The organism is Hymenobacter algoricola (assembly GCF_039539525.1).
Lineage (GTDB): Bacteria > Bacteroidota > Bacteroidia > Cytophagales > Hymenobacteraceae > Hymenobacter > Hymenobacter algoricola.
In genome coordinates this window covers 112,499-170,169 of sequence record NZ_BAABDH010000012.1, presented here as the reverse complement: position 1 = coordinate 170,169, position 57,671 = coordinate 112,499, and the positions used below count along the sequence as shown (strand labels likewise).

Genomic DNA, 57,671 nt, shown 5'->3' with positions numbered 1-57,671 from the left:
ACCTGGCGGCTAAGCAGGTAGTGTTTCACACCTTGGTAGCCCACGGGCACAACTCGGGCGAGAACATGGCCACGACGTTCTCCAACGAGAATGAGTCGAACATGAGCAGCCTGGGCTTCTACGTGACTCAGAGCGAGTATACCGGCAAGCATGGGCGCAGCCTCAAGCTGCAGGGCGTCGACGAAGGCTACAATACCAACGCGCTGGCCCGCTCAGTTGTGATGCACGGCGCCGACTACGTGAGTGAGGCCTTTATCCAGCAGTACGGCCGCCTGGGCCGCAGCCTCGGCTGCCCCGCGCTGCCCATGGATCAGTACGAACAGATCATCGATAGTGTCGGCAACGGCACCTGTCTGTTTCTGAACGGCAACGACTCGTCCTACTCTTCGAAATATCTCGATCAGGACATAGCCATGAACACGCTGCTGGCCAGTAACGGCTGATTAGCCGGATAAACAAAAAAAGACCCTTTGCACGCTGTAAAGGGTCTTTTTTTGTTTATCCAAAGCCGGCTGCTAAAGTTTTAGCCCGAATTTCGCGCCTACCGACTCCAGATCTTTTAGCACGGGGTCGAGCAGCGGAATACCGTCGAGGAGGCGCACGGCGGCCATTTCACGCTCCGGGTCGCCGGGAACAAGCACTTGTTGCCCGGGCACGGCTTTGGCATTGCGGAAAGTGGTAATCCAGTTATCCATGTGGGCCTTGAACTCGTCGGCAGGACGGAAGGCATCAACACGCATGGCCCCGAAGAAGTGCCCCAGGCCCTGCCCGACCGGATCGGCGGGCGGCTGCAGGAAAGCCACGAAGGGCGGCACCCAGGGCCCGTAGTTGGCCCCCGACAGCACCGCGGAGAAGATATCCACCACGCTGCCGAGGCAGTAGCCTTTGTGGGAGCCGGTTTCACCCCCGAGCGGGAGCAGGGCGCCGCCGTTTTTCACGGCATTGGCATCAGTGGAGCCCGATCCGTCGGCATTCTGAACCCAGCCCTCGGGCAAGGGCTTCTGCTTGCGCTGGGCAATTTCGAGCTTGCCATTGGCGGCCGTGGTGGTGGCGAAGTCGGCTACGAAGTCGGGCTGGTCACCGGCGGGAATAGCCACGGCAATCGGGTTGGTACCCAGCAGCCGGTCGAGGGAATTTGTGGGCGCCACCAGCGGGCTGGCATTGGTCATGGCTATGCCAATCATGTCGTGGGCCAGGGCCTTCATGGCGTGGTAGCCGGCAATGCCGAAGTGGTTGGAGTTTTTCACCGACACCCAGCCCGTACCGACCAGCCGCGCTTTTTCCAGGGCAATGGCCATGGCCTTCGGGGCTACCACCAGGCCCAGCCCCCCGTCGCCATCCACCACGGCGGTGCTGGGCGTTTCGTGTACGATGCCCACGCGGGGCGTGGCGTTGATGCGGCCGGCTTCCCACAGGCGCACGTAGCCTGTCAGCCGGGCCACCCCGTGGGAGTCGATGCCGCGCAGATCCGCCGACAGCAGCACTTCGGTCGCCAGCGTGGCATCGTCCTCAGGGCAGCCAATGCCGCGAAACACGGATTCGGTGAAGGCAAAAAGGTGGTTGTAGGAGAAGGTGGTGGTCATGGCAAGGAGGATGGGCAGGAGATGCAAGGCAGGTTGTTCCCAGCCCAGCCGAGGAATCCTGCAGGCTGACGTCTGATTGGCAATCCAGCGCAGTACCTGGGATGCTGCGCCTGCACGTGGGGTTCTTAACCAGGATTCAGCATTTCCGAAAGCAGACCTTCCTTGAGGGCGTAGGCCGACGCGCGGATATGGCTGAACCCGTAGGTTTGGAGCACGAAGTCAATCAGCACGCAGGCCACCACAATCATGTCGGCGCGCAGGGGCGTCATGCCGGGCAGCAGCAGGCGCTGGGCGTGGGTGGTAGCCAGCAGCAGGTCGTGACTTTCGTAGAAGCTGGCCAGGGAAATGGCCGTTTCGGGCGGCGGATTAAGGCCGCGGGCTTCTCCCTGGCGGGCCGCCTGCAAATCCCCGAGCGTGTCGAAGGTGCCCGACGCGCCTACCAGGGCCCGGGGGCGGTAGTGCTGCACGGCGGCCGTGAGCGGGGCCAGCTGCTGGGCCAGGTAGTCCTGCTCGGCCCGCACGTCGTCCGGGGTGAGCGGGTCGTGGCGGAAAAACTGGTCGAGCAGCCGCTGCGCCCCGATTTCGAAGCTCTGCTTCCAGAAAATGACGTGCTGATCGGCAATGATAAACTCCACGCTGCCGCCGCCGATATCCATGAGCAGGTGGGGCTCGGTGCCCAGGTCCACGGCCTGGCGGACGCCCTTGGCAATCAGTTCGGCCTCGCGGGCCCCGGCAATGATTTCCACTTGGATGCCATTCTGCTCGAAGATGTCCTTTACCAGCTCGGCCCCGTTGCTGGCGTTGCGCACCGCGCTGGTGGCCGTGGCCCGCACTTCCGTCACCTGATGGAGCTCGATTTCCTCCTGAAACGCGGCCAGCGTGTGCAGGGCGCGGGCGTAGGCTTCCGGCGCAATTTCACCCTTGCTGATGCCGCCTTCGCCCAGCTTCACGCCCACCTTGGTGCGCAGCAGCACCAGCGGCTCGCTGTGCCGGGCCTCGGGCAGCTCCACAATCAGCAGGTGAAACGTGTTGGTGCCCATGTCAATGAGGGCGAGGCGACGGTGACGCATGTTGGTTTATGGTTAGTGGTTTTTAGTTTCTGGTTTTTCGGTCCACGGGTAGATTGGTTGAGCGACGGAGGCCAAAAACCAAAAACCACTAACCATAAACCAGGAAATCAGGTGGCAAACCGGCAGAACGTGCCCAGCGGCAGCTTGCGCTGGCCCTGGTCGTGCAGGTAGATTTCCCCGATTTCGCGGGTCGAGTGGGTTTTGGGGAAGATGTCCGTCACCAGGTTATCCAGAATCAGGGCCGAGAAGCCCAGCGAGTACAGGTTGATGAGGAAGAAGTGGTCCTGGGGGTCGAGCAGCTCTTTGCAGAGCTTCAGCAGCTCATTGAGCTCGTCTTCCAGCTGCCACTTCTCGCCGTTGGGGCCGCGGCCGTAGGCGGGCGGGTCCAGAATCAGGCCCTGGTACTTGCTGCCGCGCTTCACTTCGCGCTTCACGTACTTCATGGCGTCCTCCACCAGCCACCGCACCCCGTCGATGCCGCTGGCCTCCATATTGTCGCGGGCCCAGAAGTTGACCTGCTTCACCGAGTCGAGGTGGGTGACGTCGGCGCCGCCGACGCGGGCGGCCAGCGTGGCCGCGCCGGTGTAGGCAAACAGGTTCAGCACCCGCGGCGTGGCCGCCTTGCGCTTCTTGGTTTGCTCGTAGATAAACTGCCAGTTGGGGTCCTGCTCGGGAAACAGGCCCACGTGCTTGAACGACGACATACCCAGCCGAAACCGTAGCTTCAGCCCGTTCTGGTCGTAGTTGATGAGCCACTGCTCGGGCGTGCCGGGCTTGATTTTCCACTGTCCGCGCTCCTGGCTGCCCTTTTCGCGGGTGAAGGTGGCGTTGGCCCGGCTCCACTCGGCCACGGGCAGGTGCGGGTCCCAGATGGCCTGGGGCTCGGGGCGGGCCAGGACGTGCTGCCCAAAACGCTCAAGCTTTTCAAAGTTGCCCGAGTCGATCAGCTCGTAGTCGGGCCAGGTGCCGGTGGTAAGAAACGAATACATAGAAGAAAGCTAGGCCGCCGCCGGGCGGGGCGCTAAAGGTAGGGCATCCGATGTGAACCCGCCTTTTGGTCCGGCGCTTTACCTTCCTCCGGCCCCTTTGTGTATTTTCGGTAGCGCACCAGGCTACCGCTGCAGGCAATAACCGAACTCGCCCGCACTGCCGATCAGCTAACCCGCGGCTGCGGAGGGAATGAGTGTCAGGGCTATTCTTTGCTGGCTGTACTAACCTGCTAAATCGGGCTGCTGTTCTCCCGGCCGTTTCTTGCCATCTTTGTGCTTCGCTATGAATATGACTCTCACCTTCCACAAATACCAGGGCACCGGCAACGACTTCGTACTGCTGGATGACCGGAGCCAGCAGTTCGACGTCACCGACTACTGCCTCGTGCGCCACCTCTGCGACCGGCGCCGCGGCATCGGCGCCGACGGCCTGATCCTGCTGCGCAACCATCCCGGCTACGACTTTGAGATGGTGTACTTCAACGCCGATGGTTACCTGGGCTCCATGTGTGGCAACGGGGGGCGCTGCACCGTCGCCTTTGCCCGGCACCTGGGGGTAATGCAGGAAAAAACCCGCTTTCTGGCCGCCGACGGCGCCCACGAAGCCCATATCGATGCTGCCGGGCTGGTGCACCTGCGTATGCAGGACGTGCTGGGCCAGCAGGAAATCGACGAGTTGGGCGTGTTCCTCGATACCGGCTCCCCGCACCTGGTCCGCTTTCAGCCCGCCAGCACGCTGGCCGAGCTCAACGTGGTGGTGGAAGGGCGGGCCATCCGCAACAGTGAGCGGTTTCGGGACAAAGGCACCAACGTCAACTTTGTAGAAAGCCCCGTGGCCCCCGACCAGCCCTGGCAGGTGCGCACCTACGAGCGGGGCGTGGAAGATGAAACCTTCTCCTGCGGCACGGGCGTCACGGCGGTAGCACTGGCCGCTTCCCGCCGCGGCGCGGTCAGCCCCGTGCGCCTGCGCACGCCCGGCGGCGACCTGCAGGTTGCCTTCGAGGCCCGCCCCGATGGCTCGTTTAGCCAGGTCTACCTCAGCGGCCCGGCCCTGCGCGTGTTCGGCGGGCAGGTAGACGTCTAGACAAGCCGGCCAGCCGCTCCGCAGCAAAGCCGGCCGGGCGGCTTTGCTGCTTCACTCATATCCAGTCCCAGCACCTATGCTCCAGTCCGGTCCGGTATTGCTGCGCGCCCTCGAAGAGTCCGACCTGGAATTTCTGTACGCGCTGGAAAACGACCCCACCATCTGGGGCGTTTCCGATACGCTGGCTCCCGTGTCGCGCTACTCCCTGAAACAGTACCTGGAGCACGCCGGGGCCGACTTTCACGAAGTCCGGCAGCTGCGGCTGGTGATTTGTGCCGGCCCCGGGGCGCCGCCCGTCGGGACGCTGGATCTGTTCGGCTTTGAGCCGCTGCACCAGCGCGCCGGGGTCGGTATCACCATTCTGGCGGCGGCCCGGCGGCACGGCTTTGCCCAGGCTGCTCTGGCTTTGCTGCTGCCCTACGCCCGCCGCACCCTGCGCCTGCACCAGCTGTATTGCACGGTAGCGGCCGACAACAAGGCCAGCCTGCGCCTGTTCCGGCAGGCGGGTTTCCGCCGCGTGGGTGTGCGGCAGCAGTGGCTGCGCCGGGAAAACTCGTGGCAGGACGCAGTAGAATGGCAATGCCTGCTGGCAGACGACAAAGCTGAGGGCGAAGTAGTTAGCATTCGGCTGGTAACGGGCTGACCAGTAGTGTTGAGCTTAGGCCGGGAGGCGGAAGAAGGCCGGTATCTTTTTGAAGGTGCCCGCGTATAAGAGTAGCGCACCGAAAAAGCTGGGAACTGCTACCAGGGTCCGAAGCGCCAAACTTACTTTCTAGCCTTTCTTTTATGCTGCCGCCCTCTACCGCTGCGGATGCTCCTACACGCGCCTCTGTAACCAACGCTGACCACGCTGTTTCCTCTTCCCAATCTGTTCCCGCTGCTGCCGGGCTTCCCTATTCGCTTCCCGACTTTGTGTGCTTTGCGCACCTGCACTGGGATTTTGTCTGGCAGCGGCCCCAGCACCTGTTGTCGCGTTTCGCGCAGCACGGGCGGGTTTTTTACGTGGAGGAGCCCTTCATTCACCACGACCAGACCGACGCCAGCTTTGCGCACGTCGAAGTAAAAGAGCGCCAGAACGGAGTCAAGGTAGTGGTGGCTCACCTGCCCGCGGGCCTGTCGGAAGAGGCGGCTGATGCCGTGCAGGCCCGGCTGCTGACGGCCTTTTTCGCCGCCAACACTATAACCCAAGCCGTCTTCTGGTACTATACCCCGATGGCGCTCAGCAAGTCGCGCCACCTGACGCCGGTGCTCACCGTATACGACTGCATGGATGAGCTGGCGGCTTTCAAGTTTGCCCCGCCCAAGCTGCGGGAGCTGGAGCAGGAGCTGTTTCGCAAAGCCGACCTGGTCTTCACCGGCGGACAGAGCCTGTACGAAGCCAAAAGCCTGCAGCACCACGATGCCCACGCCTTCCCGAGCAGCATCGACAAGGACCACTTCGGTCAGGCCCGCACTCCCCTGCCCGAGCCCGCCGATCAGGCCCCGATTGCCCACCCGCGGGTCGGCTTTTTCGGGGTGGTAGATGAGCGGCTGGATATTGCGCTGCTGGGCCAGCTGGCCGATGCCCACCCGGAATGGCAGTTTGTCATCATCGGGCCGGTGGTGAAGATTGATCCGGCTGAGTTGCCCCGCACGCCCAACATTCATTACCTCGGCGGCAAGGACTACACGGAACTGCCTGCCTATCTGCGGGGTTGGGATGTAGCCACGCTGCTGTTTGCCGACAACGAGAGCACGAAATTCATTTCTCCGACCAAAACGCCCGAGTACCTCGCGGCCGGCAAGCCAGTAGTTAGCACGCCCATCCGGGACGTGGTGCGGCCCTACGGCGAGCTGAACCTGGTGCAGATTGCGGCCAACGCCGACGATTTCGGCCAGGCCATTGCCACGGCTCTGCACCAAACCAAGGACGCGGACTGGCAAACCCGCACCGACGCATACCTGGGGACCATTTCCTGGGACCTGACCTGGCAGCAGATGGTGACGCTGATGCAGCACAGGCTGCAGGGCAAGGGCTAAGCTCAACCGAACTGCCGGCGCTCCGACCCCGTACTACCCGTATTATCTTCTTCTCCACCGCCATTCTTTCCACCAACACCCGCTTCGCTATGTTCGATTATCTCATCGTTGGGGCCGGCTTTGCCGGCAGTGTGCTGGCTGAGCGCCTGGCTACCCGTTCGAATAAAAAAGTGCTTATCATCGATAAGCGCAATCATATTGCCGGCAACGCCTACGACCACTACAATGAGGACGGCGTGCTGGTGCATAAATACGGCCCGCACATCTTCCACACCAACTCCAAGGACGTATTCGAGTACCTCACCAACTTCACCGACTGGCGCCCCTACGAGCACCGCGTACTGGCCTCCGTCGACGGGCAGATGGTGCCGATGCCCATCAATCTGGATACCATCAACAAGCTCTACGGCCTGTCGCTGAACAGCTTCGAGGTAGAGCAGTTCCTGGAGTCGTTGGCCGAAGACATTCCGGTTATCAAAACGTCGGAGGATGTGGTGGTAAGCAAAGTCGGCCGCGAGCTGTACGAGAAGTTCTTCAAGAACTACACCCGCAAGCAGTGGGGCATGGACCCCTCGGAGCTGGATAAGTCGGTGACGAGCCGCGTGCCCACCCGCACCAACCGCGACGACCGGTACTTCACCGACACCTACCAGGCCATGCCGCTGCACGGCTACACCCGCATGTTTGAGCGGATGCTCGACCATCCCAACATCAAGGTGATGCTGAACACGGACTACCACGAAATCATTGATTTCATCCCCTTCAAGGAAATCATCTTCACGGGTCCCGTGGATGAGTATTTCGACTTCAAGTTCGGCAAGCTGCCCTACCGCTCCCTGGAGTTCAAGCACGAGACGCTGAACGTGGAGAAGTTCCTGGCCGCACCGGTGGTCAACTACCCCAACGAGCACCTCTACACCCGGATTACGGAGTTTAAGGCCCTCACCGGCCAGCAGCACCCCAAAACCAGCGTGGTGTACGAATACCCCAAGGCCGAAGGCGACCCGTACTACCCGATTCCGCGCCTCGAAAATGCCGACCTGTACAACAAGTACAAGAAGCTGGCCGACGAGACGCCCAACGTGCACTTCGTGGGTCGGCTGGCTACCTACAAGTACTACAACATGGACCAGGTCGTAGCTCAGGCCCTGACGCTGTACAAGAAGCTCACGGAGAAAAACGAGGAAGCCACCCAGGCCAAAAAGCCCGCCATCAGCGGCTCGACTTCCCTAGTGGAAAAACTGGTGAGCCGCGCTCCGGCCAAGGAATAGAGAGCCCGCCTCAATCCCGAAAAAGCACGACCTGCCCGGTCGTGCTTTTTTGTTTTCCACTGCGCCGGATGTCAGTAAGATGAAGGTTATTTTGTTTGATGGCAAGCGGTTGCAGCAGCGCATAGCTCGGGAGGAATATCTGAGATGCGCACTTTTCGGGGCGGTGCTGCGCGGGGATGGCCTCTACCTTTCGGGGGTAATTAACACACCACCATCTTACTGCTGCGAAAATGAATAGGCGTCTTGGATACGTGTGCGGCGGGTTGGCAATGATAATGGCCGGCAGCGGCTGCCGGAAAGAGGATGGTCCTACCCTGGCGGAAGGCCAAGTGCTGGAAATGACCACCAACCAGCCCGTGCCCTACGCCTCGGTGGCCCTATACAGCCAGGCCGGCAGCGGCCTGCACTCGGGCTACGGACAAGCGGGGAAGGAAATCACTGCCGATGCCGACGGCCGGTTTAGCTTCAGCTTCGAGTCGGACAAGGGAGCCAGCTATATCCTGAAAGCCTCCTCGGCCAAAGGCCACCACTCGCACTGGGGCGAGGAGCCGGTACTGACCAACGGCAAAAAGAACCTGAACCTGCGCATTCCCATGGCCGCGCCGGCCTGGGTCAAAATTCGGGTGGCAGCGTCGACCGGACCAGTGCCGCACTCGATTCTGGTGTGGGGCCCGTGGCACGACTTAGGATACATCTCCACCCTGGACCTACGCCCCACCGACTACACCAACGTCAGCTACCACGTCATCGACTCGACCCTGCCCACGAAAAGCGTGCAGTGGGAGGTGAATTTCGGCGGCCAACTTACCCGCTACCAACAGGTTTTTTCCGTGCAGCCATTCGATACGGCCGAGGTAGTAGTGAAATACTGAAGCCTGACAACAATGCACTGAGTACAAACCCCGCACACTCTTTGAGGTACGGGGTTTTGTCGTTTCGGAGGTCGGGGCGGTGGATGGATGGCGATTTGGCCGGGAGATTCCCGAAAATCGCCTTAAATTTGAGGTACGCCCCGGCGTTTCAGCTTAAAAAGACCAGTATGTTAGATTTCTTTGGGAAGACCGTCGCCAAGCTTTTCGGTTCTAAATCGGACCGCGACTTGAAGGAGATTATCCCGTATGTAGCGCTCATCAACGCGGAATATGCCAAACTGGCACAGCTATCCGACGACCAGCTCCGCCAGCAGACCCAGGACGTGCGCGCCCGCATTGATGCCCACCTGAAGGGTATCGACGACCAGATTGCCGCCCTGCACGAGCGGATCAGCGCCGACCCGAACCTCGACATCACCCAGAAGGAAAAGGTCTTCGACCAGATCGACGAGTTGGAAAAGCAGCGCAACAAGGAGCTGGAAGCAGTGCTGCTCCAGGTGCTGCCGTCCACCTTCGCCATCGTGAAGGAAACGGCCCGCCGCTACAAGGAAAACGGCCAGCTGCTGGTAACTGCCACCGACTTCGACCGCGAAATAGCTACCCGCAAGGGCAACGTGACCATCAGCGGCGACCAGGCTACCTGGAGCAACAAGTGGATTGCCGGCGGTGCCGAAATCACCTGGGACATGGTGCACTACGACGTGCAGCTGATCGGCGGCGTGGTGCTGCACCAGGGTAAAATCTCGGAAATGGCCACCGGCGAGGGCAAGACCCTCGTGTCGACCCTGCCCGCGTTCCTCAATGCCCTGGCCCGCCGCGGCGTGCACCTGGTAACGGTGAACGACTACCTGGCCAAGCGCGACTCCGAATGGAACGCGCCGCTATTCGAGTTCCACGGTATCACCGTCGACTGCATCGACAAGCACCAGCCCAACACCGACGCCCGCCGCAGGGCCTACGCGGCCGACGTGACTTACGGCACCAACAACGAGTTCGGCTTCGACTATCTGCGCGACAACATGGCGCGCGAAACCGAGGAACTGGTGCAGCGCAAGCATCACTACGCCATGGTCGACGAAGTGGACTCGGTGCTCATCGACGACGCCCGGACCCCGCTTATCATCTCCGGCCCCGTTCCCCGCGGCGACGTGCACGAGTTCTACCAGCTCAAGCCCCGCATTCAGCTGCTGGTGGATGCCCAGAAAAAGCTGGTGCAGGACTATCTGGTGCAGGCCCGCAAGATGATCAAGGACGGCAAGGACGGCCCCAAGGAAGGCGACGGCGGCCTGATGCTGTTCCGCGCCTACCGCGGCCTGCCCAAGAGCAAGCCCCTGATCAAGTACCTGTCGGAAACCGGTATCCGGGCCGTGCTGCAGAAGGTGGAAAACCACTACCTGCAGGACAACCAGCGCCAGATGCCCGAGGCCGACATGCCCCTGTTCTTTACCATCGACGAGAAGAACAACCAGATTGAGCTGACCGAGAAAGGCATTGACCTGATTACGGCCCAGGGCGAAGATCCGCACCTGTTCATCATGCCCGACATCGGGATGGAAATTGCGGCCATCGAGAACAACAAGAGCATCGGCACCGAGGACAAGCTCCACCAGAAGGAGCAGCTCATGGCCGACTACAACGAGAAGAGCGAGCGGGTGCACACCGTGAACCAGCTGCTGAAGGCCTACACGCTGTTTGAGAAAGACGACCAGTACATCCTGACCGACGACGGCAAGGTGAAAATCGTGGATGAGCAGACCGGCCGCGTAATGGAAGGCCGCCGCTACTCCGACGGGCTGCATCAGGCCATCGAAGCCAAGGAAAACGTGCGCGTGGAAGACGCCACCCAGACCTATGCCACGGTGACGCTGCAGAACTACTTCCGCATGTACCACAAGCTGGGCGGCATGACCGGCACGGCCGAAACCGAAGCCGGCGAGTTCTGGGAAATCTACAAGCTCGACGTCGTGGTAATCCCGACCAACCGCGGCATTTCGCGCAAGGACGAGCACGACAAGGTGTATAAGACCGTGCGCGAGAAGTACAACGCCGTGGCCGACGAAATTCAGACCCTGGTGCAGGCCGGCCGGCCGGTGCTGGTGGGTACCACCTCGGTGGAAATTTCGGAGCTGGTGAGCCGCATGCTCAAGTTCAAGGGCATCCAGCACCAGGTGCTCAACGCCAAGCAGAACCAGCGTGAGGCCGAGATTGTAGCCGGCGCGGGCTTCCCCGGCACCGTCACCATCGCCACCAACATGGCCGGCCGCGGTACCGACATCAAGCTGCGCGAAACCTCCAAGGAGTCGGGTGGCTTGGCCATCATCGGCACCGAGCGCCACGAGAGCCGCCGCGTTGATCGGCAGCTGCGGGGCCGCGCCGGCCGCCAGGGCGACCCGGGCTCCTCGCAGTTCTTCGTGAGCCTGGAAGACAACCTGATGCGCCTGTTCGGCTCCGACCGGATTGCCAAGCTCATGGACCGTATGGGCCTGGAGGAAGGCGAGGTGATTCAGCACTCCATGATTACGAGCAGCATCGAGCGGGCCCAGAAGAAGGTGGAAGAAAACAACTTCGGCACCCGCAAGCGTCTGCTGGAGTACGACGACGTGATGAACGCCCAGCGCGAAGTGGTGTACAAGCGCCGCCGCAACGCCCTGTTCGGCGAGCGGCTGGAGCTGGACATCTGGAACATGATCTACGACGTCTGCGACGCCCTGGCCGACAGCCACAAGGCCAGCAACGACTTCGAGAGCTTCCAGCTGGCCGTCATCCGCGTCTTCGGCTACGACACCCATATTGCCCAGTCGGTCTTCAGCGCCGTACCGGCCGCCCAGCTCAGCCAGAAGCTCTACGACGAGGCCCTGGGCTACTACCAGAGCAAGAACGACCACATTGCCGGCAACACCCTGCCGCTGGTAAACGACCTGCTCAGCCAGAACGCCCCGTACGAGAACATTGCCATTCCCTTCACCGACGGCCGCAAGCAGGTGACGGCTGTGGCCAACCTGCGCAAAGCCCAGCTCAACGGCGGCCACGAGGCCATCCGCGGCATGGAGAAGGTGGTGGTACTCTCCACCATCGACACGGCCTGGACCCAGCACCTGCGCCAGATGGACGACCTGAAGCAGGTGGTGCAGAACGCGGTGTACGAGCAGAAAGACCCGCTGCTGGTCTACAAATTCGAGTCGTTTGAGCTCTTTAAGCTCATGATCGGCAAGGTGAACGAGGAAACGGTTTCGTTCCTCTTCAAGGCCGATGTGCCCATGACCCAGCAGCCCGGCCACGCCGAGGAGGTGGAGTACTACATCGAAGACGAGCTGCCCAAGCCCGCGCCGGCGCCCAAGCTGAAGGCCGAGAAGGAAGTATCGTCCATCTCGCTGGGCGCCGGCCCGGAGGATATGGGCCCCGAGGATCTGCCCCTGGAGAAGCAGATGCCCGTGCGCAGCCAGAAAGTGGCCAACCGCAACGAGAAGGTCAGCGTGCAGTACATGGACGGCCGCGTGGTGCGCGACGTGAAGTACAAGAGCGTGGAAGAAGACCTGGCCCACAACCGCTGCGTGCTGGTCGATTAAGCCCGAAGCCATCAGCAGAAAGTAAGAAAAGCCGGCCGCTTCATCCCGAAGCGGCCGGCTTTTCTTTGCCCGATTCTGCGACCTTTACGCACTCTTATTTCCTTAACACTTTAGGGCTGCTCCATGAAGGCAACAGCTATTGCCCGCTTACTCTCGCTACTGGCTCTTTTCGTCTGCTTCACCACCCGGGCACAGGCACAGGTTCTCAGCTGGCAATCTGTCGTGAGCCTAGCGGGTACTGCGGGCAACGGCACCGTTTCGGCAACGTGTATGGCCACGGATGCGGCCGGTACTGTGTACGTGGGCGGCCGCTTTAGCGGCACAGTCCGCATCGGCACGGTGGAGCTGACCAGCGCGGGCGGCAGTGACATGTACGTGGGCCGGTGGAACGGCAGCGCCTTCGACTGGGTGCAACAGGCCGGTGGCCCCGACAACGAGGAACTCAGGGCCCTCGCCGTGGGGCCGCAGGGGGTATATGCCGCGGGCTACTTCAGCAGTGCCGCCGCCACCTTCGGCGCTACCACCATCACGGGAGCCGGGTCCCTGGATGCCTTTGTGGCCAAAATCACCCAGTCAGGCAGCGCGGCCAGCTTCACCTGGGCCCGCAGCCTCGGGGGCGCGGGCCTCGACGTGGTGGAGGGTCTGGCTGTGGCCGGCAGCACGGTGTACCTGACCGGCTCGTTCAGCGGCTCCCTCGCGTACGGGCCCCGCACCTACGTCAGCGCCGGTGGCTCTGACATCTTTCTGGCCGCCCTCACCGACCAGGGCTCCACCAGCACTCCGGCGTGGTTTACCGGCCTGGGCGCCGCCGGCTCCGACGCCGGCCGCGGCGTGGCCGCCAGCGGTACCAGCGTGTACCTCACCGGCTGGTTTGAGGGCACCATGGTGGTGGGTACCACTGTGCTATCTAGCACGGGGAGTACCGACGTCTTCGTCAGCAAGTTCACCGACCTCGGCACCGCTCCCCAGCCCATCTGGACCCGGCAGGCAGGAGGAAGCCAGGGACAGGCCCTGACAAACACCATCGCCGTGGAGGGCAGCAGCGTCTACGTCGCGGGGGGAGTTGCGGGCACTGCTGCCTTCGGCCCTCTGAGCCTGACCAGCGCGGGCCTCGGCGATGCCTTCGTGGCCAAGCTCACCGACGCTGGCACCAGTGCCGACTTCATCTGGGCCCAGCGCCTGGGTGGGGCCGGCAATGACGTTGCCTTCGCCATCGCGGCCCGCTTAGGCGCAGTATACTTGGCCGGCCAGTTTGAAGAAACCGCGGCGGGCCTGGGCGCGACCGTGCTGACCAGCGCCGGCCGCAGCGACATTTTCGCCGCCCGCCTGACCGACACCGGCCCCGCCGCCACCGTGGCGTGGGTGCAGCAGGCCGGCGGCCCCGGCTTCGACCAAGCCGTGGGTATCTTACCTACTGTCGCGGGCACCGTATAAGTGAGCGGCTTGGTGCAGCCCCCGGCCAGCTTTGGCAGCGTGGTGGTGACGCCCGCCAATAGTTTCCTCAACGGCTACCTGGCCACGCTGGCCGCCGCTGGCCCCACCGCCATCCGCCCCGCCGTGTTGTCCCTGCCCCTGTACCCCAACCCCGCCCATACCCGCGTCTCGGTGCCCGCTGCCACGGCGGCTACCATCCTGACCTTGGTTGATGCCCTGGGCCGGGAGGTGCGCACGGCGGCGGGTTCAACCCTGTCGGTGCAGGGCCTCGCGCCGGGCCTCTATCTGCTGCGCGCCGTCACCCCCGGCCAGCCCCGCCGGCCTCGCCCCGGAGCCGCTGTTCATCGTCTGTCATCCTGAGCAAAGCGAAGGACCTTGCCCCGGTAAGCCGGCGGCAGCGGTTACCGCCATTATTTTCTTTTCGTGGATCTACAACAGGCTGTCGACCATTGCCGGGAGTTTGTTGTGAATTGTATTCACGCTGTTGCGGATCTACAACAGCGTGTTGACCATTGACGGGAAGCCATTGTGGATCCACAACAGACTGTTGACCGTTGTCGACAAGTCGTTGTGGATCCACAACAGCGTGTTGACCATTGCCGGCAAGCTATTGTGAATCTGCAATAGCTTGTTGTGAACCGTATTTGGGCTGTTGTGAATTCACCATAAGGTGTCGAGGCTTTTGGGAAACAGTTGGCAAAGGGCTTGGCGGAGCATTTAAAATTTATCCTTCGGGGCAAGCACGACTATTAAAAAATATTCACATCTTAGTAGTGTTCTACGCCCCCTGCTATTCTACTCCTATTGCCTGTCGTTGTATTCCACCATTTCCCCTTTATACCATGCGTAAACCCAAGCTTATCGAAGACTACAACCGGCTGTCGTACGACGCCGTATCGCCGTTTGCCCACAGCGCCGTGCGCCAGACCGGTGCCAGCGCCTTTATCACCGGGGGCACGGCCCTGGCCAAACCCGTAGCCGATGCCGTAGCGGCCCTCGACGCCGACGTGGCCGCCACCGACTATCCGACCCCCGCCCAGACGGCCCACCGCGACGAGCTGCGCACCCTGGTGGTGACGGAACTGGGTCGCCTGGCCAAGCGCCTCAACCTGGACTACCCGGCCAACGAGCCTGCCCTGCTCTCCTCGGGCCTTACCCTGGCCGAGGCCACCAGCACTGCCGCCACCCAGAAGCAGCTGTCCGCCGACGCCATCATGAGCATCGAGCTGCTCGACGGCACCCAGCCCGGGTGCGTGCTGGTGCGCTTCAGCCGGCCCACCGGTACCATTCAGAACCTGCTGCGCTATTCCACCGACGCCAAGCTGCCTGAGGAAAACTGGCTGGTAGCCACCGGCGGCGGCCGCGAGCGGCAGCTGGGACCCTTTGAGTCGGGCACCAGGATGTTTGTGAAGGCCGCCGGCCTCACCGGCTCTACTACCGAGCCCCAGTACTCGGCCATCAAAAGCCGTATCGTGCAGTAGCCGGGCCGATGATCGGTCCCCACTTTGCCGGGGGCCGCGCTGCCCGACAGTAGAGGCACCGGCGCCAAGGCGGATGCGGGGCTGGTGCGCTCTTAAACGCGCTTTTTTTTACTTCATTTTGCTTACTCCAAAATGCTTCCTTACGCTTGTTCGCGAGTGTTGCCCGTCAACCGATTCGTACTGCTCATACTGCTACTGCTGCTACTGCCGCCGGCTGTTCGGGCTCAGGCGCCCGCCTGGCAGGCTGCTATGGCTCTGAATACCATTGCCTCGGTTAGCAGAAGCGCTGCTGATGCCAATGGGAACGTCTACCTGACGGGCAGCTTTACCGGAACGGCCACGTTCGGCTCTTTCTCCCTCACCAGTGCCGGCGACCAGGATGTATTCGTGGCCAAATGGAACCCCACCACCCAGAGCTTCCTGTGGGCTCAGCGGGCGGGGGGGGCTGGCTACGATGCCGCTACTACCATAGCGGTGTGGGGTAATAGTATTTATATAGGGGGAAGCTTCCGGAGCGCCCCGGCCGCCTTTGGCAGCTTGACGGTAAGCAACGCCGGGTTTCTGAATACCAGTGATATGTTCGTGGCTAAGCTGACGGACGCCGGTAGCAGTGCCAGCTTCAGCTGGGTGCAGCGGGCAGGCGGGATGGGCGAGGACAGGGGGCAAGCCCTGGCCGTGAGTGGTACGGGCCTGTATGTGACGGGCGTCTTCGAAGGCTCTGCGGTAGCTTTCGGCAGCACCAGTTTGTCCAGCAATGGCATCAGTGACATTTTCATTGCCAAGCTGACCGATGCGGGTACCAGTGCTGGATTCGTCTGGGCCCAGCGCATGGGTGGCACCTCCTTCGATACGCCGAATGCCGTAGTCGTCAACGGTGCCGACGTGTACGTAGCCGGTAGCGTCACGGGGACCGTTACTTTCAACAGCGTCCCGCAGACGGGCACTCCCTTTGGCGATAGTGGCGGCGGCGGCGGCAACGGCGGCGAAGGCTTCGTGGTAAAGCTGACCGATGGGGGTACTGCCGGTAGCTACACTTGGATACAGCGCGCCCGCGGTCAGGGGTATGCCTCTGTGGAGGTGTCGGCCTTGGCCGTTGAGGGCACCAACGTCTACCTGGGCGGAAGATACTTTATCACGGGCGCTACAGGGCCATCGGTCACCTTTGGTAGTATCACCCTGAGCTATCCGGCGGGCAGCTCTAACTTTGGTGATATATTCTTGGCTAAAATCCTGGATGCGGGAGCCACTAGCAGCTTCATATGGGCCCAGCAGGCCCAAAGCCAGGATAGCTTCAATAGCATCAATAGCCTGCGGGTCAGCGGTACGAGCCTGTACATTGCCGGCAGCTTCTCCCGGCTTACCGGGGCTTTCGGCAACTTCGGGTTGAGCAGCGCGGGCGGGAGAGATGTATTTGTCGCGAAGCTTACCGATACCGGAACTGCGGCCGGTCCCGGTTGGGCCCAGCGCGCCGGTGGCCCCGATGACGATGTCGCTAATGACCTTGCCCTGACCGGCAGCAGCTTGCAGGTAGTAGGGTTGGCCAGTGCCCCGGCCTCCTTCGGCAGTCAGGTGCTGAGCCATCCGCTGCGGAACGTGCCCTTCGGCTTTATGGCCTCACTTACCGACCCCACCATCACGGCAGCGGCTGCCGCAGTAGAGGCGGAGAAGCTGGCGCTATACCCTAACCCCGCCCGCACCACCGTGCAGGTAGCGGCCGCCACGGCCACTACCACGCTCACGCTGCTAGACGCCTTGGGCCGCCCTGTGCGGACGGCCACCGGTTCCATGCTGTCGGTACAGGGCGTTGCGGCTGGGCTATACGTAGTGCGCGCTGCTACACCCGGACAGCCTGCGCGCATGGCCCGGCTGGTGGTAGAGTAGGGGTATCGGAGTATATCTTTGCCCGGCCGCCGGACCAGCGGAATGTATTCTGCCGCCGGCCTCCCCAAAAATGAGTACTATTAAGTGGCAGGCCGCTCCTCTCAAGAGGGCCTGCCATTACTCGTTTGTAGCCCCCACTCTATGAGCCAAATCTTTACCGACCTCGCCGCCCGCATCGACCACACGCTGCTGCGCCCCGACGCCACCCAGGACCAGATCCGCCAGCTCTGCGCCGAGGCGGCGGGGGCGCGCTTCGCCTCCGTGTGCGTGCCGCCCTGCTACGTGCGCTACGCCGCCGAGCAGCTGGAGGGTACCGGCGTACCCGTGTGTACCGTCATCGGCTTTCCGCTGGGCTACCAGATTACCAAGGTCAAGTTCTTCGAGGCCCACCAGGCCCTCACCGACGGCGCCACCGAGCTGGATATGGTTATCAACGTGGCCGCCTTTAAGTCGGGGCGGCTGGAAGAGGTGGAGGACGAAATCGGGCAGCTGGCCGAGCTGTGCCACTTCAAGAATGCGCTGCTCAAGGTCATTATCGAAACGGCCCTGCTCACGGAAGCGGAGATTGTGCTGGCCTGCCGGCTCTGCGTAAGTGCCGGCGCCGACTTCGTGAAAACCTCCACCGGCTTTGCCAGCCGGGGTGCTTCGGTAGCCGATATTAAACTGATGCGGCAAACGTTGCCGGGCAATATGCGCATCAAGGCGGCCGGTGGTATCCGCACCCGGGCGGCGGCCCTGACGCTGGTGGCGGCCGGGGCCGACCGGATCGGCTCTTCCAATAGCTTAGCTTTGCTGGAAGAACATGACTAACCTGCTTCGAAACGTGCTGCTATTCTCTGCCCTGCTGGCGCTGGGCGCCTGCGCGGCCTCCGCGCCCGCCGCTTCCTCCGTCGCCCCGGCCCCCGATACCACTCGCCGCGCCGCGGTGGCCCCGGCTCCGGAAGACCTGAGCCGCTACCGGCCGGTTTTTCCCGCCCCCCGCCCCACGACCATCCCGCCCGGCAGCGGCGCCCGAACCGCCGTGCCGCCCACCAACCAGGTCAATGCCCAGGTGGAGCAGCGCCTGCGCGACCAGGCCTACACCAACCAGAACGTGAAGTATGCCCAAGGCTTCCGCATTCTGGCCTACATCGGGCTGGAGCGCGACCAGGCCATGGCCGTGCGCCGGGCCGTCATCAGCCGCTACCCCGAGGAAACCGACTACCTGACCTTCAAGCAGCCCGTGTACCGCCTCTGGATTGGCGACTACCTCACCCGCCTCGAAGCCGAGCAGGCCATGCTGCGCATCCGCCCCCTGGCCCCCAAAGCCGAGCTGGAGCCGACGCAGGTAGTATTGAACAAAACGACTTTCTAAGCAAACAGCCACTCTGTCCCCGGCCCGGACGCCCGGGGGCCGCCGTTGAATTACTTCGCTGACGCCTGCGGGCCCCGGGTTTCGGCCGGCCCGCCCAGGCGTCCTGTTTTTGGTTTCTTTCCTATGCAGCACCTGCTTTCCCGCGTCAAAACCCTCGCCGCCGAAGCGGCCGCCGATACCGTGGCGCTCCGCCACCATCTGCACGCCCACCCCGAGCTGTCCTTTGCCGAGTTCCAGACCATGGCCTTCGTGAAGGGGGAGCTGGAAAAGCTGGGCCTGCAGCCCCGGACGCTGGCTACCACCGGCCTGGTGGTGCTCATCGAAGGCCGCAACCCCGACCGGCGCACCGTGGCCCTGCGCGCCGACCTGGACGCGCTGCCCATTCAGGAGCAGAACGACGTGCCTTACCGCTCCCGCAACCCCGGCGTGATGCACGCCTGCGGCCACGACGTGCATACCTCGTCTTTGCTGGGCACGGCCCGCATCCTGAGCCAGCTGCGTGCTGAGTTTGAGGGCACGGTGAAGCTGATCTTCCAGCCTGGCGAGGAAAAGCTGCCCGGCGGGGCTTCACTCATGATCCGGGAGGGCGTGCTGGAAAACCCGGCGCCGGCCAGCGTGCTGGGGCAGCACGTGTTTCCGCTGCTGCCGGCCGGCAAGATCGGGCTGCGGCCCGGCCGCTACATGGCCAGCACCGATGAGCTGTACCTGACCGTGCGCGGCAAGGGCGGCCACGGCGCCATGCCCGAGCAGAACCTCGACCCCGTGCTGGTAGCGGCCCACATCATCGTGGCGGCCCAGCAGATCGTGAGCCGGCGGGCCAACCCCAAGCTGCCCTCGGTGCTGTCGTTCGGCAAAGTCATTGCCAACGGCGCCACCAACGTCATTCCCAACGAGGTGTACCTGGAAGGCACGTTCCGCACCCTCAACGAAGAGTGGCGCGAAGAGGCCCACGGGCACCTGCGCAAGCTGGTGGAGGGCCTGGCCGAGTCGATGGGCGCGACCTGCGAGCTGGAAATCCGGCGCGGCTACCCCTACCTCGAAAATGAGCCCCAGCTCACGGCCCGCACCCGCGCCGCCGCCGAAGAGTACCTGGGCGCCGACAACGTGGTGGAGCTGGATCAGTGGATGGCCGCCGAGGATTTTGCCTACTACTCCCAGGCCGCCAACGCCTGCTTCTACCGCCTGGGTACCCGCGCCGCCGACGGCCGCTTTGCCGCATCGGTACATACCCCGACGTTCGACATCGACCATAAAGCCCTGGAAGTAGGCCCCGGCCTGATGGCCTGGCTCACGCTGCGGGAGCTGGCCCAGCACTAGCGTCCCGTCGTTTTTTCTTTACACTATCCCGTAGCTATGCATCCCAAATCCTGTTTTCTACTGGTCGCCGGCCTGCTCGTTTCTATGGGTGCCGCTGCCCAGCAGCGCGAAACCTTCCCCGGGGGCGCCGCCCTGCTGCCCGAGGCGCAGCTCGAAATAGCCCTGTCGGGGAACGACTATCTGCTGACCTCCTTCAGCCTGGTGGGCGCCACCCGCCGCTACTCTACCCTTGGCGTGGAGTTTGGCCAGTTTCGGGTAGGCTACGAGCATTTCTGGACTGACCACTGGAGCGGAGGCGCCACCGTGCGCTACGTGCCCCAGGGCAATCAGGGCAACGGCGAGCTGCTGGGCCTGCCCGGTATCGTCACGCCCGGTGTGCTGGTGCGCCACCTTGGTAAAGTTGGGCCCATAAGCCTGGGCCAGCGCCTGGGCCTGGAGTACGCCCTGGGCAATAACCTCGTCGGCGAAAGCCAGTTCTACAACCGCGCCCTGGTTCGCCTGCGCCTCGACGCCGAGCACGTATTTGCGCTCAACAAAATAGCCCTGCGCCCGCGCCTGGCCTATGAAGCTGCCGCTTACCTGCGCCTGCAGCGCAACGAAGAGCAGCTCAAGGAGCGCGTCATCGATTTTGGCAGCCTGCGCGCAGAAGTGGGCGGCCGCCTGTCGCCGTACTTCGACGTTACGCCGTGGGTGGCTTATCAGACGGCTTACCGCAACTCCTTACCGTTCTTTGATGCCCAGGGCAATCAGGTCAGCGGGGGCAAGGTGAACTACGTGACGCCCGCTGTCGGTCTGGATCTGCGCCTTACCGTGGGCGCCAATGCTGCCGCGGCCGAGCGGCAGGCGTTGCCCACCCAGCACTAGCCGCTTTACCTGGCAGGTATACTGACAAGACGACTATTGGTGCTGATGCAGCAATGGCTGTAGAAAGGATGAAGGGACCGGTTCTTTACCTTAAGCTGAAACGTTGGCAAAGTTGAATACGCAAAGTCAGGACTTTTTGCCTTGACGGGTTAGGGCGGGGCAGCTGGTACAGAATTTAGGGGGAGGGGATGTACCGCTCTGGTCTTTGCTCTTCCCCTGAACAGGCTGCTATCATGGCAACTCTGCGGTATACCCGTCAGCCTTCCGCTCGGCCTTCCCGCGCCGCCTTCAACTCCGCATTGCGCGAGCTGCTGCGCGACCCGCAGACGGCCCCGACTGCCTCTGGCGCTTCCTTCATGCTCCAGGCCGTTATTCTGGAGTCGGCCGCGGGCTTTGAGCTGGTGCTCCCGCGGCGCGGCCAAGGACAGCGTCTCGATTGACGTTCAGCAGGGCAGCTTCGTCATTGGCGGAGAGCGGAAAGCCTCCGCGCCGGATGCCGAGGCCGGTACCAGGTTCCGCCGCGTCGAAACGGCCTATGGCCCTTTCTCCCGCACGTTCCGCCTGCCCGAAACCGGGGCTGCCCCGGCCAGCGAAGCCGGGCTGCCCGACGGTGTGCTGCGCGTCCTGCGGCCCTTCGACCGCAAAAAAACTACCAGGCACCACATCGAAGTGCGCTAAGCCCTGGGCTGCGCCAACAAAAAAGGCACCCCGGCGGTGTCTTTTTTGTTGGCTTTGGTGTTAGTAGCTTAGAAGGCGGAATGCAACTCTATACCAGCCGGCGCGACTCTGACGTTAGCAGCCCGGCCGGGTTTTCCGGATTCATTTTTCTGCTGTAACTTCCCTTCAACTTCTTTCTGATAACCCTTCTCATTTCAACCCCATGCAAGCAAAACAGATGATGCTCGGCCTGCTCGGTTCCGCGGTTCTCGGCGGCGGCGTGGCCGTGGGTGGGTACAAGCTACTGGAGCCCGCGCGCACCAATGCGCCCGTGGTAGTAGCCGCCGACCCCAGCGTACGCTACACCAGTGAGCTGAAAAGCAGCAATTACGTGGTACCCGAAGGCTTGAACTTCGTGGCCGCCGCCGCGTCGGTAACCCCGGCTGTGGTGCACGTGATGACTGAGTACGGGCCCAAAGCCAACGACAACAACGCGGCCATGCGCATGGACCCCTTCCTGCGCCAGTTCTTCGGCGACGATGCCGAGCAGTACCACCAGCAGCAGGGTCCGCAGCAGGGCTCGGGCTCCGGCGTCATCATTGCCGCCAATGGCTACATCGTGACCAACAACCACGTTATCGACAAGGCCGACAAGATTGAGGTGGTCATGGACGACAAGCGCAAGTTCGAGGCCGAGCTGGTGGGGACCGACCCCAACACCGACCTGGCCCTGCTGAAGGTAAAGGCCGACAACCTGCCCTTCGTACGCTACGGCAACTCCGACAACGTGAAAGTGGGCGAGTGGGTGCTGGCCGTGGGCAACCCCTTCAACCTGAACTCTACCGTCACGGCCGGCATCATTTCCGCCAAAGGGCGCAACATCAATATCCTGCGCGACCGGCAGGGGATGGGAATTGAGTCGTTTCTGCAGACGGATGCCGTGGTGAACCCCGGCAACTCGGGCGGGGCGCTGGTGAACCTGAACGGCGACCTGGTGGGCATCAACTCCGCCATTGCCTCCCGCTCCGGCGCGTTTGAGGGCTACTCGTTTGCCGTGCCCAGCTCTATCGTGAGCAAGGTGGTGGACGACCTGCTGAAATACAAAGTAGTGCAGCGCGCTTTGCTGGGCGTAAACATGCGCGAGGTGGACGCCACGCTGGCTTCCGAGAAAAAGCTTAGCACCCTGAACGGCGTGTACGTGGTGGGCCTGACGGCCAACAGCGCCGCCGCCGCTGCCGGCCTGAAGGAAGGCGACATCATCACCGAAATCAACGGGGTGAAGGTGAACACGTCTTCGCAGCTGCAGGAGCAGGTAGCCCGCTTCCGCCCTGGCGACAAAATCAAGGTAGGCTTCCTGCGCGGCACCGATGCCCGCGTGGCCGACGCCACCCTGCGCAACGCCACCGGCACCACCGACGTGGTGCGCGAAAGCACCGGCCTCAAGTACGAAGGCGCTACCATCTCGCCGGTGAGCCGGCAGGAGCTGGGCAAGCTGGGCCTGGAAGGCGGCGCCAAAATCACCGGCATCAAAGGCTCCAACTTCAAGGAAACCGGCATTGCCGACGGCTTCATCATCACCCGCATCGACAAGAACCGGGTGAACAACCCGCAGGATGTGCAGCGCTACCTCGAAGACGCCAAGAACGGCGACGGTACCCTGGTGGAAGGCGTGTACCCCGACGGCCGCAAGGCGTATTACCCCATCGGGCAGTCGAACTAACTAGTCTGGCTGAGCAAAGCTTGGAAAGCCCTGTCACGCAAGTGGCGGGGCTTTTTGGTGGGGCTGTACATCGAACTCTCCGCCGTTGTCGCCGCCCGGAAAGCCCGGCCTACCGGCTGCCGCACCAGAAGCCGGTAGGCCGGGCCCGCGCCTATTTGTTAGCTTTACCTCCAGATTCCGCTACCTCCCTCCGAACTCCCCATCCAACCCATACCCTTTTTCATGAAACAAGCCCTCGAAGAAGCCGTTGCCACCGGCTCCGCCCCGGCCCACGCCGATCCGCACGGCATCCAGCACGTATTGCGCGAGCTGGGCGTACAGCCCCAGAATGCCGCCTACAGCACCGGCCGCGAATGGGGTGGCAGCGCCAGCGCCGACGTGAAAACCATTCACTCGCCCGTCGATGGCCACCGCATTGCCAGCGTGAGCATGGCCACCGCCGCCGACTACGAGCAGGTGGTGCTCACGGCCCAGACAGCGTTTAAGACGTGGCGGCTGATGCCCGCGCCCAAGCGCGGCGAAATCGTGCGCCAGATCGGCAACAAGCTCCGCGAGTTCAAGCAGCCCCTGGGCAAGCTAGTGAGCTACGAGATGGGTAAGCTCATGCAGGAGGGCCTGGGGGAGGTGCAGGAAATGATTGACATCTGCGACTTCGCCGTGGGCCTCTCGCGCCAGCTCCACGGCTTCACCATGCACTCCGAGCGGCCCGCCCACCGCATGTACGACCAGTACCAGCCCCTGGGTATCGTGGGCGTCATCTCGGCCTTCAACTTCCCGGTGGCCGTGTGGAGCTGGAACGCCATGCTGGCCGCCGTGTGCGGCGACGTGAGCATCTGGAAGCCCTCGGAGAAAACCCCGCTGGTGGCCGTGGCCGTGCAGCACATCATCAAAGACGTGCTGGCCGAGAATGACGTGCCCGAGGGCGTGTTCAACGTTATCATCGGCGGGGCCGAAATCGGGGCCGCCATGGCCGCCGATACGCGCGTGCCGCTGGTGTCGGCCACGGGCAGCACCCGCATGGGCAAGAAGGTGGGTGAAGTAGTGGGCGGCCGGCTGGGCCGCGCGCTGCTGGAGCTGGGGGGCAACAACGCCATCATCCTCACTCCCCACGCCGACCTCGACATGGCCATGCGCGCCGTGGTGTTCGGGGCCGTGGGCACGGCCGGGCAGCGCTGCACCACTACCCGCCGCCTCATCATCCACGAGTCCATCTTCGAGGACGTGAAGCAGCGCCTGCTCACCATCTACCCCAAGCTGCCCATCGGCAACCCGCTGCAGGAAGGCACCCTCGTGGGGCCGCTCATCGATAAGCAGGCGGTGGAAAGCTTCACCAGGGCGCTGGCCGCCGTGCAGGCCGAAGGCGGTACGCTGCTCACCGGCGGACAGGTGCTCGAAGGCGCCGACTACCCCACGGGCACCTACGTGCAGCCCGCGCTGGTGGAAGCCCAGAACGAGTACCACACGGTGCAGGAAGAAACCTTCGCGCCCATCCTGTACCTGATCAAGTATAGCGGCGGCGTGGAAGAAGCCATTGCCCTGCAAAACGGCGTGAAGCAGGGCCTCTCCAGCAGCATCTTCACCCTGAACATGCGCGAGGCCGAAGCCTTCCTCTCGGCCACCGGCTCCGACTGTGGCATTGCCAACGTGAACATCGGCACCTCGGGCGCCGAAATCGGGGGGGCTTTCGGGGGCGAGAAGGAAACCGGCGGTGGCCGCGAGTCCGGCTCCGACGCCTGGAAGGTATACATGCGCCGGCAGACCAACACCATCAACTACTCCGACCAGCTGCCGCTGGCCCAGGGCATCAAGTTCGACGTGTAAGGCTTCGTTTGCAGCATAGGAAAGGCCCGTCCGGTAGTTCCGGGCGGGCCTTTCTGGTTACTGGTCCATGATCTTGACGTCGCCGTGGCCCTTGTAGTAGAGCGTGCCGTCGGCGGTGCTGGAGGCCACTCAGGCTCCCGGCCGGGGCGAGGGGGAACAGGGCACGCTCCTTTTTGGTCCAGGTGACGTCAGTGGTCCAGTCGGTGGGGTCGGTGCTGCCAATCGACTGATTACGCTCGTCGCGCATGGTGATACCCTCATTGGGGCCAAAGTTGATTTTCTGACCTCAGCCGGTCAGCAGCGTCAGCGTGAATAAGGGGAAAAGGAATTTTTTCATCAGGGACAGAGTAAGCCTATAGCCGTTGCTCCGGCAAAGCTACCCGGCCGCCGGGGAATTTCAGGACGGGCGTGCAACTCTGCCGGCGGCCTGCCGTCTTTTTCGCACTTCCTCATCAGCCCTAGCAGCTTAGCCCGGAAAGTTGGATATTTACCTTCCCCCCGACGCCAACTCCCCGCCAAACCAGAATCCTATGGAGGCATTTGCGTACACTGACATCAACGCCCCGCTGGTGGAACGCTGCCGCCTGGGCGACCGGCGCGCCCAGGCCGAGATTTACAAGCGCTACGCCAAGGCCATGTTCAACGCCTCGGTCCGCATCACCGGGGACTATGCCGAGGCGGAGGATGTGCTGCAGGAGTCGTTTTTGAGTGCGTTCCGCGAGCTGCACAGCTACAAGGGCGACTCTTCGTTCGGCTCCTGGCTCAAGCGCATCGTCATCAACAAAAGCATCAACTGCCTGCGCAGCCGGCGCCTGCAGCTGGTGCCCCTGGCCGACCAACACGACGCCCCCGCGGCGGAAGAGCCGGACGGCGAGTTTGACCCCGAGCAGCTCTCGTGGCGGGCCGACGTGGTGCGCCGCTGCGTGCAGGAGCTCCCCGACGGCTACCGCGTGGTGCTGTCCTTGTACCTGCTCGAAGGCTACGACCACGCCGAAATAGCCGGCATTCTGAACATCACCGAATCCACTTCCAAATCACAGTACAGCCGGGCCCGGAAGAAACTGCTGGAGCTGGCCCGCCAGCACGGCCTGTAAGCTAGCCGGCAGCTTCCCGCCGCCCAGCCCCCGGTCGGCGCCCAGCCCCCGGCCTCCACGAGCGTATAATCACTAGTATGAAAGAGAATAAAACCGGACTTGAGGAATTTGTCGGGCGCCACCGCGCCGATTTCGACACGTTCGAGCCGCGCCCGGATTTGTGGGACGCCATTGAACGGAGCCTGGAGGCGGACGCCGCCCCTGCGGAGTCGGCGCCAGCTCCGTTGCGGGTGGTACCCCAGCCGTCCCGGGCGAAAGTGCTGCCGTTGGCAGCGACCCGCACCGGCACCTACCGCTACGCCATAGCGGCCACCCTGGCCTTGCTGATGCTGGCGGGCCTGGGCGTGCTCTGGACCCAAAACCGCGCCCAGCCCACGTGGCAGCAAACCGGCACGGCCACCGTAGCCGTCACCGCTGCTCCCGCTGCTGGTTTCGCTACTCCCTTCAGCCTGGGCTCGGAGCCGGTGGCTACGGCTGCGGGCGAAGCGCCGGCCCAGCGGGTGGCCGCAGCCGTGCTGCGCATGGAAAACTACTACGCGGTGCAGATCCGGGAGCGGCAGGCCGAGCTGGATCAGTTGAACGCCCAGCTCGGCGCCGGCCCCACCGACTGGCAGCGGGAAATGACGTCTCTGGACTCCACCTACCAGCAGCTTAAAGTGGAGCTGGCCCGCAACCCCGCGCCCGACGTCGTGCTGGACGCCATGAACCGCAACCTGCAGATCCGCCTGGACATCCTGAACCAGCAGCTGCGCACCCGCGCCCAGGTGCAGGAATACTCTGAAGCGGTACCCAAGCCATGAGACTGCCCCGCTTCTCAGCCGTCGTCGGCTGCGTTCTGCTGCTGGCCACGACCGGCTACGCTACCCATGTGCCCACCGCAACCCCGGTGCCGCTGACTGCCTTCGCCCTCTGCCGGACCGGGGAAGCGGAGGCCCCAACCAGCTGGCCGCAGAACAGCACCCCGCAGCACGGCGGCAGGCCCCAGGAGCCGCAGGCCGGCCAGGGCCCGCAGGACGAAGCCCAGCCCGGCCCGGCCACTGAGAAAAGCCGCAAGCTGAGCCGCACCTACCGCGCCGTGGCCGGCCGGCCGTACTCGGTGAACACCCGCTACGGGCGCGTGCAGATCAATACCTGGAGCCGCCGCGAAATCCGTACTGATGTCGAAATCGTCAGCCGGGCCGATACTGAGGATAAGGCCCAGCAGCTGCTCGACATGATTCAGGTGCAAAGCACCGAGCAGGATGCCGAAACCGGGGGCATTGCGTTTCGCTCGCACTTCGGGGCCATGCCCCGGGCCTGCTGGAGCCGCACCAAGCTCTACGAGGTGAACTACACCGTGTGGCTGCCCCAAAACACGAACCTGCGGGTATACAACTCGTTTGGGGAAATCAGCATTGCCAGTGACCTGACCGGCAGCACCGAGCTGGCGGTAGAATACGGCACCCTACGTACGGGCCGGCTGGAAGGCACCCAGAACCTGGTGCGCGTGGGCAACGGCTCGGTGGCCATTCCTTTCGCCCGCAAAGCCAGCATCGACGCCTCCTACTCCAAAGTGCGCCTCGACGAAGGCCAGCTGGTGACGCTGCGCAACAACTACTCGGACATCGACATCGGCACGGTGCAGGACCTGACGGTGCACAGCAAGTACGGCGACGTGGCCCTGGGCACGGTGCGCAACCTGCGCGGCACTGCGGGCTACTCCAAGTTCAGCATCGACCGGATTGATGAGCGGCTGGACATGAGCGTGCAGTACTGCCCCGCGTTTGAGGTGCGCACCACGGGCCGGAATTTCCGGGCCATCAACGTCGACGGCGGCTACAGCACCATCCTGCTCAACTTCCCCGACGGGGCCGGCTTCAACTTCGACGTGAACACGCTGCACGGCAAGCTGGTAGTCGACAAGCGCCTGGTACGGGTCGACTCGGAGGAAAGCAGCGCCTCGTCGAGCGACACCCAGGGCCGGTTTGGCGTCGTGCCGGGCCGCAATGCGGGCATTGTAAACGTGAAAGTCCGCTACGGCGACGTGCGCTTCAACCGCTAGCAGCTTCACCGCCCCGCCATGCAAAAAAACTGGGCCGGCAGTGGCAGCGCGGGGCTTACCTTTAAGGCTCACTTGTTCCGGATTATGCGTCGTTTGTGCTTTCTGCTGCTGATCCTGGTTGCTCCGGCGGTTCGGGCCCAGCAAAAACTCCCCGTTTCTATGGTCCCTGCCCTTGCTTCCCCCATGCGCACCTACGCCCTGCGCCTGCGCCCCGGCGACGACCTGCGCCAGCAGCTGCTGGCCTTCACCGAGCAGCACCAGATCCGGGCGGGAGCTATGGTCACCTGCGTGGGCAGCCTCACCACGGCCACCCTGCGGCTGGCCAACCAGGCGGGCCCCACGGTGTACAAGGGGTATTTTGAAATCGTGTCCCTGGTCGGGACGCTGGCCGTGGGCGGCAGCCACCTGCACCTGGCCGTAGCCGACTCCACCGGTCGCACCATTGGCGGGCACCTGCTCGATGGCAACATCATCTATACCACCGCCGAGCTGGTGGTGGGCGTGCTGGAAGAGCTGGACTTCCGCCGCGAAACCGACCCGGTTTCTACCTACAAGGAGCTGGTCGTTTACCCGCTGGCCAAGCCCGCGGCCCCGGCGGGCAAGACGAAGCCCAAAGCCCAGAAGTAGCGGCCCGGTATATTTGCTGTTCTTTGCCGCCTCTCACTTAGTTTTCTGCGCCATGTCCCAGTCTGCCGCTACGCCCGCGCCCTACGCCGCCGATACTCCCGCTGCTGCCGCCTTCCGGCGTACCATCTCCAACCCCGTGAAGCTGCGCCTGTTTATGCTGCGCAGCCTGCCGATGGCTTACCTGGCGGGGCTGCGCCTGCGCGAAATAACGCCCGGGCGGGCTACGGTTACGGTGCCGTTTAAGTATCTGACCAAAAACCCGTTTCGCAGCATCTACTTCGCCTGCCTGAGCATGGCGGCCGAAATGGCCAGCGGCGTGCTCTCGATGATGAACACCCAGGGCGGGCGCGTGTCGATGCTGGTGGTGGGGCTGGAGGCCGAGTTTACCAAGAAAGCGGTGGGTCTTATTTCCTTTACCAGCGAAGACGGCGGCCGCATTGCCCAGGCCATTGCCGAAAGCCGCGCCACGGGCGAGGGCCGCACCGTGGTCTGCACCAGCACCGGCCTGGACGAGGCCGGCGACACGGTAGCCATATTCCGCATCACCTGGTCGTACCGGGCCAAGCAGTAGCGTTTCGCCGGGCGTAACGCGAAGTTTGACTTCGCGAGGCGTCCGCGCCGCTTCCACGATTGTCGTTCAACGCCTGCCTCGCGAAGTAGAGCTTCGCGTTACCAGCATAAAGCCCCAACGTTGGTACACATTGGGGCTTTTCAGCTTAGATGGATTTGGCTTATTGTCCGGGACGGATTGGTTCCCCTGATGCTTGAAATGCTTTGCTCGCAATGAACGGCGAAAGATGCCGACCGGAAGCTTCCGGGCGGTGGGCGGCTAAAGCGCAGTCTACTCTTCCCGGTTGCTGTCCTTGGTAATCACGTCGACCAGGCCGTCTTCGCTCACCACGATGGCCATGCAGGGGTAGGGGCTGCTTTCCACGTAGCGGATGGCCGAGTTGTAGCGGGCCCCGCGGGTGCTGGTACCGTTGCCGGAGGCCTTGCCGTCGAGAATCACGCCGATGGAGTAGCAGTACGACTCCGGGTCGATGAGCACGGCTCCGTCGATGGCGGTGATGAGGCGGGTGATGAGCGGGGTGAGGGGCACGGGCTCGATGAGGGTGCACTGCAGCTTGAGGCGGTCGGCCTCGGCCAGGGCCTCGGTGGTGATGACCACCAGCGTGCCGTGCTTCTGCCGGCTGGCTTCGAGCACCACCTCCCAGAGGCGCTCCACCTTCACCGGGTCGCTCAGGTCGAAGGTGCGCTTAAGGTCCTTGCGGAACTTGGAGCGGTTCAGGCGGGTGCGGGGCAGGCTGGGCAGGCCGTAGTTGCTGCGCATGAGCACCTTGCCGTCGTGCTGAAACTCCCAGGCGTAGTGGGTCACGAAGTTGATCAGGAACAGGTCTTCGCGGGAGGCGTCGTAGGTCCCGATCTGCCGGCCCAGGGCGTACACGTTTTCGCCGTCGGCCAGCAGACTCACGTCGGCGGTGGTCATTTCGAGCAGCTTGCGCACGGCCCGGTAGTCGGTGAGCGGGGTGGGGCAGGTCAGGGCAAATACCTCTTCCAGGTTGGGGTGGTGGCGGGCGGCCAAGATCAGCTTGCCCACCCCCTCGGCGCCCTCGTAGCGCAGCGACGAAATCGTGTTGCAGGTCGCAAACAGCTTCGCCGCTACCGGGCTGATGCCCAGGGCCTGGGCCGGCGTGTCCATCAGCAGCTTGCCGGCGGCGCGTATCAGCTCCTCGGTTTCGCGGGGGCGCACGAGCAGCCCCGAGCCCGGCTCCGGCTCCGTCAAGGACTTAAAGCACTCTTCGTTGAAGCGCAGAATGGCGGCCAGCAGCAGCGAGGGCGCCAGCAGCTTGCCGTCGGTGTAGTAGCGGTTGGGGCGCAGGGAAGGGTGCATCCGCAGCGCCTTGCGGTTGAGCTGGAGCACCGTCATCACGTAGTAGTCGCCAATCTGAATGGGCCAGCCGGCAAAGGTCTGGCGGCGGCCGGTGGGCGTGTCCAGCTCGTCGAGAACTTCCTGCACGGCCCGGCGCAGCCCCAGGGCGTGCTGCCGGCGGCTGGTCATTTCCGGCGTGGCGTGTTCCCGGTCGGGCATGGTCCAGGGCTCGGCGCGCTGGAAGTGCTGGCCCCGCGCCAGCACGTCGCGGAAGTGGCGGAAGTCGAGGCCGCAGTCGGTCGGCTCCAGGCAGGCCAGGGTAGTGGCCGGGCCATCCTGGGCCAGCGGAATGCCCACCAGAATCACGTTCGGGTCCAGCTCTTCGTCCAGCACCTCGAAGATGCCGTCGGCAATAGCCTGCGCCGCCTGCCGGAAACGGGCCTGGTAGGGCCAGATGGTAACGGCGTCGGGGGCAGTGGGCGGCGGCGGCATGGGCGCCACGGGCGGGGCAGAAAGCAAGGGCAGGGGGGCAAGCATCAGGCGGGGAAAGGAAGTTCTTTAGGCCAGACGGACAGCGGCCCCGGATATTTTAGCGCGGGCCGCTTCCGGCTACCCGGGCGGGCTACAATTGAAAGATAACCGGCAGCACCATCTTTTGCTTTACCGGCTGCCCCTGAAACTGGGCCGGCGCCCACTTGGGCGCCGCTTTGATCAGGCGCAGAGCTTCTTCATCGAGGCCGGAGCCCAGGCGCTTGCCGGCCAGCTTCACGTCGGTCAGGGAGCCGTCTTTCTGAATGAGGAACTCCACCGGCACGCGGCCTTCCACCTTGCGCTGCCGGGCCTGGGCCGGGTAGCGCTGGTTTTTCTGGATCCACTCGAAAAAAGCGTCGGTGCCGCCGACGGGCCGGGCGGGCTGCTCGGGCGTGACCACCGTGGGGGCCGGGGCGCCATTGGTGCCCACCGGGGGCTTGGTTGGCTGGTCGTCGACCACGGCCGGGGCGGGGCCGCCGGCGCCCAGGGGCAGCATGTAGGAAATGGGCACCGTCACGCGCTGGCGCACCTTGCCGCCCTTGTGCTCGGCCGGCGTCCATTTGGGCCCGCCCTTGATCAGGCGCACCGCTTCCGCGTCCAGGGCCGGATCGAGGGGCTGCTGCACGGCCACGTTGGAAATAACCCCGGTCTTCTCCACCACGAAGGTCACGTTCACGGTGCCGTCCTTGCCGTTGCGCAGGGCCTGGGTCGGGTACTGCTGGTTGCGCTCCAGGTAGCTGGCGTAGGCCGGCAGGCCGCCCACGGGCACGGCCGGCTTCTGCACGGCATCGTAAATCTCGCTGGCGGCGGGGCCTTTAGGGTATTTCAGCTTTTTCTGGGCCTGGGCGGCCGTGAGCGAAACGGTGCTGAGCAGCGCAACCAGCGCCAGCTGACGAACAAGCATATGCATAGGAGCAGAGTTTAGAAGCCAATGGATGCCGGCCCGGGTGGCAACAACCGCACCAGCCCCCGGCCGAACCGTTCTGCTTACGCATTGCGCCGAAATTCGGTATTTTTGGCCGTATGGCACCTGACGAAACCTCCTCCGCCCACAATTCCAGCCGCGCCCCCGAGCCGGTAGGCCTCTACCCGCACGCCCGCCGGGCCGGCAACCTGCTGTTTCTGTCGGGCGTGGGTCCGCGGCAGCGCGGGCAGAAAACCGTGCCCGGTGTGGAGCTCGACGAAGACGGCAATATCCTGAGCTACGACTTCGAAAGCCAGTGCCACGCCGTGTTCCAGAACGTGCGCTACATCCTGGAAGAAGCCGGGGCCCGCTGGGAAGACCTGCTGGACGTGACGGTGTTCCTGACCAACATGAAGGACGACTTTCACGCCTACAACCGCCTCTACGCCGAGTATTTCGCCAGCAGCCAGCCCTGCCGCACCACGGTTGAAATCAACTGCCTGCCCACGCCCATTGCCATCGAGCTGAAGTGCGTGGCAGTGGTCAGCGGTAAGTAAAGCGTCGGCGGCGCTGCGTCGCCGGGGCTCCTTGTTCCGGGGCAGAGGCTGAATCTGCACTGTCTTTTATTATTCCGCATGAAGCACCTGCTGCCCGTTACCGTGGCAATTCTTGTCAGTCCTTACTGCTGCGCCCAGCAGTTTACGCCCGACTCGAGCCGGGTTGTCGGGTTGAGCGAAGTGGTGGTGTCGGCTAACCGCATCCGCGAGCAGAAAAAGGATATTCCCCAGCAGATTGACGTGCTGACCGCCCGGCAGCTGCGCCTGCACAACCCCGCCACCATGGCCGACGCGCTGCAGAACTCGGGCTGGGTGTTCGTGCAGAAGTCGCAGCAGGGCGGCGGCTCGCCGGTGCTGCGCGGCTTCGAGGCCAACAAGGTGCTGCTGGTCGTCGACGGCGTGCGGCTCAACAATGCCATTTACCGCGCCGGCCACCTGCAGAACATTCTCAGCGTGGATGCCAACTCCCTGGAGCGGGTTGAGATTCTGAACGGCGCCGGCGCGGTGCCCTACGGCTCCGATGCGCTGGGCGGCGTCGTCAGCCTGTATACCAAAAGCCCCCGGCTGGCCGACAGCACCGGCTTCACGGTGCACACCACCAACCTGCTGCGCTACGCCACCGCGGCCCGCGAAAAAACCGCCCACACCGACTTCTCCCTGGGCTGGGGCCGCTGGGCGTCTTTCACCAGCCTCACCGCCACCGACTTCGACGACCTGCGCAAGGGCCGCAACGGGCTGAGCGACTATCCCGGCTTCGGGGAGGTGAAGCAGTACGTGGCGCGGCAGCACGGCCAGGATGTGGTGGTCGCCAACGACGAGCCCAACCGCCAGAAGTTCAGTGGCTACCGGCAGCTGGATCTGGTGCAGAAAGTGCTGTTTCAGCCCAGGGCCGGGCAGCGCCACCTGCTCAACCTGCAGCTGTCGGCCACTTCCCGCGTGCCCCGCTTCGACCGGCTGCAGACCTACCGCAACGGCGCCCTGCGCTGGGCCGAGTGGAGCTACGGCCCCCAGCAGCGGCTGCTGGCCAGCTACCAGCTGGAGCTGACCCGCAGCAGCGGCCTGTTTGACGTGCTGCGCCTGACGCCCGCCGTGCAGGCCGTGGCCGAAAGCCGCCTGGTGCGTGAGTTTGGCAAGGAGCGCCGCGACGAAAACACCGAGAAGGTGCGGGTGCTGAGCACCAACCTGGATCTGTTCAAGAACATCGGCCGGCACGAGCTGCGCTACGGGGCCGAGCTGACCCATAACAAGGTGCGCAGCCTCGGCGAGGGCGTGAACGTAGTGACGGGGACCGTTGTGCCCATTGCCACGCGCTACCCCAACGGCGCAACCTACGCCACGGCCGGCGTGTACGCCGCCCACCACTGGGAAATCAACGAGCACCTGATCTTGTCCGACGGCCTGCGCTACAGCGGCGTCCGTACGAAAGCGGCCTTCGACCCGCGGTTTTTCGATACCCAGTACCGCGCGGTCAATCAGCGCTCCTCGTCGCTGGACGGCAACGTGGGGCTGGTGGCCCTGCTGCCGGCGGGGCTGCGGCTGAGCGGGCTGGTGGCCACGGGCTTCCGCAACCCCAACGTGGACGACATCAACAAGACCTTTGAGCAGACCAACGGCACGCTCATCGTTCCCAACCCCGGCCTGCAGCCGGAGCGCGTGGTGAACTACGAGGCCCAGCTGTCGGAAACCATTCAGGACCGGCTGCTGGTGTCCGTCACGGGCTTTTACACCAACCTGCGCGACGCGCTGGTGGTGCGCCCCTTCCCCACGCCCGACGGCCAGACGACCGCCACCTACAACGGCCGGACCTACACCACCGTGGCGACGGTAAATACCGGCCAGGCCCGCATCCAGGGCGTGTCGGCGCGCACCCAGCTGGCGCTGCCCGCCCACCTGCGCCTCGATGGCACGCTGACCTACACCCAAGGGCGCGACCTGACCGCCGACGTACCCCTCGACCACATTGCCCCGGTGTACGGCCGCGCCGCCCTCACCTACCAGCACCGCCGGGTGACGGCCGAAGGCGCCGTGCTGTTCAATGGCCGCAAGCGCGTGAGTGAGTACAGCCCCAGCGGCGAAGACAACCTGCCGCAGGCCACGCCGGCCGGGGCGCTGGGCTGGTCGACGCTGAACCTGCGCACCAGCTACCAGCTGACGCCCCGCTGGGCCGTGCAGGCCGGGCTGGAGAACCTACTGGACACCAGCTACCGGGTTTTTGCCTCCGGCATCAGCGCCTCGGGCCGCAACCTGTTCGTCACGGTCCGGTTCGAGCGGTAGGCGTGAAGCTGCCCGGCCCCGGCAGCCGTGGGGTGAAATGGGCCCGCCGGCGCTGGTTCGGCGCTCCGGCCGGGGGCGGCAGCCGGCAGCCGGGCTAAGCGGCGTACCTTCGTGGCTGCCCTTCTTACCGCTTCCATGCCCGTTTCCGCCGTCGTTCGTCCGCTGGCCATTGCCCCGGCCGACGTTTTTACTGAAAACCTGACCACCCATACGGCCCAGGAAAAGCATTTTGCCAGCCGGCACCAGCTGGGCGGCTGGCTGCGGGTGCTGCTGTTTGCGGGGGGCGCCGTGGGGGCCTGGGCGCTGTTTTCGCGCGGCCTGCTGCTGCCGGGGCTGGGGTTTCTGGCGCTGGTGTGGCTGGCGTTCTGGGTCCTGGTGCGCTGGCACTCGGGCATGCACTACCAGCGCGAGCATCACCGCCTGCTGGCCCGGCTCAACCAGGATGAGCTGCACCGCCTGGCTGGTCTGCTGGCCGGCTTCGACCCCGGCCTGCGCTACCTCGATGCCCAGCACGCCTACGCCGCCGACCTCGACGTGTTCGGCCCGGCCTCCCTGTTTCAGCTGCTGAACCGCGCCACCACCCGCCTCGGCCACGACTGGCTGGCGGGCTGGCTGCTGGCCCCGGCCTCGGCGGCGGAGGTGGTGGCCCGGCAGCAGGCCGCCGCCGCGCTGGCCCCCGAAACGACGTGGCGGCAGGAGTGGCAGGCCCGCGCCCGCCACTTTCCCCACCAGCAGGCCGACCCGCGCGCTTTCAGCGCCTGGCTGGCCCGCCCCGACTATTTCGCCGGCAAGCCCTGGCTGAAGCCCCTGCTGATTCTGCTGCCCCTGCTGCTGCTGGCCACGGTGGGGGCCGGGGTGCTCGGCTTTGGCTACAAGGCCGTAGCCGGCATGGTGCTGGTCATTACCCTTTTTGGCGGCCGCTTCGGGGCCGTGCGGGCCGAGTACGCCGAGCAGGCCCTGGCCATGCGCGACGCGCTGCGGGCTACGCAGGCCCAGCTGGCGTTGTTTGAAGACGATGCCGAGCACGCGTGGCAGGCCCCGCGGCTGCTGGCCCTGCGCGAGCAGCTGCGCCGGGCCAGCCACGGCACTGCGGCCACCGCCCGGCTGGGGCAGCTGGCCAGCGTGGCCGGCATGTTTTCGGTGCGCGGGCATCCGCTGGCGCTGCTGCTGACTAATAGTCTGCTGCTCTGGGACCTGCACGCCATGTGGCAGCTGGAGCGCTGGAAGCGGCAGCTGGGGCCCGAGCTGACCACGGTGCTGGAAGTGCAGGCCGAGCTGGAAGCCCTGGTCAGCCTGGCCGGCTTTCAGTTTGCCAACCCCGGCTACGCCACGCCCACGCTGAGCGCCGAGCCGCTGGAAGTAACCGCCGAAGCCCTGGGCCACCCGCTGATCTTCCGCGCCGCGCGCACCACCAACGACTTCCGTACCACCGGCTACGGCCGCACCGCCGTCGTGACGGGGTCGAATATGTCGGGTAAAAGTACCTTTCTGCGGACCGTGGGCCTGAACATGGTGCTGGCCCTGGCCGGCGGCGTGGTGTGCGCCCGGCGGCTGCAGCTGAGTCCGGCGCAGGTGTACTCGGCCATGCGCACCCAGGACAACCTGGCCGAAAGCACGTCCTCCTTCTACGCCGAGCTCAAGCGCCTGCGCCTGCTGCTGGAGATGACGGATAGTCAAGCAGCGGTTACCAATGCGCCGCTAACAGTTGCCAACGGCCCGGCCGGTGCGGCGGTGCCAGCCCCCGAACCACCCGGGGACAAGCCAAAAGCGAAAAACAACCTCCCCGTTTTCTACCTGCTCGACGAAATCCTGAAGGGCACCAACTCCCGCGACCGGCACCGTGGGGCCCGCGCCCTCATCCGCCAGCTGCACCAGCGCCCGGCCAGCGGCCTGATCAGCACCCACGACCTGGAGCTGGCCGCCATGGCCGACGAGCTGCCCGCGGCCGTGACCAACTACAGCTTCAACAGCGTCATCGAGGGCGACCAGATCCTGTTTGACTACCACCTCACGCCCGGCGTCTGCGGCAGCTTCAACGCCAGCAAGCTCATGCAGCTCATGGGCATTGCCATTGAGGACGGGGTGGAATAAGCGCCCAGGCGGCCTTAACCTATCGGCGCGGGCGCCGTTAGCTGGCCAAACCCGTTTCCGCCCTGATCTTCTGACCACCGCTTTTTATGTACGTTCGCAACAACCTTCGCTGGCGCCTCATCTTCGCTAACTCCTGGCGCAACCTGCTGGCTTTTGCGCTCTGGTCGGCGGTGGTATGTGCGGTATATGGACCGCTGAATCTGCACTCCGTGGCCATTCCGTGGCAGCCGGTAGCCACGCTGGGCATTGCCGTCTCCTTCTACATCGGCTTCAAAAATAACGGCTCCTACGACCGGTTTCTGGACGCCCGCCAGATCTGGGGCGGCATCGTCAACAGCAGCCGCACCTGGGCCATGCAGGCACTGGAGTACATCACCTCCCGCGTCGATGCCCCCGACGTGGACGCCCCCGCCGCCACGGCCACCGAGCTCACGCTGCGCCACCGCCGGCTGCTGTACCGCCACATTGCCTGGTGCAACGCCCTGCGCATCCGCCTGCGCCAGCAGCCCGAGCTGTGGGATACCGACGTCGCCCCGTTTCTGGACCCCGCCGAGTCGGAAGTGATGCGGCACCGGCAGAACCCGGCTACCCACCTCGTGCGTGAGCAGGGCGCCGAGCTGCGCCGCCTGCGCGAGGAGCGCGGCCTGCTCAACGACTTCCAGCACGTGTCCATGATGCGCACCCTGGAACGCCTCTACGACCTGCAGGGCGGCTGCGAGCGAATCAAAAACACCCCGTTTCCGCGGCAGTACGCCTTTTTCAGCTACGTGTTCGTGTGGCTGTTCGTGGGGTTGCTGCCGCTGGGCCTCATCGGCGAGTTTTCCCGCCTGGGCCCCGACCATATCTGGCTGACCATTCCGTTCTCGATCCTGGTTTCCTGGGTGTTCAACACGATTGAGGTAGTGGGCCACACCAGCGAGAACCCCTTCGAAAACCAGATGAACGACGTGCCCATGACGGCGCTCTGCCGCACCATCGAAATAGATTTGCGCGAGATGCTGGGCGAAACCAATCTGCCGCCCCGCCTCGCTCCCGTCGATGATATTCTTTATTAGGCAATTAGCATCCGCCGCGGGCTGATTGAGAGAAAACGGCGCGTTGAACTTTAAGAGGAAGTTTTAGACCTCTGCTCGGGCGGGTAAGCGCGAGCGTACCCGCGCCGCCCGGCGGGCCAAATCGGCCGCCGGAGCAGGCATGGGAGGTTTGGCAGGGGCTGGTTGTTGTTTTGCAGTGGAGTAAGGCCTAGTATATTAAGTAGTTATATAATTCTAAGAAGGCTTCGGCAGGGGAAACTATCGGGTCGGAATCGGGGTCTGGAAGCAACCCGGGGCAACTGTTGCCTCCTGCCCCACAAGCTCCGGGAGAGATTTCAGCGAGTTGCCCCAGCCGCCGGCCCCAGGCCGCCGCTTTCGTGCGGCTTCAGGACCGGCCCCCTGGGCCGTCAGCCCCCAAGAGTAGCGTATCCCGCCCCGTTTGCCACCTGCACCCCTGTCACCCGTTCTTCGACTTAATGGAAGTCTATCGAGAGATATTACCCGAGAGTTACCTGCTGATTCTGGTCGATGACATCCCGCCCCGGGCCGATGCCGACCAAATTTTGCATAAGTCGCTGCGGCGGGCCGCGCACGGTGGCAAAGCCAGCGTCTGGGTCGACTGCAGCAACCTGCGCCAGCTGCCCGGCCACGCCGCGGAGCTGCTACGCCGCTACCGGCTCCGGCTGGGCCAGCGCGGCATCAGCCTGATCCTGTGTCACCTGAGTGAGGAAGTGTGCCAGGCCCTGCTCACCCAGGATGCCAGCCTGAGCTCCCTGGTCGTGCCCACCCTGCTCGATGCCCAGCGCTACTGCCAGCAGCGCGTAAACCGGCAGCGGGCAAGCTGGCAGCGGCAGCGACAGCGGCAGATCCGGTAAGGGAGGAGCCGCCGAAGATAAGTGGGTCCGGCCGCCCGGTTTTTTGGTAGCTTGGCGGGGCCCGCGGCGGCCTTTTCGATAGGCGACGCCGTATAGGCTTCCGAGTCGAAACCGCCGCCCGCCGCCTGTATGCCCGTCACCTCCCGCTCCGTTCAGTACTTCTTTTCCAGTCAGGACTTCTCCGACGGGCTGCGCATCACGCTGTCGATTCTGATTCCGTCGGTGCTGCTGGCCCAGCTCGGGCACCTGGAGATGGGCGTCACGCTCTCCACCGGGGCCGTGTGCGTGAGCGTGGTCGATACGCCGGGGCCGGTGCAGCACAAGCGCAACGGGATGCTGTATGCCGCCCTGGCCATATTCCTGGTGGCTTTGCTCACCGGCTTCGTGCGCGGCAGCCTGGTGCTGATGGGCCTGGAAGTGGTGGGGCTCAGCTTTGGGTTTACCATGCTGCTGGTGTACGGCAACCGCGCCTCCCAGCTGGGCACGGCCGCCCTGCTGATCATGATCCTGATGATGGACCGGCCCCTGGCCCCGGGTCAGGTGCTGCCCTACGCCGGGCTGGTGCTGGCCGGCGGGCTGTGGTACCTGGCCGTGGCGCTGCTGTTTTACCAGGTGCGGCCCTACCGGCCGGCCCAGCAGGCGCTGGGGCAGTGCATTCACGCCATTTCGCAGTTTCTGGACATCAAGGCCGAGTTCTACTCCGCCGGCACCAACCTCGACGACGACTACCGCCGCCTGGTGGCCCAGCAGGTGGTGGTGAGCGAAAAGCAGGACGCCGTGCGCGAGGTGCTGTTCAAGAGCCGGCAGGTACTCAAGGAATCTACCAACCTGAGCCGGCGCATGGTGCTCACCTTCGTGGATACTGTGGACCTGTACGAGCACATTACCGCCACCTACTACGACTACGCCGCCCTGCGCGCCCGCTACGGCAGCTCGGGCGTGCTGGCGGAAGTCGCTACCCTGATCCGGCAGCTGGCCCTGGAGCTGGATGGCATCGGGCTGGCCATTCAGGCCAACCGGCCCTACCGCAGCCAGGCCGACCTGGCCGGGGCCCTGGAGCGCCTCAAGGAGCACACCGACGCGGTGGCCGCCCGCCACCCCGAGGTCAGCAGCCTCGTGCTCAAAAAAATCCTGGTGAACCTGCGCAACCTCACCCAGCGCGTGCGCGACATCCTCAACTACTTCGATACCGAAACCCTGGCGCCGGCCCGGGGCGGGGCGGCCGAGTACAACCAGTTCGTCTCGCACCAGGACTACGACCTGAAGGTGCTGCGCGACAACCTCACGTTCAACTCGTCGGTGTTTCGGCACGCCGTGCGCATGACGCTGGCCTGCCTGGCGGGCTACATCGTGTCGAAGTTCTTTCCGTACGGGCACCACGGCTACTGGATTCTGATGACCATCACCTACATGCTCAAGCCCGCCTTCAGCCTCACCAAGCAGCGCAACTACCAGCGCCTGCTGGGCACGGTGGTGGGTGGCTTTGTCGGGGTGGCCATCCTGTACTTCGTGCCCGGCCAGACGGCCCAGTTCGGGCTGATGGTGCTGCTGATGGTGGTGGCCTACAGCTTCCAGCGCATCGACTACATCGTCACCGTCATTGCCCTCACGCCCTTCATCCTGATCCTGTTCAGCTTTCTGGGGCTGGGCTACGTCGACGTGATTGAGGAGCGGGTGGTCGATACCGGCATCGGCTGCCTGATTGCCTTCGGAGCCGGCTACCTGCTGTTTCCGCGCTGGGAGCGGGACCAGCTGCGCGACCTGATGCAGGCCGTGCTGCGGGCCAACGTAAGCTACCTGCAGAAGCTGGCCGACAGCCTGGCGGGCACCCCGATTCCGGAAACCGACTACCGCCTCACCCGCAAAACGGTGTACGTGAGCTCGGCCAACCTGGCGGCGGCCTTCCAGCGGATGCTGTCGGAGCCCAAGAGCAAGCAGCGCAACAGCCCCCAGGTGCACCAGTTCGTGGTGCTGAATCACATTCTCTCCTCCAACATTGCCACCATCACCTCGGCCATTCTGGCCAAAAACCGGCCGACCTACCCCACCGAGGGCATGCGGGCCGTGAAGCAGGCCATGGCCGTGCTCAGCCGCAGCCAGAAGAAGCTGGCGCCCCCCATGCCCGGCACCCCCGCCGAAACCGCCGCCCTGCTCGACCCCGTGCAGCTCAAGAAAGCCGACCTCAGCGCCGACGACCGCCTGCTGCTGGAGCAGCTCGAGTTCATCCAGAAAGTCAGCACCGACATCGGCCGCGTGACCGAAGCCGCCGTAGCGTAGCGTAAGCCGGCCTCCGCGAGCCCCAGGCAGCCCCAGGCAGTCATCCAAAGAACGTCCTGCCGGACCCGGAAAAAGAGAACGTCCTGCTGAGCATTCCGCGCATCAAGCGGCGACAACGCGAAGCCGAAGCAGCTCGCGTGCTGTAGTTGCTGGAAAAAGAACGTCGTGCCTGATCTGGCGTCCGCGAAGCCGAAGCATCTCTACCGCTTCGTTGAGGTACCAGTGCAACGAAGGGGTAGAGATGCTTCGACAAGCGGCTGCCAGGTCAGGCAGGTCAGGCAGGCAAGGCTTTGCAGCTTCTGATTCGCCCCGCGCCTTTTTGCCGCAATGTTGCGGTAAAAAGGTGCGACCTCGCGGCTCGGAGCCACAATGTTGCGGTAAAAAGGTGCGACCTCGCGGCTCGGGGTCGCAACGTTGCGGTAAAAAGGTGCGACCTCGCGGCTCGGGGTCGCAATGTTGCGGTAAAAAGGTACTATGTCGCGGCTCCGAGTCGCGATGTTATGACCAAAAGGTGCGAGGTCGCGCTGGAATGGGAGTAGAGACGCAGACGCCTGCGGGCATCTTATCGACCGCGCCGTTCGACCGTCGTTCAACGACGAGACGCCAGTAGGCGTCTCTACCTCGTTTTGACGGCTCGTGCGCCACCTCAAACCGCTGCTGAAAGGGACGGGGCGGCGGCTCCGAGCCGCGGGGTGGCGGCAAAAAGGCGCGCCCGCCCGGCCGGGGGCCAGACGGGCGCGCCACCGACGCGGGGGAGGGCGGGGACTAGCTGGGGTCGGGGGCCGGGGTGGCGGCCGACTGGGCGGCTTTAGCGGCTTTTTTGGCCTTTTTGGCGCCATTGCGGTGCTCGTAGCGCTTGCGCATCTGGCTGAGCGGGGCCTGCACGGCGCTGGTTTCGCCGTTGTCCTTGCGCAGATCCTCGTAGATGTCGTCGGCGGTTACCATCACGTCGGCGCCCACCAGGCGGTAGGTGTCTTCCAGCTTCTGCATCAGGGGCAGCAGCACGGCCCGCAGCTCGCGCAGCTGGCTCATCAGCGTCACGTCGCGCTCATACTCGGCCAGGTCGAAGCTGCGGCGGGTGAAGTCCAGGCTGGCGCGCACGGCATCGAGGCCGGCCAGGGCGTAGGGCACCCCATCGACGCCAATCTTGCGCAGGCTCCGGCTGTCGTCGGGCTGCAGGGTGATGAGGAAGGGCAGCTTCTGCTCGATGGCGCGCAGCTGGCTGATGCTTTGGGTGAGGTCGGCGGCAGACAGCGCGGCCGAGATGCGGTTACCTTTTTTCATGGAAATAAGGGAATAATAGGAGGGGAAGGAAAATCCCAGGCCGCCCGGCCCGGGAAAAGAAGTTGTTACTCGACTACCAGCTGGCGGCGCTCGGTGTGGCCGCCCTGGGTGACGTGCAGATAATAGATGCCCCGGGTCAGTGCCTGCGTGGACAGCACCAGGCGGGCATTCGTGGAGGTGCCGCGCTGCAGCTGCCGGGAGTAGCGGTCGTAGAGGACCGCCTCAAAGGCTGCTCCTGAGCTGGCAATGGTAACGGTGCTGCGCTCCGTAGTTGGGTTGGGATAAACGGTGAAGCCGGAACTCAGCGGGGCAGGGCGCGCGGTATTATCATATACCGTGATGCTGATGGTTGCTTCAATGGTATTGCCGCACGCATCCTGACCGATGTAATCCACCTGGATGTTACCGACTTGCTCACGCGGGGCACGTACCACTATACTGGCGCCACTGTCGCTGCTAAGCTGATAGGGGCTCCCCCCGTTTATACCAGTAGGAAAAAAGGTCGCTGTCCACGATAAGGAGCCCGGAAGAATGCCTAGCAGAGCGGCCTGTATCGAGGTAGAGGTTCCTATCTCTGGTTCGGGGTCGCCAGCAGTCAACCGAATCTGACCCAAACCAATGGTAATGGTACGGGGGGGCACGGAATACTGCCCACAATCGGAGCGGACGGTAGCCGTCAGGTTTACCTCACCGGTGGTGGCGAGGGCCCTAAGCGTAATACTGCCCGCAGTACCGGTGGCACTGCCGGGCGTTACCAGTCCGCCCGGTGACACCCGCCAATCAACAACTGCGCCCGGGGGCACGGCGACGGAATAGGTCTCGGAGCGGTTAAGGCAAATAAGCTCCGGGCCGCTGACCACTCCGGTGGGCATCTGGCAAAACGTCTGGCAGTTGGATATGGATGGTAGAGTAAGTAACCGACAGGGGCGTATCCCAGGCCACCGCGAGGTAGCCGCGGCCATCGCCAAAGTCAATCTCGCTGCTACTGGGAGCGAGCCCAGTATTACTATAGTAAAGAGCGGAGCGCAATACAAACTTCAGCTGGTTGGTGGCAAAGGCATTTTGTGTAGGGGCCACCACGAAGGCCGTGCGGGCCTCATAAGGGCTCTGGCTGCGGCCGGCGACGTCGACTATCTGATTGTTCTGGACCTGCACCAGATTCTGAGCCACGGCATCGGCCCGGTAGCGGTGGTAGCGGTAGTAGAGCGCCGGCAATTCTACCAGACTATCGGCGGCATAGCCCTCCAAGGTGGTGTTGACCTGGGCCAGGGTGGGCATGGCGGGAGCATTCGGGCCGAAACGAGCCCGGTACAGGGCCCCGTAGCCCCGCCGCCAGCGGCTCATGTCGGCTTGGTTGTCCGGGGTGGAGGCCTGACCGGTATACTGGCTCAGGTCAAGGTTACTGAAGCCGTATTCTTCCAGAATACCCGTGGGTACCTGACTGCGGTCGACGTACTGAAAGACGGCCCCGATGGCCGTGGCCCAGCCTGGAGCGGGCGGGTTAGTATCAATCGGCGGGGTACTCCCGCCCGGAGCGGCACCCAGGGGCTGGGCTTTCTGGGCCATAGCGGAACAGCTCAGCGCCAGGGCGGCGCCAAAAAGCAGAATTTTTTTCATACGGGTAGGGAATACAGAAAGGGTAAAGAGAATTGCTTAGTACTTGATATCGAAGCGGCCGTCGGTGGCCTCAATGTTCGGGCAGCCGGGCTTGCGCAACGAGAAGGCGAAGCGGCCCGAAACGATGCGTGCCACCGGATCCAGCCGGGTGATGTCGACCGTGCCCGCGGGCCCACTATTGCTTTCGTATTCGCAACTCGAATTATGGTCAGCAAATCGAATATAATTACCAGTGGCCACGGTAGTAGGGCTGTCCAAAACGAAATGCGTGTTGTTGTACACGTCCGTCAAGCGCAGATTAATGTATTGGGATACTTCAAAAACACTACGTCTGGTATTGATCAATAATGTGCCTTGATTCAGCTCGGCCGACAGATTACCGCTGCCGAACGTGCCGCCCGCCGGCAGCCAGACCTCCCCATTCAGGCGAAAGCCCAGCGTGCGGGCACCGGTCCTGGTTTCGGCTGGCAGCGTGGGTGCGGGGTCCTTGGGCGTGGGGTCGTCCTGCTTGCATTTGCTGCACTGGGTGAGCAGCAGCAGGGCCGCGTAGAGGAAGAATTTAGATTTCATAGCAGGCACTGAATAAGGGGTGGAAAAGCAACATGCCAACGGCGACGCCCGCCCGGTCAGGGATGGAAGCGTGGAGCAGTTGGCAAGCGGTGTGGTGGTAGAATAACGGAGCGGTAGAGCAAGATAGGCATACCCCCAAACAAGACAACTCGGCCGGTATATTATGATACTGCTATGCCCGCAGCAGGGGTAGCGGGGCTTTATCGAGCGAGGTGAACAGGTAATCCAGGTGCTGGCGCAGCGAGTCGGGCGGCGGGGCTTGCTGAGCGTGGAGGGAGGCCGCGCAGCCCAGCCAGGTAAACAGCAGCAGAGTAAGTGTTTTCATACGAACAAGTGATAAAGGGGACGATGGGCTGCTTAAAGCTTTTTGTCGAAGCGCCCCTGCGTGACGCGGATCGTGTCGCAGCCTAGCTTGGCGAGCGTGAACTCAAACGTGCCCGAGATGATGCCCGCTGCTAAGTCCAAGCGCGTGATGGTAAATTGGCCCATACAGGATGTGGTACCGTCATCACTGGCATAACGAGTACACCCTTTTTGTCTCGCTGCATCACTAAACCTGGCGGCTAGGTTAGTTGATGACTTGAATAGATATATACCATTCGAAGCCACAGAGACGCCTCCAAAACTCAGGTACTGCGCGTCAGCGCTTTTGCTAGGATAACGGTATACCATTACATCCAAGCTGCCGCCATTATATGCTGGATCATAGAGTACAGCATAGTTGCTAGTGCCATTATAGCCGCTAGGTGTATACACCTGCCCGTTGACGAGGCAGCCGAAGGTATTGGCCCCGGTCTGGGTCGCGGGCGGCAGCTGGTCTTCGGGCGTGGGGTCGTCTTGTTTGCATTTGCTGCACTGGGTAAGCAGCAGCAGGGCCGCGTAGAGGAGGTAGCGTTTCATAGACGGAGCGTAGGGGATAGGGGTAGCGAAATTAAACGCCGGCGACGGGGCCGGCGGCGAAATAAGGCGTAGCGGTAAAGCAAGATACCGCCGGATGCGGGGAATGCAACGGCTGCGGGCGTTTCGGCATCTGCTGGCTGTACGCCCGTCGGGAAGGGCCGGTCCGCCGCCCGGGGCCGCTGCCCGAAACCGGGGCCGCAGGGCTTCAACTCTCCCACCCCCGGTAGCTATGATTTGCGCGGGGCAAAAGTATCTTTGAAGCCCGGGCCGGGCGGGCAGTACTGTCGGCCGTAACCGCGTTTTTCGTTGTCAGTTAGCTTTCCTTACTCCCTTTTCCCTACCCGTATGATTACTGTTTCTACCATCTCTCCCCCCGTAGCGGCCCGCCCCCGGGCCGGGAGCTTCCGGGCGCTGCTGGCCCTGCTGCTGGTGCTGCTCGGGCACCTGCTGCCCCCGGTAGCGGCGGCGCAGTCGGCGGCTACGGCCGCTCCGGGCTGGCCCGGCACCTGGTCATCGGCGGCCCGGCCCGCGTCCACTGTCGTGCCCGTCGGCCAGCCCTGGCCGGCCGCCCCGGCCCGGGTTTCCGCGCCGGCCGGGCTGGCCGCGCCCGTTGTCAGCAGCTTCTCGCCCACCAGCGGCCCGGCCGGCACGGTCGTGACGGTGCTGGGCAGCGGCTTTATCGGCGCCACCAGCCTGACGCTGAACGGGGCCGCGCTGCCCAGCTTCACGATAGTCAGCGACATTCAGATTGTGTTCGTGGTGCCCGTAGGGGCCACCAGCGGTCTGATCGGGGTCGTGAGTCCGGGTGGCACGGCCTTCAGCCCGGGGCCCTACACCATCACCCAGGGCAACCCGACCAACCCGGTGCCGGTCATCACCAGCCTCTCGCCGCCGTCGGTGCAGCCGGGCGTGGGGGCCTTTACGCTGGTCGTCAACGGCACGGGCTTCGTGCCTGCCTCCGTGGTGTCGTCTACGGCGCCGGTGAGCATGACGACGTACCTGTCGGCTACCCAGCTCCGCGTCGAGCTGCCCCCGGGCGCCGTTATCGGCACCTACCCGGTGAGGGTAACCAACCCCGCCCCGGGCGGCGGCACCTCGGCCCCCTTCAACTTCTTCGTGATGGCCACCACCGGCCCGGCTCCCACCATTAGCGGCTTCACGCCGGCCAGCGCCGTGGCCGGCACGCTGGTCACCGTCACGGGCACCAACTTCGCCGGCGCCAGCAGCGTGCTGCTCAACGGCGTGACGGTGGGCAGCTTCACGCTGCTGAGCGCCAACCAGCTCACGTTTGTCGTGTCGAGCAGCGCCTCTACCGGCCGCATTGCCGTCATCACCCCCGGCGGCACGGCCACCAGCGCCACCACCCTAGTGGTGAGCGGCAACCCCGTGAACCCACTTCCGACCATCACCAGCCTGTCGCCGCCCTCGGTGATGGACGGGGCGGGGGCGTTTACGCTCATCCTTACGGGTACGGGCTACCTGCCCTTCTCCACGGTCACCTTCAACGGTTTCGCGCTGCCCATCACCTACCTCTCCGCCACCCAGCTCAGCGTCCAGCTGCCCGCGGGGGCCGTCGAGGGCACGTATCCGGTCGTCGTGACGAACCCGGCCCCGGGCGGGGGCTCCTCGGCCCCGTTCAACTTCATCGTGACGCCCGCGCCCCAGCCTACCATCACCAGCTTCACGCCGGCCAGCGCCGTGGCCGGCACGCTCGTTACCGTTACGGGCACCAACTTCACCAACGTATTTGAGGTAGAGCTGAACCAGGTGCCGGTCGGCAACTATGCCGTGCTTAGCTCCACCCAGCTCAGCTTTGTAGTCACCAGCAGCTCTTCCACCGGCCGTATTGCCATCTTCACCTCCGGCGGCCAGGCCCTCAGCGCCACCGATCTGGTGGTGACGGGCAACCCCGCCACGCCCCTGCCGGTTATCACCGGCCTGCAGCCGGGCTCGGTACCCCCGGGCATGGGCGCCTTCACGCTGCTCGTCAACGGCACGGGCTTCGTGCCCACGTCGCGGGTAATGTCCGCGGCCCCGGTAAGCATGACCACTTACCTGTCGCCTACCCGGCTGTCGGTAGACCTGCCGCCGGGCGCCGTGACGGGCACCTATCCGGTGACCGTAACCAACCCCGCCCCGGGTGGCGGCACGTCGGCCGTGTTCAACTTCTACGTGACGGCCGCCCCGGCCCCGGCCATTGCCAGCTTCTCGCCCACTACCGGCCCGGTCGGCACCCTGGTCACCATCACCGGCGCCAACCTGGGCACTACCAATCAGGTGCGGTTCAACGGAGCTGTGGCCTCCTTCAACGTCGTCAGCCCTACCCAGGTCACGGCTATTGTGCCGGCGGGGGCCACCACGGGCGTCATCACTCTGCTCATGCCGCAGAACTCGGTCAGCAGCAGCGCAGACTTTGTGGTCGGCATCGGCACCGCCAGCCAGGCCGAAAGTGCCCTGGCCGGCCTGACGGTGTACCCCAACCCCGCCCGGGAGCTGGTAACCGTGACGCTGCCCGCCGGCGTGGCGTCCCGGCCCGCCGCCCAGGTGCGCGACCTGACCGGCCGGGTGCGGCTGGCTACCCGGCTTACGGCGGCCGGGCAGCTGAGCCTGCGTGGGCTGCCCGCCGGCCTCTACCTGCTCACCATCGGCGAGGGTGCCCAGGCCGTGACGCGCAAGCTGCTGAAGAACTAGCCGCCGCGAGGCGCTGCGCCGAACAAGAAAGGCCCATCCGGAATCCCGGGTGGGCCTTTTTGCGAATAAAGACTTGCGGCTCAGGACACCCGGCTAGTCGTAGTACTGGTAGAGGTAGCGGTAAAACACGGGCTTGCTGCTGCGGGCGTCGGAGGTTTCGCCCAGCAGCAGGCCGGTGGGTGCGTACGAAAATACCGTGTAGGCCGCCTGGGTGGCGGCACGGATGGAAGAGAAGCTGGCTTCGCGGCCGATAAGCTGGCCCAGGCTGTTGTAAGTGTAGCGCATCACGTTCTGAGCTACTTGGCCCGGCTGATTGAGGGGCACCGTGATTTCCTGGCGGGTCAGCTGCTGGCGGGCATCGTAGCTGAGCCGGCGCTGGGGCTGCAGGCCCTGGCCCCGGCGCAGGGCCGCCAGCGCCTGTGGGTAGGTGAGCAGGGGCACGGTCTGGCCGGGCGGCAGCTTCAGGTGCTGGGCTTTAGCGGCCCGGCCCAGCTCCAGCCGGCCGCTTTCGGTAAGGTGTCCGCGGCGGTACAGCCAGTAGTCGGCCCGGGAGCCGGTGAGCTGGTGGTCGGGGCCATAGAAGCCGGTCAGGGTCAGCACCGTGTCGGGGTGGGGGCGCAGGCGGATGCTGCGCTGGTAGTAGGCCGGGTACAGGTAGCGGCCCACGGCCAGGCTGTGGCCTACCACTTCGGTGAGCAGGGTGTCGGCACTCTGGTAGAGCTGCTTTTCGCTGACTACGGTGCGGGTGCCGCTGGGTTGGAGCACTTCCTGCCGGCCCCGGCGCAGGGTGGGGTTGTAGGTGGTAATGAGGGTGTGGGGCCGGTCGGCGGCGGGGTACTCGACCAGGGCCGTGCACTGGCCCTGGGCATTGTAGCTCCACTCGCGCCGCCGCGGGCCCGTCGCGGTGCGGCGGCCCTGCCGGTCGATGGTCTGGGTTTCGACGGTGTCCTGCCCTTCGCCCCGGCGGTTGAGGCGCACCTTCAGCACGGCGCGCACCCGGTGGCGGGCGTACTGCCGGCGCTGGCTGGAGTCGGGCTCCGCGGCAATGGAGCCATCCGCGTCGTGCCCCCCGGGCACGGTGGGGCCGATGGTTATGCGGGTCAGGAACTGGGGCTCCACCAGGGTTTCGGACGGGTAGGAGGGGCGCACGGGCGTACGGCCCTGGCCCGGAAAGCGCGGGGACTGAGCCTGGCCGGCTCTCAGCGTCAGCAAGGTCAGCAGGCCCGGTAGCAGGAAGGCAAGAAACAAGCAGCGCATGCGGGACAGAGGCTAAGAGCCCAAAAGGTAGGGCCCACCGCGCACAAAACCACGAACGTACGCAGCCCCGCCCAAGGGGCGGGGCTGCGGCAGGGGCGGGCCGGAGGGCGGCGCCCCCGGACCCAGAAACGCGGCCTACAACAAGTCGCGCAGAAAGTCGACGACTACAATAACTATGAGAACACCGAAAATCCAGACCATGATGAGGGGAAGTGAAAGGATGAAAAAATGAGAAATGTATGATTCGTAGCAGTACCGGCGGCAGCGGGGCTGGTGGTACTACCGGAAGCAAACGTAGGGGCTGGGGCGGCCCCCCGGAAATCAGCTACACCAACCCGGCCTTGGGCGGGACCAACGCGGGTATTCCCCCTCCGGAGGGGCACCCCGACGGGGCTGTGCGCCGGCGCCGGAACCTGGTTTGGCCGCTCGAACTTCACAGCTCCTTTATCTGGGCTTCACGGCTTGGTAACAGCGGCCGGATACTTTTGCCCATCGTTTCACCCGGGCCGGTCGGCCTGCTACTGCTACTCCGTGATGAAAAACTACCCGCTTCCCCTGAGCCTGACGGCCCTGGCGCTGGCCGGCCTGCTTACCGCCTGCAACGACTCCGACGACGCCACCAGGGCCGACGCGCCCACCCAGGCGAAGCTCGATAACTACTCCGCCACGCCGGTGCTGGCCAAAACCCTGGCCGGCTTCGAGCAGGTGAAGCTCTACTCCCTGCTCAGCTCCGACGACCAGCTGGCGGCCACGCCCGGGTTTATGCTGGGCGGCTCGGCCGATGGCGCCGGCCTGCTGCGCAACCCCGACGGCAGCGGCTACACCATGCTCATCAACCAGGAAGACAACCGCGCCCTGTCGCGGGTGCGCCTCGACAACAGCTTCCGGCCCGTGCGCGGCGACTATATGCTCAACTCCGACGGGGGCCGCTGGCGCCTGTGCTCGGCCACGATGGTGACGCCCGAGGAGCACGGCTTCGGTCCCTACTTTCTGAGCGCCGGCGAAAGTGCCGTCGATGCCCAGATCCACCTGATTCAGCCCTTCGCCGACAACAACACCCAGAGCATGCCCAAGGGCGTGAAGGGCCTGGGCTACTGGAGCGCCGAAAACGCGGTGCCCCTGCCCAAAACTGCCTACCCCAACAAAACCGTGATTTTGACCGGCGAGGACGACTCGGGCAGCAGCGGCGGGCAGCTGGCCCTGTACCAGAGCAACGCCGTGGGCGACCTGGAAGGCGGGCAGCAGTACATGCTGCGCCGCAAAGACCTCAACCAGCGCGAGCGGGACATGGTGCTCGGGCAGCGCTACGAGGTGGAGTTTGTGGCTATTCCGGACTACAAAAACCTGACGGGCACCCAGATGCAGGCCCAGGTGGATCCGCTCAAAGCCCTCAAGATGGGCCGGGTCGAGGACATCGACTACCGCAAGGGCGGCGGCGCCAACGGCCGCGAAGTGTACTTCAACGTGACGGGCCAGGACGAGACGGGCGTCAACGCCGACAAGGCGCGCACGAAGTGGGGCCGCACCTACCGGCTGCTGCTCAGCGAAACCGACCCCACCAAGGGCACCCTGGAAGTGATTCTGGACGGCGACGACCGCGCCGGCAAGGCCAAGGACTTCCAGAACCCCGACAACATCTGCGTCACCCAGAACTACGTCTACGTTCAGGAAGACTCCAACGGCTACGGCCCCGAAACCCACGACGGCTACATCTACCAGTACGCTATTGCCACCGGCGAGCTGAAGCCGATGCTGGAGCTGGACCACCACCGCACCGCCCCCGACGCAGCCAAGTTCAACGCCGGCACCAGCCTCTCGACCAAGGGCAGCTGGGAGTACGGGGCCATGTTTGATATTTCCGACGAAATAGGCATTCCCAACACCTTCGCCCTCTGCATTCAGCCCCATACCTGGACCAGCGACAAGTACAAGAACGGCGGCGCCAAACCCAACAACGGCGACAGCCAGGCCAGCCAGATCGTGCTGCTCAGCGGCCTGCCCCGCTAATTTATTTGCCTACACCTATACATGAGCAGAAGCCCCACCCGGAACCGGGCGGGGCTTTCGGCGCAGCCCAAGCTACCAGCTGATCAGATGCGGACCCGGATTTTTTACGTCGTATTGCTCTTCTTTCTGACCGTGGCGGGCTGGAGCGCCTGCCAGCGCCCCGAAGCCGGCCGCGCCGCCACTGCGCCGACGCCTGCGGCCCGCGTTCTGGCCGACTACCGCCGCAACCTGGGAGCCCTGGATTCGGCCGTGGCCCGGCTGCGGCGGAGCGTGGCGGCCGGGCAGCCGGTGGGAGCTCAGCGCCGGGCCTTTGCCCGGGCCCGCCGGGCCTACAAGCGCATCGAGTTTCTGACCGAGTACTACGTGCCTTCATTGGCCAAGCAGCTCAACGGCCCCGCCCTGGCCGAAGTGGAAGCCTACGACCAGCAGCAGCGGGCCGTGCCGGCCGAGGGGTTGCAGGTGCTCGAAACCTACTTGTACCCTGCTGCCTACGCCCCGGCCCAGCGGGCCGAAGTGCTGGCCCAGCTGGCGCTGGTGCACAGCAGCCTGGTCGGGCTGCACAATGCCGCCGCCACCTTCTCGCCCACCGACCGCCACCTGTTCGACGCCGTGCGGCTGGGCGTGTTCCGCATCGTCACGCTGGGGCTGCCGCGGTTTGACACGCCCGCCTCCCCGGGCGCCGTGGCCGAGGCCGCCACCAGCCTGGCGGCCCTGCGCGCCGCCGTGGCGCCCTACCAGGTCCGCTTGGCAGAGCGGGAGCCGCGGCTGGCTGCCGAATTACAGCGCACCTTTGCCGCCAGCCTGGCCTACCTGCGCCGCCACCCCCAGGCCGAAGCCTTCGACCAGCTCGCTTTTCTGACCGACTACGCCAACCCGTTGTCGCGGCAGCTGGCCCGGGCGCAGCTGGCGCTGGGCATCCGGCCCTTTGCCGAGGTGCGCACCCTGCGGGCTGATGCCGCCACCCTGTTCGACCCGGCGGCCTTCAACCCGATGGCCTTCGCGCCGAATACCACCGACCAGCCCACGGCGGCCCAGGCGGCGCTGGGCCGGCAGCTGTTTTTCGATACGGCCCTCTCGGGCAATGGCAGCCGCAGCTGCGCATCCTGCCACCGGCCCGAGCGGGCCTTTACCGATGGGCAGGTGAAAAGCGTGGCCTTCGGCGGGCAAGGGCAGGTGGCCCGCAACGCGCCCACCCTGCTCAACGCCGCCCTGCAAAGCGCCCAGTTCTACGACGGCCGCGTCACCTACCTCGAAGACCAGGCTGCCGCCGTGCTGGCCGACCCCCGGGAAATGCACGGCTCCCTGGCCGCGGCCGTGCGGGGGCTGGCGCACAAGGCGGCCTACCGCGCCGCCTTTGCCCGGGCGTTTCCGGCCACCCGGCCGGCCGGCATTCAGGAGCAGCATCTCAAAACGGCCCTGGCCAGCTACCTGCGGCGGGAGCTGCTGCGCTGCAACGCCCCCTTCGACCGGTACGTGCGCGGGGAAAAGCAGGCCCTGGACCCGGCGGCCCGGCGGGGCTTCAACGTATTTATGGGCAAGGGCCGCTGCGGCACCTGCCACTTTATGCCCCTGTTCAACGGCACGGTGCCCCCGGCCTTTGAGCGGACCGAGGCCGAAGTGCTCGGCGTGCCCGCCCACGCGGCGCGGGCCGCCAAGGGCCTGGACCACGACCCGGGCCGGCAGGGCGTATCGGGCATCGAGTGGCAGCGGCACGCTTTCAAAACGCCTACCCTGCGCAACGTGGCCCTGACGGCACCCTACATGCACAACGGCGCCTACCGCACCCTGGCCGAGGTCATCGACTTCTACGCCGCGGGCGGCGGGGCCGGCCTGGGCCTGGCGGTGCCCAACCAGACGCTGCCGGCCGGCCGGATCGACTTCACGGCTCCCGAGAAGCGCGACCTGCTGGCTTTCCTGCAGGCCCTCACCGACACCACCGGGCTCAGCCACGCCCGGCCCCGGCCGTGGTAAGGACCGACGCATACAATCAATGACAGACGCAAAAAGGCCCGCTCCAGGAGGAACGGCCCTTTTTGCCGGGCCTAAAAGCGGCGTTACTTGGCCGCCTGCCCGCCGGGCTGGAGGGTGCGGCCCAGCCATTCGAAGAACACCCGCTGCCAGAGCACCGCGTTCTGGGGCTTCTGAATCCAGTGGCCCTCGTTGGGGAAGTACAGAAACCGGCTCGGAATGCCGCGCAGCTGGGCCGTGCCGAAAGCTTCCATGCCCTGGCCCTCGGGCACCCGGAAGTCTTTGCCGCCGTGGATGACCAGCATGGGCGTATCCCAGTTTTTGGCGAACAGCTGGGGGCTGAAGTCGGTGTAGCTTTTGTGCAGCGTAGCGTCCCAGGGCGTGCCGCCGATGTCGTGCTTGGCGAAGAACATTTCCTCGGTGCTCGGGTACCAGCTGGTCAGGTTGTAGAGGCCGGCATGGGCAATGAAGGTCTTGAAGCGGCCCTCGTGCTTGCCGGCCAGGTAATACACCGAGTAGCCGCCGTAGGAGGCGCCCACGCAGCCGCGGCGGTCCTTGTCCACAAACGGCTCCTTGCTCACCTCGTCGATGGCGGAGAGGTAGTCGCGGATGGGCTGCCCGCCCCAGTCGCCGCTGATGCTGTTGTTCCACTCGGTGCCGAAGCCGGGCAGGCCGCGGCGGTTGGGCGCCACGATGATGTAGCCGTTGGCGGCCATCAGCTGGAAGTTCCAGCGGTAGCTCCAGCTCTGGGTAATGGGGCTCTGGGGGCCGCCCTGGCAGTAGAGCAGGGTCGGGTACTTCTTGGCCGGGTCGAAGCCGGGTGGGTAGATGACGTAGACCTGCATCTGCTTGCCGTCGGTGGTGGTCACGCGGCGGTCTTCCACCTTGCCCATTGTCACGCCGGCCAGCTCGTCCTGGTTAAGCGTCGTCAGCGGGGTTTCCTTGCCGGTTTTCAGGTCGATGCGCACCAGGTCGGCGGGACTGCCGATGGTGGTTTTATTGGCCACGGCGGTGGTGGGGCCGGCCAGCTCGAAGGCGTTGTAGTTCTGCGGCCCCTGCGTCACCTGCCGGATTTTGCCGCCCTTGCTCGGCACCGCAAACAGCTGGTCGGTGCCCTGAATGACGCTGGCGAAGTAGATGGTTTTGCCGTCGGCGCTCCAGCGCAGGTTGCCCGCGGCCTGCTCCGAGCCCTTGGTAATGTCTTCGCGCTTCTTGGTCTTGAAGTCGTATACCACGATGCCGGTGCGGTCGGCCTCGAAGCCGGGCGTGGCCATGCTCAGCCAGGCCAGCTTGGTCCCGTCGGGCGAAAAGGCCGGTTCAGTGTCGTAGCCGTCCAGGCCCAGGCTCAGGTTCTCGGTCTTGCTTGCCCGGATGTTGTAGAGGTAGATGTCGGAGTTGGTGCTTTCGGCCTCGGCCTTGCCCGTGAGCTTGCGCGAGGTGTAGGCCAGCGAGTAGCCGTCGGGGGCAAAGGCCAGCTGCTCGGCGCCGGCCAGCGGCTGCAGGGGCGCGTCAAACTTCTCGCCCGCCATGACGTCCTTGCCGTAGCCGGTGGGCTTGCCGTCGGCCCCCACGGGCTGGAAGAAGACGTGGGTGGCCCTGAAGTCGTCCCACGCGTTCCAGTGCCGGTAGTTCAGGTCGTCGATGATTTTGGCGTCGGCCTTGGGCAGATCCGGGTACCAGTCCTTGATTTCCTTGCCGGTCTTCACGTCCTGGGTGTAGAGGATGAAGTTGCCCTTGGGCGCGTACTTCAGGTTGCTCAGGCCCTCGTCGGGAAACTCGCTGAGTCTGGCTTTGCCGGAGCCGTCGGCGCCCATCACGTAGAGCTGGTCGGTGCCGCCTTCGCCCGACAGAAACGTCAGCCTGCCGTCGGGGCGCCAGTTGAGGGTGTTTTCCGAGCCGGGCGTGGTGGTCAGCTGCTTCACCGCGCCGCCGGCCACGGGCACCGTGTATATGTCGGCGTTGCCCTTGTTGTCGGTCAGGGAGTAGCGCGTCACGGTGAAGGCCACGGTCTTGCCGTCCGGCGACACCTGCATTTCGCCCAGGCGGCCCAGCTGCCAGAGCTTTTCGGGCGTGAGGCCGGTTTGGGCCGAGGCCGCCAGCGGCAGCAGCGCCAGCGCAGTCAGAAAGGATTTTTTCATCGCAGAAAGTAGGAAGGAAGTAAGAGGGAAAGGTAAGCAGAATGGCTTTTGGTTTTTAGCTATCGGTTTTTGGCTGCTTCAGTAGCGGTCCGGGTATAGGGTGGAAGGCTGCCTGGGAACCAGATTTGAGCGAACTGCCAAAAACCAAAAACTATCCACCAAAAACCAGCTTACCTTGCGCTCATGCCCGATTTTCGTCTGCGCGTATTCCAGGCCGTGGCCCGGCTGCTGAGCTTCACCAAGGCCGCCCAGGAGCTGTACGTCACCCAGCCCGCCGTCACCAAGCACATCCGGGAGCTGGAGCGCCTGTACGCCCAGCGCTTGTTTGAGCGGCGCGCCGGCCGGGTCACGCTCACCGAGGCCGGCCGCCTGCTGCTGGTGCACGCCGACCAGGTCGAGAACCTGCACCTGCAGCTCACCGACCAGCTCCACGCCCTGCACGACGAAGCCGCGGGCCGCCTGCGCCTGGGTGCCAGCACCACGCTGGCCCAGTACGTGATTCCCGCCATTCTGCCCGCGTTTCAGCAGCGCTACCCCCACGTCGAGCTGACGTTGCTCAACGCCAACTCCGAGCAGATTGCCGAAGCCCTCACCCACGGCCACATCGACCTGGGCTTTGTGGAAGGACAGGTCAAAAACCGCGACCTGCACTACGAGCTGCTCCTGCACGACGAGCTGCTGGCCGTGCGCAAGGCCACGCCCGGCGGTTCGCCCGCCGCGCCGCTGCCGCTGGCCGAGGTGCTGCGCCAGCCACTGGTGCTGCGCGAGCGGGGCTCGGGCACGCTGGAAGTGCTGGAGTTTGCCCTGCGGGCCCACCAGATCAAGCTCTCCGAGCTGCGGGTAGCGTTTTACCTGGATAATACCGAAGCCATCAAAGCCTACCTCGAAGCGGCGCCCGACTGTCTGGGCTTCGTTTCCAGGCGGGCCCTGGACCGGGAGGTGGCGGCCGGGGAGCTGGAGATAGTGCCCGTGCAGGGCCTGCACCTGCCGCGTCGCTTCGACGCCGTGTGGGTGCAGGGGCAGCCGCTGTCGGCCCAGGCCCAGCGCTTCCTGGCCCATGCCCACAAGAGTTTGGAGTAGGTAGATAGCAGCCCTGTCATTGCGAGCAGAGCGAAGCAATCCGTCCTGAACAATGAGCTGACCACTGTTAACCCACAAAGCCCCAATGCCTGCCTGGATATTGGGGCTTAAAGCTGTAACGCGAAGTTCCACTTCGCGCGCCGTCCGCGCCGTCGCAATGGTTGTCGTTCAACGCCTCGCGAAGTGGAACTTCGCGTTACAGCCACTGGGAAGGGCTTTTTGCTTTCACAGGGCTTTCTACCTTTCAGAGAACGGGTTGCCTCGCTTTGCCCGCAATGACAAGTATGAATTACCTCAGGTAATCGGTGATAAGCATTTTTGATTATCGGAAGGGGCAGGGTAGCCGTACTTTTGGGGTAGTATTTGCTGCCGCCCTACCTATGAAGCTTACCCACCCGTTGCCGCCGCTTACCCACTCACCCGAACCGGCAGAAACTGGTTTTGCGGCGTTTCTACACCGGTCCTTCCCAGTTTTTGGCCTGAGCCTGACGCCGCCCAGGCTGGTTTTCGGGCTGGCTTTGCTGCTGTGCCTCACGCCCTGGGGTTCCCCGCCGCTGGCGCTGGCGCTGGGGCTGGTAGTGGCCTTGGTATTTGGCAACCCCTGGCCGGCGCAAAGCCGGCGCTACACCAGCAAGCTGCTGCAATACTCCGTTATCGGCCTGGGCTTCGGCATGAACGCCCAGCAGGCCCTGCAGGCCGGGCGCGCAGGAATTCTGTTTACGGTAGCTTCCATTGGCGGCACGCTGGGGCTGGGCTTTCTGGTGGGCCGCTGGCTGAAGATTGACCCCAAAACCTCCCACCTGATTTCCTGCGGCACGGCCATCTGCGGGGGCAGCGCCATTGCCGCCGTGGGGCCGGTACTCAGGGCCGAGGAGTCGCAGATGTCGGTGGCGCTGGGCACGGTGTTCGTGCTGAACGCGGTGGCCCTGTTCCTGTTTCCGACCGTGGGCCACGCCCTGCAGATGACCCAGAACCAGTTCGGCCTCTGGTGCGCCATTGCC

At 64.5% G+C, this 57,671-nt stretch carries 48 protein-coding genes (2 of these 48 running past the window's edge); 35 read left to right on the top strand and 13 right to left on the bottom strand.

All coding sequences use genetic code 11. From position 1 onward, the window contains the following. Positions 1-443, top strand: partial view of a murein L,D-transpeptidase catalytic domain family protein gene (locus tag ABD842_RS03070; RefSeq protein ID WP_345109888.1) — the 3' portion only. Its footprint begins 385 nt before the window's first position; the window shows 443 of its 828 coding nt (coding positions 386-828); its start codon lies beyond the left edge, outside the window; it ends in the stop codon at positions 441-443. Positions 444-515: 72 nt separating this feature from the next. Here the strand turns inward: ABD842_RS03070 and ABD842_RS03065 are convergent, their stop codons facing one another. The 3 genes from ABD842_RS03065 to ABD842_RS03055 all read right to left on the bottom strand — a co-directional run bounded on the left by ABD842_RS03065 (position 516) and on the right by ABD842_RS03055 (position 3,642). Further along, the gene (locus ABD842_RS03065) at positions 516-1,583 is read right to left on the bottom strand and encodes an Ldh family oxidoreductase (RefSeq protein WP_345109885.1); all 1,068 of its coding nucleotides are present in this window, start codon (positions 1,581-1,583) and stop codon (positions 516-518) included. A gap of 125 nt (positions 1,584-1,708) precedes the next feature. Next, entirely contained in the window at positions 1,709-2,653 is a 945-nt protein-coding gene (locus ABD842_RS03060; protein WP_345109883.1) for a Ppx/GppA phosphatase family protein, read from the bottom strand. 107 nt (positions 2,654-2,760) lie between these two features. After that, positions 2,761-3,642, bottom strand: a complete 882-nt coding sequence (locus tag ABD842_RS03055) for a class I SAM-dependent methyltransferase (protein WP_345109879.1) — start codon at positions 3,640-3,642, stop codon at positions 2,761-2,763. A 289-nt stretch (positions 3,643-3,931) separates the two neighbouring features. On the opposite strand from ABD842_RS03055, the gene dapF reads away from it, so the two are divergent. The 23 genes from dapF (at position 3,932) to ABD842_RS02940 (ending at position 29,316) form a co-directional block, all read left to right on the top strand. Beyond that, on the top strand, positions 3,932-4,726 hold the full coding sequence (gene dapF / locus ABD842_RS03050; RefSeq protein WP_345109901.1) for a diaminopimelate epimerase: 795 nt from the start codon (positions 3,932-3,934) through the stop codon (positions 4,724-4,726). Between the two features lie 76 nt (positions 4,727-4,802). Beyond that, on the top strand, positions 4,803-5,369 hold the full coding sequence (locus tag ABD842_RS03045) for a GNAT family N-acetyltransferase (RefSeq protein ID WP_345109876.1): 567 nt from the start codon (positions 4,803-4,805) through the stop codon (positions 5,367-5,369). Between the two features lie 269 nt (positions 5,370-5,638). Next, positions 5,639-6,745, top strand: a complete 1,107-nt coding sequence (locus tag ABD842_RS03040) for a glycosyltransferase family 1 protein (RefSeq protein WP_345109873.1) — start codon at positions 5,639-5,641, stop codon at positions 6,743-6,745. 89 nt (positions 6,746-6,834) lie between these two features. Beyond that, complete coding sequence (gene glf / locus ABD842_RS03035; protein ID WP_345109870.1) at positions 6,835-8,016, top strand: UDP-galactopyranose mutase; 1,182 nt, start codon at positions 6,835-6,837, stop codon at positions 8,014-8,016. A gap of 230 nt (positions 8,017-8,246) precedes the next feature. Next, the gene (locus tag ABD842_RS03030; RefSeq protein WP_345109868.1) at positions 8,247-8,888 is read left to right on the top strand and encodes a carboxypeptidase-like regulatory domain-containing protein; all 642 of its coding nucleotides are present in this window, start codon (positions 8,247-8,249) and stop codon (positions 8,886-8,888) included. Positions 8,889-9,055: 167 nt separating this feature from the next. After that, entirely contained in the window at positions 9,056-12,454 is a 3,399-nt protein-coding gene (gene secA / locus ABD842_RS03025) for a preprotein translocase subunit SecA (protein WP_345109865.1), read from the top strand. Between the two features lie 270 nt (positions 12,455-12,724). Continuing rightward, a complete protein-coding gene (locus ABD842_RS03020; protein WP_345109862.1) occupies positions 12,725-13,888 on the top strand; it encodes a hypothetical protein in 1,164 nt (387 codons plus the stop codon). A gap of 12 nt (positions 13,889-13,900) precedes the next feature. Further along, positions 13,901-14,248, top strand: a complete 348-nt coding sequence (locus ABD842_RS03015; RefSeq protein ID WP_345109899.1) for a T9SS type A sorting domain-containing protein — start codon at positions 13,901-13,903, stop codon at positions 14,246-14,248. 482 nt (positions 14,249-14,730) lie between these two features. Continuing rightward, positions 14,731-15,369: a hypothetical protein gene (locus tag ABD842_RS03010; protein ID WP_345109860.1), complete on the top strand. Its 639-nt coding sequence runs from the start codon at positions 14,731-14,733 to the stop codon at positions 15,367-15,369. A 249-nt stretch (positions 15,370-15,618) separates the two neighbouring features. After that, the gene (locus ABD842_RS03005; RefSeq protein ID WP_345109858.1) at positions 15,619-17,250 is read left to right on the top strand and encodes a T9SS type A sorting domain-containing protein; all 1,632 of its coding nucleotides are present in this window, start codon (positions 15,619-15,621) and stop codon (positions 17,248-17,250) included. A gap of 141 nt (positions 17,251-17,391) precedes the next feature. Next, the gene (deoC, locus tag ABD842_RS03000) at positions 17,392-18,060 is read left to right on the top strand and encodes a deoxyribose-phosphate aldolase (RefSeq protein WP_345109856.1); all 669 of its coding nucleotides are present in this window, start codon (positions 17,392-17,394) and stop codon (positions 18,058-18,060) included. Next, positions 18,053-18,604, top strand: a complete 552-nt coding sequence (locus ABD842_RS02995) for a sporulation protein (RefSeq protein ID WP_345109853.1) — start codon at positions 18,053-18,055, stop codon at positions 18,602-18,604. The genes deoC and ABD842_RS02995 overlap by 8 nt, the downstream gene beginning before the upstream one ends. A gap of 123 nt (positions 18,605-18,727) precedes the next feature. Next, on the top strand, positions 18,728-19,921 hold the full coding sequence (locus ABD842_RS02990) for a M20 metallopeptidase family protein (protein ID WP_345109850.1): 1,194 nt from the start codon (positions 18,728-18,730) through the stop codon (positions 19,919-19,921). A 36-nt stretch (positions 19,922-19,957) separates the two neighbouring features. Beyond that, positions 19,958-20,785 carry a hypothetical protein gene (locus tag ABD842_RS02985; RefSeq protein ID WP_345109847.1) on the top strand — a complete coding sequence of 276 codons (828 nt, stop codon included), beginning with the start codon at positions 19,958-19,960 and terminating at the stop codon, positions 20,783-20,785. 233 nt (positions 20,786-21,018) lie between these two features. Next, positions 21,019-21,225: a hypothetical protein gene (locus tag ABD842_RS02980; RefSeq protein ID WP_345109844.1), complete on the top strand. Its 207-nt coding sequence runs from the start codon at positions 21,019-21,021 to the stop codon at positions 21,223-21,225. Next, positions 21,179-21,463 carry an Hsp20/alpha crystallin family protein gene (locus ABD842_RS02975; protein WP_345109841.1) on the top strand — a complete coding sequence of 95 codons (285 nt, stop codon included), beginning with the start codon at positions 21,179-21,181 and terminating at the stop codon, positions 21,461-21,463. Before ABD842_RS02980 ends, ABD842_RS02975 begins: the two co-directional genes overlap by 47 nt. 202 nt (positions 21,464-21,665) lie before the next feature. Then, on the top strand, positions 21,666-23,162 hold the full coding sequence (locus ABD842_RS02970; RefSeq protein ID WP_345109839.1) for a Do family serine endopeptidase: 1,497 nt from the start codon (positions 21,666-21,668) through the stop codon (positions 23,160-23,162). 222 nt (positions 23,163-23,384) lie between these two features. Next, positions 23,385-24,983, top strand: a complete 1,599-nt coding sequence (amaB, locus tag ABD842_RS02965; protein WP_345109837.1) for an L-piperidine-6-carboxylate dehydrogenase — start codon at positions 23,385-23,387, stop codon at positions 24,981-24,983. Positions 24,984-25,513: 530 nt separating this feature from the next. Next, on the top strand, positions 25,514-26,077 hold the full coding sequence (locus tag ABD842_RS02960; protein ID WP_345109834.1) for an RNA polymerase sigma factor: 564 nt from the start codon (positions 25,514-25,516) through the stop codon (positions 26,075-26,077). A gap of 77 nt (positions 26,078-26,154) precedes the next feature. After that, the gene (locus tag ABD842_RS02955) at positions 26,155-26,877 is read left to right on the top strand and encodes a hypothetical protein (protein ID WP_345109832.1); all 723 of its coding nucleotides are present in this window, start codon (positions 26,155-26,157) and stop codon (positions 26,875-26,877) included. Beyond that, complete coding sequence (locus ABD842_RS02950) at positions 26,874-28,118, top strand: hypothetical protein (protein WP_345109829.1); 1,245 nt, start codon at positions 26,874-26,876, stop codon at positions 28,116-28,118. Before ABD842_RS02955 ends, ABD842_RS02950 begins: the two co-directional genes overlap by 4 nt. 159 nt (positions 28,119-28,277) lie before the next feature. Beyond that, entirely contained in the window at positions 28,278-28,745 is a 468-nt protein-coding gene (locus ABD842_RS02945; RefSeq protein ID WP_345109826.1) for a PPC domain-containing DNA-binding protein, read from the top strand. 52 nt (positions 28,746-28,797) lie between these two features. Further along, positions 28,798-29,316 (top strand): DUF4442 domain-containing protein, encoded by a 519-nt coding sequence (locus ABD842_RS02940; RefSeq protein ID WP_345109823.1) that lies wholly within the window; start codon positions 28,798-28,800, stop codon positions 29,314-29,316. Positions 29,317-29,586: 270 nt separating this feature from the next. Here ABD842_RS02940 and ABD842_RS02935 read toward each other — a convergent pair whose 3' ends face one another. Together ABD842_RS02935 and ABD842_RS02930 are read right to left on the bottom strand one after the other, a co-directional pair. After that, positions 29,587-31,152, bottom strand: coding sequence for a DNA integrity scanning protein DisA nucleotide-binding domain protein (locus ABD842_RS02935; RefSeq protein ID WP_345109820.1), 1,566 nt, complete (start codon positions 31,150-31,152; stop codon positions 29,587-29,589). A gap of 85 nt (positions 31,153-31,237) precedes the next feature. Next, on the bottom strand, positions 31,238-32,050 hold the full coding sequence (locus ABD842_RS02930; RefSeq protein WP_345109818.1) for an energy transducer TonB: 813 nt from the start codon (positions 32,048-32,050) through the stop codon (positions 31,238-31,240). Positions 32,051-32,169: 119 nt separating this feature from the next. Here ABD842_RS02930 and ABD842_RS02925 point away from each other — a divergent pair, with 119 nt between their 5' ends. The 6 genes from ABD842_RS02925 to ABD842_RS02900 all read left to right on the top strand — a co-directional run bounded on the left by ABD842_RS02925 (position 32,170) and on the right by ABD842_RS02900 (position 41,158). Continuing rightward, positions 32,170-32,607, top strand: coding sequence for a RidA family protein (locus ABD842_RS02925; protein WP_345109816.1), 438 nt, complete (start codon positions 32,170-32,172; stop codon positions 32,605-32,607). A gap of 78 nt (positions 32,608-32,685) precedes the next feature. Further along, entirely contained in the window at positions 32,686-34,881 is a 2,196-nt protein-coding gene (locus tag ABD842_RS02920) for a TonB-dependent receptor plug domain-containing protein (RefSeq protein WP_345109814.1), read from the top strand. A gap of 135 nt (positions 34,882-35,016) precedes the next feature. Further along, positions 35,017-36,972, top strand: a complete 1,956-nt coding sequence (locus tag ABD842_RS02915; protein WP_345109811.1) for a MutS-related protein — start codon at positions 35,017-35,019, stop codon at positions 36,970-36,972. Positions 36,973-37,058: 86 nt separating this feature from the next. Continuing rightward, entirely contained in the window at positions 37,059-38,027 is a 969-nt protein-coding gene (locus ABD842_RS02910; RefSeq protein WP_345109809.1) for a bestrophin family protein, read from the top strand. 455 nt (positions 38,028-38,482) lie between these two features. Continuing rightward, on the top strand, positions 38,483-38,881 hold the full coding sequence (locus ABD842_RS02905; protein WP_345109806.1) for a hypothetical protein: 399 nt from the start codon (positions 38,483-38,485) through the stop codon (positions 38,879-38,881). Positions 38,882-39,010: 129 nt separating this feature from the next. Beyond that, a complete protein-coding gene (locus ABD842_RS02900) occupies positions 39,011-41,158 on the top strand; it encodes an FUSC family membrane protein (protein ID WP_345109803.1) in 2,148 nt (715 codons plus the stop codon). A gap of 765 nt (positions 41,159-41,923) precedes the next feature. Here the strand turns inward: ABD842_RS02900 and ABD842_RS02895 are convergent. The 6 genes from ABD842_RS02895 to ABD842_RS02870 form a co-directional block, all read right to left on the bottom strand. After that, positions 41,924-42,442 carry a hypothetical protein gene (locus ABD842_RS02895; RefSeq protein ID WP_345109800.1) on the bottom strand — a complete coding sequence of 173 codons (519 nt, stop codon included), beginning with the start codon at positions 42,440-42,442 and terminating at the stop codon, positions 41,924-41,926. Positions 42,443-42,507: 65 nt separating this feature from the next. Continuing rightward, a complete protein-coding gene (locus tag ABD842_RS02890; RefSeq protein WP_345109798.1) occupies positions 42,508-42,837 on the bottom strand; it encodes a T9SS type A sorting domain-containing protein in 330 nt (109 codons plus the stop codon). Positions 42,838-43,270: 433 nt separating this feature from the next. Further along, positions 43,271-44,059, bottom strand: a complete 789-nt coding sequence (locus ABD842_RS02885; RefSeq protein WP_345109795.1) for a hypothetical protein — start codon at positions 44,057-44,059, stop codon at positions 43,271-43,273. Positions 44,060-44,095: 36 nt separating this feature from the next. Further along, positions 44,096-44,629, bottom strand: a complete 534-nt coding sequence (locus ABD842_RS02880) for a Riean_0653 family protein (RefSeq protein ID WP_345109792.1) — start codon at positions 44,627-44,629, stop codon at positions 44,096-44,098. Between the two features lie 172 nt (positions 44,630-44,801). Further along, positions 44,802-44,954 carry a hypothetical protein gene (locus tag ABD842_RS02875; protein ID WP_345109789.1) on the bottom strand — a complete coding sequence of 51 codons (153 nt, stop codon included), beginning with the start codon at positions 44,952-44,954 and terminating at the stop codon, positions 44,802-44,804. A gap of 32 nt (positions 44,955-44,986) precedes the next feature. After that, positions 44,987-45,529: a Riean_0653 family protein gene (locus ABD842_RS02870; RefSeq protein WP_345109787.1), complete on the bottom strand. Its 543-nt coding sequence runs from the start codon at positions 45,527-45,529 to the stop codon at positions 44,987-44,989. Positions 45,530-45,874: 345 nt separating this feature from the next. Between ABD842_RS02870 and ABD842_RS02865 the strand changes: the two genes are divergently transcribed. Next, entirely contained in the window at positions 45,875-48,220 is a 2,346-nt protein-coding gene (locus ABD842_RS02865; protein ID WP_345109784.1) for an IPT/TIG domain-containing protein, read from the top strand. 93 nt (positions 48,221-48,313) lie between these two features. Here ABD842_RS02865 and ABD842_RS02860 read toward each other — a convergent pair whose 3' ends face one another. Further along, entirely contained in the window at positions 48,314-49,477 is a 1,164-nt protein-coding gene (locus ABD842_RS02860) for a hypothetical protein (RefSeq protein WP_345109782.1), read from the bottom strand. 534 nt (positions 49,478-50,011) lie between these two features. On the opposite strand from ABD842_RS02860, the gene ABD842_RS02855 reads away from it, so the two are divergent. Next, positions 50,012-51,484 (top strand): PhoX family protein, encoded by a 1,473-nt coding sequence (locus ABD842_RS02855; protein WP_345109779.1) that lies wholly within the window; start codon positions 50,012-50,014, stop codon positions 51,482-51,484. Between the two features lie 87 nt (positions 51,485-51,571). Then, complete coding sequence (locus ABD842_RS02850) at positions 51,572-53,455, top strand: cytochrome-c peroxidase (RefSeq protein ID WP_345109776.1); 1,884 nt, start codon at positions 51,572-51,574, stop codon at positions 53,453-53,455. 83 nt (positions 53,456-53,538) lie between these two features. Here the strand turns inward: ABD842_RS02850 and ABD842_RS02845 are convergent, their stop codons facing one another. Further along, complete coding sequence (locus ABD842_RS02845; protein WP_345109773.1) at positions 53,539-55,590, bottom strand: S9 family peptidase; 2,052 nt, start codon at positions 55,588-55,590, stop codon at positions 53,539-53,541. A 183-nt stretch (positions 55,591-55,773) separates the two neighbouring features. Here ABD842_RS02845 and ABD842_RS02840 point away from each other — a divergent pair, with 183 nt between their 5' ends. Both ABD842_RS02840 and ABD842_RS02835 read left to right on the top strand, forming a co-directional pair. Beyond that, a complete protein-coding gene (locus tag ABD842_RS02840; RefSeq protein ID WP_345109770.1) occupies positions 55,774-56,670 on the top strand; it encodes a LysR substrate-binding domain-containing protein in 897 nt (298 codons plus the stop codon). A gap of 380 nt (positions 56,671-57,050) precedes the next feature. Beyond that, on the top strand, positions 57,051-57,671 hold the 5' portion of the coding sequence (locus tag ABD842_RS02835; RefSeq protein WP_345109768.1) for a YeiH family protein. The gene runs 408 nt beyond the window's last position; only the first 621 of its 1,029 coding nucleotides appear in the window; it begins with the start codon at positions 57,051-57,053; its stop codon lies beyond the right edge, outside the window.

What these genes read in the sequence shown, in the direction of transcription:
- ABD842_RS03065 (WP_345109885.1), bottom strand. Translation starts at nt 1,583, where the DNA reads ATGACCACCACCTTCTCCTACAACCACCTTTTTGCCTTCACCGAATCC.
- ABD842_RS03060 (WP_345109883.1), bottom strand. Translation starts at nt 2,653, where the DNA reads ATGCGTCACCGTCGCCTCGCCCTCATTGACATGGGCACCAACACGTTT.
- ABD842_RS03055 (WP_345109879.1), bottom strand. Translation starts at nt 3,642, where the DNA reads ATGTATTCGTTTCTTACCACCGGCACCTGGCCCGACTACGAGCTGATC.
- dapF (WP_345109901.1), top strand. Translation starts at nt 3,932, where the DNA reads ATGACTCTCACCTTCCACAAATACCAGGGCACCGGCAACGACTTCGTA.
- ABD842_RS03045 (WP_345109876.1), top strand. Translation starts at nt 4,803, where the DNA reads ATGCTCCAGTCCGGTCCGGTATTGCTGCGCGCCCTCGAAGAGTCCGAC.
- glf (WP_345109870.1), top strand. Translation starts at nt 6,835, where the DNA reads ATGTTCGATTATCTCATCGTTGGGGCCGGCTTTGCCGGCAGTGTGCTG.
- ABD842_RS03030 (WP_345109868.1), top strand. Translation starts at nt 8,247, where the DNA reads ATGAATAGGCGTCTTGGATACGTGTGCGGCGGGTTGGCAATGATAATG.
- secA (WP_345109865.1), top strand. Translation starts at nt 9,056, where the DNA reads ATGTTAGATTTCTTTGGGAAGACCGTCGCCAAGCTTTTCGGTTCTAAA.
- ABD842_RS03020 (WP_345109862.1), top strand. Translation starts at nt 12,725, where the DNA reads ATGGCCACGGATGCGGCCGGTACTGTGTACGTGGGCGGCCGCTTTAGC.
- ABD842_RS03010 (WP_345109860.1), top strand. Translation starts at nt 14,731, where the DNA reads ATGCGTAAACCCAAGCTTATCGAAGACTACAACCGGCTGTCGTACGAC.
- ABD842_RS03005 (WP_345109858.1), top strand. Translation starts at nt 15,619, where the DNA reads ATGGCTCTGAATACCATTGCCTCGGTTAGCAGAAGCGCTGCTGATGCC.
- deoC (WP_345109856.1), top strand. Translation starts at nt 17,392, where the DNA reads ATGAGCCAAATCTTTACCGACCTCGCCGCCCGCATCGACCACACGCTG.
- ABD842_RS02995 (WP_345109853.1), top strand. Translation starts at nt 18,053, where the DNA reads ATGACTAACCTGCTTCGAAACGTGCTGCTATTCTCTGCCCTGCTGGCG.
- ABD842_RS02990 (WP_345109850.1), top strand. Translation starts at nt 18,728, where the DNA reads ATGCAGCACCTGCTTTCCCGCGTCAAAACCCTCGCCGCCGAAGCGGCC.
- ABD842_RS02985 (WP_345109847.1), top strand. Translation starts at nt 19,958, where the DNA reads ATGCATCCCAAATCCTGTTTTCTACTGGTCGCCGGCCTGCTCGTTTCT.
- ABD842_RS02980 (WP_345109844.1), top strand. Translation starts at nt 21,019, where the DNA reads ATGGCAACTCTGCGGTATACCCGTCAGCCTTCCGCTCGGCCTTCCCGC.
- ABD842_RS02970 (WP_345109839.1), top strand. Translation starts at nt 21,666, where the DNA reads ATGCAAGCAAAACAGATGATGCTCGGCCTGCTCGGTTCCGCGGTTCTC.
- amaB (WP_345109837.1), top strand. Translation starts at nt 23,385, where the DNA reads ATGAAACAAGCCCTCGAAGAAGCCGTTGCCACCGGCTCCGCCCCGGCC.
- ABD842_RS02960 (WP_345109834.1), top strand. Translation starts at nt 25,514, where the DNA reads ATGGAGGCATTTGCGTACACTGACATCAACGCCCCGCTGGTGGAACGC.
- ABD842_RS02955 (WP_345109832.1), top strand. Translation starts at nt 26,155, where the DNA reads ATGAAAGAGAATAAAACCGGACTTGAGGAATTTGTCGGGCGCCACCGC.
- ABD842_RS02950 (WP_345109829.1), top strand. Translation starts at nt 26,874, where the DNA reads ATGAGACTGCCCCGCTTCTCAGCCGTCGTCGGCTGCGTTCTGCTGCTG.
- ABD842_RS02945 (WP_345109826.1), top strand. Translation starts at nt 28,278, where the DNA reads ATGGTCCCTGCCCTTGCTTCCCCCATGCGCACCTACGCCCTGCGCCTG.
- ABD842_RS02940 (WP_345109823.1), top strand. Translation starts at nt 28,798, where the DNA reads ATGTCCCAGTCTGCCGCTACGCCCGCGCCCTACGCCGCCGATACTCCC.
- ABD842_RS02935 (WP_345109820.1), bottom strand. Translation starts at nt 31,152, where the DNA reads ATGCTTGCCCCCCTGCCCTTGCTTTCTGCCCCGCCCGTGGCGCCCATG.
- ABD842_RS02930 (WP_345109818.1), bottom strand. Translation starts at nt 32,050, where the DNA reads ATGCTTGTTCGTCAGCTGGCGCTGGTTGCGCTGCTCAGCACCGTTTCG.
- ABD842_RS02925 (WP_345109816.1), top strand. Translation starts at nt 32,170, where the DNA reads ATGGCACCTGACGAAACCTCCTCCGCCCACAATTCCAGCCGCGCCCCC.
- ABD842_RS02920 (WP_345109814.1), top strand. Translation starts at nt 32,686, where the DNA reads ATGAAGCACCTGCTGCCCGTTACCGTGGCAATTCTTGTCAGTCCTTAC.
- ABD842_RS02915 (WP_345109811.1), top strand. Translation starts at nt 35,017, where the DNA reads ATGCCCGTTTCCGCCGTCGTTCGTCCGCTGGCCATTGCCCCGGCCGAC.
- ABD842_RS02910 (WP_345109809.1), top strand. Translation starts at nt 37,059, where the DNA reads ATGTACGTTCGCAACAACCTTCGCTGGCGCCTCATCTTCGCTAACTCC.
- ABD842_RS02905 (WP_345109806.1), top strand. Translation starts at nt 38,483, where the DNA reads ATGGAAGTCTATCGAGAGATATTACCCGAGAGTTACCTGCTGATTCTG.
- ABD842_RS02900 (WP_345109803.1), top strand. Translation starts at nt 39,011, where the DNA reads ATGCCCGTCACCTCCCGCTCCGTTCAGTACTTCTTTTCCAGTCAGGAC.
- ABD842_RS02895 (WP_345109800.1), bottom strand. Translation starts at nt 42,442, where the DNA reads ATGAAAAAAGGTAACCGCATCTCGGCCGCGCTGTCTGCCGCCGACCTC.
- ABD842_RS02885 (WP_345109795.1), bottom strand. Translation starts at nt 44,059, where the DNA reads ATGAAAAAAATTCTGCTTTTTGGCGCCGCCCTGGCGCTGAGCTGTTCC.
- ABD842_RS02880 (WP_345109792.1), bottom strand. Translation starts at nt 44,629, where the DNA reads ATGAAATCTAAATTCTTCCTCTACGCGGCCCTGCTGCTGCTCACCCAG.
- ABD842_RS02875 (WP_345109789.1), bottom strand. Translation starts at nt 44,954, where the DNA reads ATGAAAACACTTACTCTGCTGCTGTTTACCTGGCTGGGCTGCGCGGCC.
- ABD842_RS02870 (WP_345109787.1), bottom strand. Translation starts at nt 45,529, where the DNA reads ATGAAACGCTACCTCCTCTACGCGGCCCTGCTGCTGCTTACCCAGTGC.
- ABD842_RS02865 (WP_345109784.1), top strand. Translation starts at nt 45,875, where the DNA reads ATGATTACTGTTTCTACCATCTCTCCCCCCGTAGCGGCCCGCCCCCGG.
- ABD842_RS02860 (WP_345109782.1), bottom strand. Translation starts at nt 49,477, where the DNA reads ATGCGCTGCTTGTTTCTTGCCTTCCTGCTACCGGGCCTGCTGACCTTG.
- ABD842_RS02855 (WP_345109779.1), top strand. Translation starts at nt 50,012, where the DNA reads ATGAAAAACTACCCGCTTCCCCTGAGCCTGACGGCCCTGGCGCTGGCC.
- ABD842_RS02850 (WP_345109776.1), top strand. Translation starts at nt 51,572, where the DNA reads ATGCGGACCCGGATTTTTTACGTCGTATTGCTCTTCTTTCTGACCGTG.
- ABD842_RS02845 (WP_345109773.1), bottom strand. Translation starts at nt 55,590, where the DNA reads ATGAAAAAATCCTTTCTGACTGCGCTGGCGCTGCTGCCGCTGGCGGCC.
- ABD842_RS02840 (WP_345109770.1), top strand. Translation starts at nt 55,774, where the DNA reads ATGCCCGATTTTCGTCTGCGCGTATTCCAGGCCGTGGCCCGGCTGCTG.